53 protein-coding genes (1 of these 53 only partly in view) are annotated in these 57,671 nt (G+C 50.9%); 21 read left to right on the top strand and 32 right to left on the bottom strand.

Annotated features, from left to right (window positions below):
• Nucleotides 1-317 precede the first annotated feature (317 nt).
• Nucleotides 318-968, bottom strand: a complete 651-nt coding sequence (gene yihA / locus EC840_RS23505) for a ribosome biogenesis GTP-binding protein YihA/YsxC (RefSeq protein WP_112289285.1) — start codon at nt 966-968, stop codon at nt 318-320.
• A 579-nt stretch (nt 969-1,547) separates the two neighbouring features.
• Here yihA and yihI point away from each other — a divergent pair.
• Both yihI and hemN read left to right on the top strand, forming a co-directional pair.
• Nucleotides 1,548-2,099, top strand: a complete 552-nt coding sequence (gene yihI / locus EC840_RS23500) for a Der GTPase-activating protein YihI (RefSeq protein WP_112289286.1) — start codon at nt 1,548-1,550, stop codon at nt 2,097-2,099.
• Between the two features lie 187 nt (nt 2,100-2,286).
• A complete protein-coding gene (gene hemN / locus EC840_RS23490) occupies nt 2,287-3,660 on the top strand; it encodes an oxygen-independent coproporphyrinogen III oxidase (RefSeq protein ID WP_113877654.1) in 1,374 nt (457 codons plus the stop codon).
• Nucleotides 3,661-3,737: 77 nt separating this feature from the next.
• On the opposite strand, the gene glnG is transcribed toward hemN, so the two are convergent.
• The 3 genes from glnG to glnA all read right to left on the bottom strand — a co-directional run bounded on the left by glnG (nt 3,738) and on the right by glnA (nt 7,884).
• Entirely contained in the window at nt 3,738-5,150 is a 1,413-nt protein-coding gene (gene glnG, locus EC840_RS23485; protein ID WP_095924078.1) for a nitrogen regulation protein NR(I), read from the bottom strand.
• A gap of 7 nt (nt 5,151-5,157) precedes the next feature.
• Nucleotides 5,158-6,207 (bottom strand): nitrogen regulation protein NR(II), encoded by a 1,050-nt coding sequence (gene glnL, locus EC840_RS23480; RefSeq protein WP_112289289.1) that lies wholly within the window; start codon nt 6,205-6,207, stop codon nt 5,158-5,160.
• Nucleotides 6,208-6,474: 267 nt separating this feature from the next.
• The gene (glnA, locus tag EC840_RS23475) at nt 6,475-7,884 is read right to left on the bottom strand and encodes a glutamate--ammonia ligase (RefSeq protein WP_013577652.1); all 1,410 of its coding nucleotides are present in this window, start codon (nt 7,882-7,884) and stop codon (nt 6,475-6,477) included.
• A gap of 457 nt (nt 7,885-8,341) precedes the next feature.
• Between glnA and typA the strand changes: the two genes are divergently transcribed.
• The 5 genes from typA to fabY all read left to right on the top strand — a co-directional run bounded on the left by typA (nt 8,342) and on the right by fabY (nt 13,219).
• Complete coding sequence (typA, locus tag EC840_RS23470) at nt 8,342-10,165, top strand: ribosome-dependent GTPase TypA (RefSeq protein ID WP_112289290.1); 1,824 nt, start codon at nt 8,342-8,344, stop codon at nt 10,163-10,165.
• 163 nt (nt 10,166-10,328) lie between these two features.
• A complete protein-coding gene (gene yihX, locus EC840_RS23465) occupies nt 10,329-10,916 on the top strand; it encodes a glucose-1-phosphatase (RefSeq protein ID WP_113877652.1) in 588 nt (195 codons plus the stop codon).
• A gap of 11 nt (nt 10,917-10,927) precedes the next feature.
• A complete protein-coding gene (locus tag EC840_RS23460) occupies nt 10,928-11,797 on the top strand; it encodes a virulence factor BrkB family protein (RefSeq protein WP_112289292.1) in 870 nt (289 codons plus the stop codon).
• Nucleotides 11,798-11,815: 18 nt separating this feature from the next.
• Entirely contained in the window at nt 11,816-12,253 is a 438-nt protein-coding gene (dtd, locus tag EC840_RS23455; RefSeq protein WP_112289293.1) for a D-aminoacyl-tRNA deacylase, read from the top strand.
• A gap of 33 nt (nt 12,254-12,286) precedes the next feature.
• Nucleotides 12,287-13,219 (top strand): fatty acid biosynthesis protein FabY, encoded by a 933-nt coding sequence (gene fabY, locus EC840_RS23450; RefSeq protein ID WP_112289294.1) that lies wholly within the window; start codon nt 12,287-12,289, stop codon nt 13,217-13,219.
• 69 nt (nt 13,220-13,288) lie between these two features.
• On the opposite strand, the gene EC840_RS23445 is transcribed toward fabY, so the two are convergent.
• Together EC840_RS23445 and EC840_RS23440 are read right to left on the bottom strand one after the other, a co-directional pair.
• Nucleotides 13,289-14,983: an AsmA family protein gene (locus EC840_RS23445; protein ID WP_132967242.1), complete on the bottom strand. Its 1,695-nt coding sequence runs from the start codon at nt 14,981-14,983 to the stop codon at nt 13,289-13,291.
• Between the two features lie 154 nt (nt 14,984-15,137).
• Nucleotides 15,138-16,529, bottom strand: coding sequence for a uracil-xanthine permease family protein (locus tag EC840_RS23440; protein WP_113877650.1), 1,392 nt, complete (start codon nt 16,527-16,529; stop codon nt 15,138-15,140).
• A gap of 240 nt (nt 16,530-16,769) precedes the next feature.
• Between EC840_RS23440 and gltS the strand changes: the two genes are divergently transcribed.
• Nucleotides 16,770-17,981, top strand: coding sequence for a sodium/glutamate symporter (gene gltS / locus EC840_RS23435; RefSeq protein WP_113877649.1), 1,212 nt, complete (start codon nt 16,770-16,772; stop codon nt 17,979-17,981).
• A gap of 55 nt (nt 17,982-18,036) precedes the next feature.
• Here the strand turns inward: gltS and EC840_RS23430 are convergent, their stop codons facing one another.
• The 6 genes from EC840_RS23430 to gmk all read right to left on the bottom strand — a co-directional run bounded on the left by EC840_RS23430 (nt 18,037) and on the right by gmk (nt 25,450).
• A complete protein-coding gene (locus EC840_RS23430) occupies nt 18,037-19,356 on the bottom strand; it encodes a PTS sugar transporter subunit IIC (protein ID WP_132967240.1) in 1,320 nt (439 codons plus the stop codon).
• Between the two features lie 230 nt (nt 19,357-19,586).
• Nucleotides 19,587-21,668, bottom strand: coding sequence for an ATP-dependent DNA helicase RecG (recG, locus tag EC840_RS23425; RefSeq protein WP_113877647.1), 2,082 nt, complete (start codon nt 21,666-21,668; stop codon nt 19,587-19,589).
• Nucleotides 21,665-22,363 carry a tRNA (guanosine(18)-2'-O)-methyltransferase TrmH gene (trmH, locus tag EC840_RS23420; protein WP_112289299.1) on the bottom strand — a complete coding sequence of 233 codons (699 nt, stop codon included), beginning with the start codon at nt 22,361-22,363 and terminating at the stop codon, nt 21,665-21,667. The genes recG and trmH overlap by 4 nt, the downstream gene beginning before the upstream one ends.
• A 5-nt stretch (nt 22,364-22,368) precedes the next feature.
• Nucleotides 22,369-24,477 (bottom strand): bifunctional GTP diphosphokinase/guanosine-3',5'-bis pyrophosphate 3'-pyrophosphohydrolase, encoded by a 2,109-nt coding sequence (gene spoT / locus EC840_RS23415; RefSeq protein WP_132967238.1) that lies wholly within the window; start codon nt 24,475-24,477, stop codon nt 22,369-22,371.
• A 19-nt stretch (nt 24,478-24,496) separates the two neighbouring features.
• Complete coding sequence (rpoZ, locus tag EC840_RS23410; RefSeq protein WP_015699238.1) at nt 24,497-24,772, bottom strand: DNA-directed RNA polymerase subunit omega; 276 nt, start codon at nt 24,770-24,772, stop codon at nt 24,497-24,499.
• A 54-nt stretch (nt 24,773-24,826) separates the two neighbouring features.
• Nucleotides 24,827-25,450 carry a guanylate kinase gene (gmk, locus tag EC840_RS23405; protein ID WP_112289301.1) on the bottom strand — a complete coding sequence of 208 codons (624 nt, stop codon included), beginning with the start codon at nt 25,448-25,450 and terminating at the stop codon, nt 24,827-24,829.
• A 221-nt stretch (nt 25,451-25,671) separates the two neighbouring features.
• On the opposite strand from gmk, the gene ligB reads away from it, so the two are divergent.
• Nucleotides 25,672-27,423 carry an NAD-dependent DNA ligase LigB gene (gene ligB / locus EC840_RS23400; RefSeq protein ID WP_243701116.1) on the top strand — a complete coding sequence of 584 codons (1,752 nt, stop codon included), beginning with the start codon at nt 25,672-25,674 and terminating at the stop codon, nt 27,421-27,423.
• 15 nt (nt 27,424-27,438) lie between these two features.
• On the opposite strand, the gene EC840_RS23395 is transcribed toward ligB, so the two are convergent.
• Nucleotides 27,439-28,056 carry a trimeric intracellular cation channel family protein gene (locus tag EC840_RS23395; protein WP_112289302.1) on the bottom strand — a complete coding sequence of 206 codons (618 nt, stop codon included), beginning with the start codon at nt 28,054-28,056 and terminating at the stop codon, nt 27,439-27,441.
• Between the two features lie 342 nt (nt 28,057-28,398).
• On the opposite strand from EC840_RS23395, the gene EC840_RS23390 reads away from it, so the two are divergent.
• Together EC840_RS23390 and fabF are read left to right on the top strand one after the other, a co-directional pair.
• Nucleotides 28,399-29,019: a TetR/AcrR family transcriptional regulator gene (locus tag EC840_RS23390; protein ID WP_112289303.1), complete on the top strand. Its 621-nt coding sequence runs from the start codon at nt 28,399-28,401 to the stop codon at nt 29,017-29,019.
• 142 nt (nt 29,020-29,161) lie between these two features.
• Nucleotides 29,162-30,436: a beta-ketoacyl-ACP synthase II gene (gene fabF / locus EC840_RS23385; RefSeq protein ID WP_112289304.1), complete on the top strand. Its 1,275-nt coding sequence runs from the start codon at nt 29,162-29,164 to the stop codon at nt 30,434-30,436.
• 91 nt (nt 30,437-30,527) lie between these two features.
• Here fabF and dinD read toward each other — a convergent pair whose 3' ends face one another.
• Both dinD and EC840_RS23375 read right to left on the bottom strand, forming a co-directional pair.
• Complete coding sequence (gene dinD, locus EC840_RS23380) at nt 30,528-31,352, bottom strand: DNA damage-inducible protein D (RefSeq protein ID WP_132967236.1); 825 nt, start codon at nt 31,350-31,352, stop codon at nt 30,528-30,530.
• Nucleotides 31,353-31,508: 156 nt separating this feature from the next.
• Entirely contained in the window at nt 31,509-32,372 is an 864-nt protein-coding gene (locus tag EC840_RS23375) for a YicC/YloC family endoribonuclease (RefSeq protein ID WP_112289305.1), read from the bottom strand.
• 126 nt (nt 32,373-32,498) lie between these two features.
• On the opposite strand from EC840_RS23375, the gene rph reads away from it, so the two are divergent.
• The 4 genes from rph (at nt 32,499) to EC840_RS23355 (ending at nt 36,703) form a co-directional block, all read left to right on the top strand.
• Nucleotides 32,499-33,215, top strand: a complete 717-nt coding sequence (gene rph / locus EC840_RS23370; protein ID WP_013577632.1) for a ribonuclease PH — start codon at nt 32,499-32,501, stop codon at nt 33,213-33,215.
• Between the two features lie 83 nt (nt 33,216-33,298).
• The gene (gene pyrE / locus EC840_RS23365) at nt 33,299-33,940 is read left to right on the top strand and encodes an orotate phosphoribosyltransferase (protein ID WP_113877644.1); all 642 of its coding nucleotides are present in this window, start codon (nt 33,299-33,301) and stop codon (nt 33,938-33,940) included.
• Between the two features lie 32 nt (nt 33,941-33,972).
• The gene (locus EC840_RS23360) at nt 33,973-36,180 is read left to right on the top strand and encodes a DUF2157 domain-containing protein (protein WP_132967234.1); all 2,208 of its coding nucleotides are present in this window, start codon (nt 33,973-33,975) and stop codon (nt 36,178-36,180) included.
• On the top strand, nt 36,167-36,703 hold the full coding sequence (locus tag EC840_RS23355) for a GDYXXLXY domain-containing protein (RefSeq protein WP_132967232.1): 537 nt from the start codon (nt 36,167-36,169) through the stop codon (nt 36,701-36,703). The genes EC840_RS23360 and EC840_RS23355 overlap by 14 nt, the downstream gene beginning before the upstream one ends.
• 63 nt (nt 36,704-36,766) lie before the next feature.
• On the opposite strand, the gene slmA is transcribed toward EC840_RS23355, so the two are convergent.
• From slmA to coaBC, 3 genes are all read right to left on the bottom strand, one after another.
• Entirely contained in the window at nt 36,767-37,363 is a 597-nt protein-coding gene (gene slmA, locus EC840_RS23350; protein ID WP_013577628.1) for a nucleoid occlusion factor SlmA, read from the bottom strand.
• A gap of 171 nt (nt 37,364-37,534) precedes the next feature.
• Entirely contained in the window at nt 37,535-37,993 is a 459-nt protein-coding gene (gene dut / locus EC840_RS23345) for a dUTP diphosphatase (protein WP_015699226.1), read from the bottom strand.
• Nucleotides 37,971-39,188 carry a bifunctional phosphopantothenoylcysteine decarboxylase/phosphopantothenate--cysteine ligase CoaBC gene (gene coaBC / locus EC840_RS23340; protein WP_132967230.1) on the bottom strand — a complete coding sequence of 406 codons (1,218 nt, stop codon included), beginning with the start codon at nt 39,186-39,188 and terminating at the stop codon, nt 37,971-37,973. The genes dut and coaBC overlap by 23 nt, the downstream gene beginning before the upstream one ends.
• A gap of 185 nt (nt 39,189-39,373) precedes the next feature.
• Between coaBC and radC the strand changes: the two genes are divergently transcribed.
• The 4 genes from radC to mutM all read left to right on the top strand — a co-directional run bounded on the left by radC (nt 39,374) and on the right by mutM (nt 41,687).
• Nucleotides 39,374-40,054 carry a DNA repair protein RadC gene (gene radC / locus EC840_RS23335; RefSeq protein ID WP_112289310.1) on the top strand — a complete coding sequence of 227 codons (681 nt, stop codon included), beginning with the start codon at nt 39,374-39,376 and terminating at the stop codon, nt 40,052-40,054.
• 265 nt (nt 40,055-40,319) lie between these two features.
• Complete coding sequence (gene rpmB, locus EC840_RS23325; RefSeq protein ID WP_004931195.1) at nt 40,320-40,556, top strand: 50S ribosomal protein L28; 237 nt, start codon at nt 40,320-40,322, stop codon at nt 40,554-40,556.
• A gap of 11 nt (nt 40,557-40,567) precedes the next feature.
• A complete protein-coding gene (rpmG, locus tag EC840_RS23320) occupies nt 40,568-40,735 on the top strand; it encodes a 50S ribosomal protein L33 (RefSeq protein WP_004392084.1) in 168 nt (55 codons plus the stop codon).
• A gap of 142 nt (nt 40,736-40,877) precedes the next feature.
• The gene (mutM, locus tag EC840_RS23315) at nt 40,878-41,687 is read left to right on the top strand and encodes a bifunctional DNA-formamidopyrimidine glycosylase/DNA-(apurinic or apyrimidinic site) lyase (RefSeq protein WP_129637804.1); all 810 of its coding nucleotides are present in this window, start codon (nt 40,878-40,880) and stop codon (nt 41,685-41,687) included.
• A gap of 8 nt (nt 41,688-41,695) precedes the next feature.
• Here the strand turns inward: mutM and coaD are convergent, their stop codons facing one another.
• The 12 genes from coaD to rfaD all read right to left on the bottom strand — a co-directional run bounded on the left by coaD (nt 41,696) and on the right by rfaD (nt 54,173).
• On the bottom strand, nt 41,696-42,178 hold the full coding sequence (gene coaD / locus EC840_RS23310) for a pantetheine-phosphate adenylyltransferase (protein WP_113877640.1): 483 nt from the start codon (nt 42,176-42,178) through the stop codon (nt 41,696-41,698).
• A gap of 6 nt (nt 42,179-42,184) precedes the next feature.
• Nucleotides 42,185-42,952 carry a glycosyltransferase family 2 protein gene (locus EC840_RS23305; protein ID WP_132967228.1) on the bottom strand — a complete coding sequence of 256 codons (768 nt, stop codon included), beginning with the start codon at nt 42,950-42,952 and terminating at the stop codon, nt 42,185-42,187.
• On the bottom strand, nt 42,952-44,226 hold the full coding sequence (waaA, locus tag EC840_RS23300) for a lipid IV(A) 3-deoxy-D-manno-octulosonic acid transferase (RefSeq protein ID WP_112289314.1): 1,275 nt from the start codon (nt 44,224-44,226) through the stop codon (nt 42,952-42,954). Before waaA ends, EC840_RS23305 begins: the two co-directional genes overlap by 1 nt.
• Before the next feature lie 120 nt (nt 44,227-44,346).
• Nucleotides 44,347-45,495, bottom strand: coding sequence for a glycosyltransferase family 4 protein (locus EC840_RS23295; RefSeq protein WP_132967226.1), 1,149 nt, complete (start codon nt 45,493-45,495; stop codon nt 44,347-44,349).
• Nucleotides 45,488-46,570, bottom strand: a complete 1,083-nt coding sequence (gene rfaQ, locus EC840_RS23290; protein WP_113877637.1) for a putative lipopolysaccharide heptosyltransferase III — start codon at nt 46,568-46,570, stop codon at nt 45,488-45,490. Before rfaQ ends, EC840_RS23295 begins: the two co-directional genes overlap by 8 nt.
• Nucleotides 46,571-46,730: 160 nt before the next feature.
• A complete protein-coding gene (locus EC840_RS23285; protein WP_129637808.1) occupies nt 46,731-47,738 on the bottom strand; it encodes a glycosyltransferase in 1,008 nt (335 codons plus the stop codon).
• 66 nt (nt 47,739-47,804) lie between these two features.
• The gene (locus EC840_RS23280; protein ID WP_132967224.1) at nt 47,805-49,091 is read right to left on the bottom strand and encodes an O-antigen ligase family protein; all 1,287 of its coding nucleotides are present in this window, start codon (nt 49,089-49,091) and stop codon (nt 47,805-47,807) included.
• A complete protein-coding gene (locus EC840_RS23275; RefSeq protein WP_112289319.1) occupies nt 49,084-50,085 on the bottom strand; it encodes a glycosyltransferase in 1,002 nt (333 codons plus the stop codon). Before EC840_RS23275 ends, EC840_RS23280 begins: the two co-directional genes overlap by 8 nt.
• Nucleotides 50,078-51,175 (bottom strand): glycosyltransferase family 9 protein, encoded by a 1,098-nt coding sequence (locus EC840_RS23270; protein WP_132967222.1) that lies wholly within the window; start codon nt 51,173-51,175, stop codon nt 50,078-50,080. The genes EC840_RS23275 and EC840_RS23270 overlap by 8 nt, the downstream gene beginning before the upstream one ends.
• A gap of 2 nt (nt 51,176-51,177) precedes the next feature.
• The gene (gene rfaC, locus EC840_RS23265) at nt 51,178-52,161 is read right to left on the bottom strand and encodes a lipopolysaccharide heptosyltransferase RfaC (RefSeq protein ID WP_132967220.1); all 984 of its coding nucleotides are present in this window, start codon (nt 52,159-52,161) and stop codon (nt 51,178-51,180) included.
• Nucleotides 52,161-53,210 carry an ADP-heptose--LPS heptosyltransferase RfaF gene (gene rfaF / locus EC840_RS23260; RefSeq protein ID WP_132967218.1) on the bottom strand — a complete coding sequence of 350 codons (1,050 nt, stop codon included), beginning with the start codon at nt 53,208-53,210 and terminating at the stop codon, nt 52,161-52,163. Before rfaF ends, rfaC begins: the two co-directional genes overlap by 1 nt.
• 30 nt (nt 53,211-53,240) lie before the next feature.
• Complete coding sequence (rfaD, locus tag EC840_RS23255; RefSeq protein ID WP_112289323.1) at nt 53,241-54,173, bottom strand: ADP-glyceromanno-heptose 6-epimerase; 933 nt, start codon at nt 54,171-54,173, stop codon at nt 53,241-53,243.
• A gap of 241 nt (nt 54,174-54,414) precedes the next feature.
• Here rfaD and kbl point away from each other — a divergent pair, with 241 nt between their 5' ends.
• Together kbl and tdh are read left to right on the top strand one after the other, a co-directional pair.
• A complete protein-coding gene (gene kbl, locus EC840_RS23250; protein WP_129637814.1) occupies nt 54,415-55,611 on the top strand; it encodes a glycine C-acetyltransferase in 1,197 nt (398 codons plus the stop codon).
• A 9-nt stretch (nt 55,612-55,620) separates the two neighbouring features.
• The gene (gene tdh, locus EC840_RS23245; RefSeq protein ID WP_113877629.1) at nt 55,621-56,643 is read left to right on the top strand and encodes an L-threonine 3-dehydrogenase; all 1,023 of its coding nucleotides are present in this window, start codon (nt 55,621-55,623) and stop codon (nt 56,641-56,643) included.
• A gap of 64 nt (nt 56,644-56,707) precedes the next feature.
• Here the strand turns inward: tdh and EC840_RS23240 are convergent, their stop codons facing one another.
• Together EC840_RS23240 and EC840_RS23235 are read right to left on the bottom strand one after the other, a co-directional pair.
• Nucleotides 56,708-57,637 carry a hypothetical protein gene (locus EC840_RS23240; protein WP_113877628.1) on the bottom strand — a complete coding sequence of 310 codons (930 nt, stop codon included), beginning with the start codon at nt 57,635-57,637 and terminating at the stop codon, nt 56,708-56,710.
• A gap of 2 nt (nt 57,638-57,639) precedes the next feature.
• Nucleotides 57,640-57,671, bottom strand: partial view of a glycosyltransferase gene (locus EC840_RS23235; RefSeq protein WP_132967216.1) — the 3' portion only. Its footprint extends 1,192 nt past the window's final position; the window shows 32 of its 1,224 coding nt (coding positions 1,193-1,224); its start codon lies off the right edge, out of view; its stop codon occupies nt 57,640-57,642.

Raw genomic sequence — 57,671 nt, 5'->3', positions numbered from 1 at the left:
ATCGCATAATCCACGATTTTTGTGTAAGTAAACTACAAAAAGTTCTTTTTCCCCGTCATGAAATAGGGTAAAGTTTCTCTCGTAGGGTACAGAGGTAAGATGTTCTATCTTTCAGACCTTTTACTTCACGTAATCGGATTTGGCTGAATATTTTAGCCGCCCCAGGCATTTATGTCTGGGGCGTTTTTTATTGGAGTTTTCACAGGGTTACGCCTGTTTTCTGACTACAGTGATAAAATCCCGCCCATAAAAAAGGGCAGCCTGTTGGCTACCCTGATATGTTCTTTACTTACAGACTTCTTCGTTTAAGCCGAGATTTACTCGCCTTCGTCAAAAAGCTCTTCTTCCAGCACTTCCGGTGGGATTTCGCTGAACCAGGTGTTCAGTTTGTCACTCAGTTTATCGACGCCCATTTTCTTCGGGGAAGAGAAGGCTTCCACCTGAATATCGCCCATGAATTCTTTCACGGCTTCGCGGACCATTTTGATCTGCGCCTGACGTGCGCCGGATGCCAGTTTGTCGGCTTTCGTCAGCAGCAACATCACCGGCGTACCCACATCGACAGCCCACTGAATCATCTGCTGATCGAGATCTTTCAGCGGATGACGGATATCCATCAACACCACCAGACCTTTCAGCGAGTTGCGCATTTGCAGATATTCGCCCAATGCGCGCTGCCATTTACGCTTCATTTCTTCCGGTACTTCCGCGTAGCCATAACCCGGCAAGTCGACCAGACGGATGCCCGGCTTCACTTCGAACAGGTTGATGAGCTGAGTACGGCCAGGCGTTTTACTGGTACGTGCGAGGCTTTTCTGCTGCGTCAGAGTATTCAGTGCGCTGGATTTGCCGGCGTTTGAACGACCAGCAAATGCGACTTCAATGCCTGCGTCAGATGGCAAATGCCGGATATCCGGGGCGCTCATGACGAAATGGGTCATATGATAGTTGTAAGTTTGGCTGGTCAAAGCGTGCGTCTCCGTGAGGCATGAGTATCTGGCTGGCGATTATAACTGCAACAGAGCCGAGATGCGTTCGTGTTTTTAAAATCCGAATGATGAGGCGAAGGGACCACAGAGATGAAGGCGGGGGAAATTGCCTTCATGATGTAAGACATTTGCTATTCATGATGCGGGTTATTTCGCTTGTTTTGTCGCCAAAATTTTTAATATTATGCAATTTCAATAAGATAAAATTTATATCGTTATGAAACCGACAAGACGGCTGGCGGGTATCTTGAGCCTTTGTGCCAGTCGGGTAAAGTATTTCTTACGCGGTGAAGGCGAGAACGGAAACAAGGACGATTATTGCATTCAGGGATCACGGGAAATGCATCGCGATTTAAGGACAAACGGAGCCGGAGGCTCTGAAAGGCAAAGGAAAAACCGGGACGTTGACGCTATACAGGGAAAGTGTTTGAGGAATATCCTTCTTCTGAAGGAAAGAAAAAGGCAGCAAGGTTAACTTGCTGCCTTTTTTCTTTGTCCGCTTTCTGCTAGATTCCGCCGCAAATCTATACTAAATGTACACACCTAAGAGCAGATGCCATGAAACAGCCAGCGAAAGCCCCGCGCGCCAATACCGCGACAGCTAAAACGAAGAAGAAAAGTCGTGTAGAGCTTGATATCGAAGCGCGCGAACGCAAGCGTGACAATAAGCGTCGTGGCCATAAAGCAGGCTCACGCGCAAATCCGGACGCAGCCCAGAATCAAAGCGGCGCAGGCGCTAAAAAAACCGATCCGCGTATCGGCAGTAAAAAAGCGGTGCCATTGATCGTGGAAACCGTCACCAACAATGCAGCGAAAGCGAAGAAAGCCGCTCAGCCGAAGCCAGAGGCAAAACCTAAAATGTCTCCGCAAGAAGAACTGACATTACTGGAAAACGATGAGCGTCTGGATTCATTGCTTGATCTTATCGACGACGGCAAAGCGCTGAGTGCAGAAGATCAGGCTTATGTTGATCAGACTCTGGATCGTATTGATGTTCTGATGGAAATTCTCGGTATCGAACTCGGCGACGATGAAGATGACGAAGAAGAAGAGAAGAACGAAGATATGATGCAGTTGCTCAAACGCGGGAATCCAAAAGAAGGTTTCTAAGCGATGCGCTGGGTCATTCCGGCAATAGCCTTACTCTTTGCATGTTATCTCCTTTGGTTATTCGGTAAACTACGACGGTTATCGAAAACCAAAGCACGTTTGCGCAGAGCGACCTTTGTAAGGCAGGCTAAAAGCCTGCCTGTAAGGGAAACCGGCAGCATCCGACGCCGGAAGGAGTAAGTCACCCATGTCAGAACAGACAACCGTCTGGGATTTAGCGCTGATCCAGAAGTACAACTATTCAGGTCCGCGATACACATCCTATCCAACAGCACTCGAATTCAGCGAAAGCTACGACGATGCGGCTTTTAAACAAGCGGCTGTCCGTTACCCTGAGCGCTCCCTTTCTCTGTATGTGCATATCCCTTTCTGCCATAAGCTCTGCTATTTCTGCGGCTGCAATAAACTGGTAACCCGTCAGCAGCATAAAGCCGAAGAATATCTCAACGTACTTGAGAAAGAGATAAGTCACCGTGCACCGCTCTTTAAGGGCCGTCAGGTCAGTCAGTTGCATTGGGGCGGTGGTACTCCGACTTACCTCGATAAAGCGCAGATAAGCCGTCTGATGGGCCTTCTGCGGGCACACTTTGATATTCTCCCTGATGCAGAAATGTCACTGGAAGTGGATCCCCGCGAAATCGAGCTGAATGTGCTCGACCATCTGCGCAGCGAAGGCTTTAATCGTCTGAGCATGGGCGTGCAGGATTTCAATAAAGAAGTGCAGCGTCTGGTGAATCGCGAGCAGGATGAAGATTTTATCTTTGCGCTGATTGAACGCGCCAGAGCGCTGGGTTTCAATTCCACCAACATCGACCTGATTTACGGCCTGCCGAAGCAAACGGCGGAAAGTTTTGCGTATACGCTGCAACGCGTGGCAGAGCTGAACCCGGATCGCCTGAGCGTGTTCAATTACGCCCACATGCCAAAACTGTTTGCCGCTCAGCGCAAAATCAAAGACGCTGATTTGCCGGGCGCAGAAGAGAAACTGAAAATTCTGCAGGAAACTATTGCCTCGCTGACCGCCTCCGGTTACCGCTTTATCGGCATGGATCACTTTGCGCGTCCTGATGACGAACTGGCGATTGCCCAACGTGAAGGCAAGCTGCACCGTAATTTCCAGGGATATACCACGCAGGGCGACAGCGATTTACTGGGAATGGGCGTGTCAGCCATCAGCATGCTGGGCGATACTTACGCGCAGAACGAGAAAGACCTCAAAACGTATTACGCCAGAGTAGAAGAACAGGGGAATGCGTTATGGCGCGGTCTGGAAATGACGGATGATGATTGCCTGCGTCGCGATGTCATTAAATCGCTGATCTGCCATTTCGAGCTGAGCTTTGCGGATATCGAAGAGCGATATGGCATCCGCTTTACCGACTATTTTTCCGATGATCTGGCGCTGCTGAAACCGCTGGTTGAAGACGGGCTGGTTGAGGTGAGCGAGACGCATATTCAGGTAACGCCGCGCGGGCGTTTGCTTATCCGCAACATCTGCATGTGCTTTGATATTTATCTGCGCCGTCAGGTACGTCAGCAGCAATTCTCCCGCGTGATCTGATTTCTTTGCTATCAACAAAAACAGCCGCATGAGCGGCTGTTTTGCTTTCTGGCACAAGGCTTTTATTTCAGGCCCGGTTATTCCATACCCAGTTCTTTCAGCTTGCGGGTCAACGTATTGCGTCCCCAGCCCAGTAAGCGTGCGGCTTCCTGTTTATGTCCCTGCGTGTGACGCAATGCCGTGGTCAGCAAAGTGCGCTCCATTTCAGGCTGCGCTTCTGACAACAGGTTTTGATGACCGGAACGCAGGGCGCGATCGGCCCATTGTGCCAGCAGCGTCGCCCAGCTGTCCGGTAAGCTCTGACCGCCGGTTTCCGGGGCAGACGTTTCAAACAGTTCGCTCGGTAAATCCTGAATCAGGACTTCCTGACCCGCAGCCATCACCGTTAACCAGCGACAGGTGTTTTCCAGCTGGCGCACGTTGCCCTGCCACGGCAGACGCGTCAGCGCGGTTTCCGTTTCCGGATGCAGGTTCTTCGCTTCCACGCCCAGTTCTTTCGCCGCCACTTGCAGGAAATAACGCGCCAGACGCGGAATATCTTCGCGACGTTCGCGCAGCGGTGGCAGATGGACACGGATAACGTTCAGGCGGTGGAATAAATCCTCGCGGAATTTTCCTTCCTGAACCCGTAATTCCAGATTCTGGTGAGTCGCAGCGATAATACGCACATCCACTTTCACCGGCGCATAGCCGCCCACACGATAGAACTGACCATCTGCCAGCACGCGCAGAAGACGGGTTTGCACATCGAGGGGCATATCACCGATTTCATCAAGGAACAGCGTGCCGTTGTCGGCCTGCTCAAAACGTCCCTGACGGATGGTGTTAGCGCCAGTAAACGCCCCTTTCTCATGGCCGAATAGTTCGGATTCGATCAGATCTTTCGGGATTGCCGCCATGTTCAGTGCGATAAAAGGCGCTTTGGCGCGCGGGCTGTGACGGTGTAAAGCATGAGCCACCAACTCTTTACCGGTACCGGATTCCCCGTTAATCAGCACGCTGATTGAAGAGCGGGACAAACGGCCGATGATGCGAAAGACGTCCTGCATGGCTGGCGCTTCGCCGATAATATCCGCCGTCGGGCCACTTGCCGGCTGGCTGCGAGCCGGTTGCTGTTGCTCCTGATAATGGCTGATAGCGCGTTCAACCAGCGCCACTGCTTCGTCGATGTCGAAAGGTTTTGGCAGATAATCAAATGCGCCTTGCTGATAGGCGCTGACCGCCGCATCCAGATCGGAGTGCGCTGTCATTATGATGACCGGAAGCATCGGGTGGCGCTGTTTAATCTGCTTTAACAGCGCTAAACCGTCCATCCCCGGCATACGGATATCTGATAACAAAACGTCAGGGGTTTGAGTCGCAATGGCATCAAGCACTTCATTGCCGCTGTCAAACGTGGTGCAGGTCAAACCGGCTCCAGTGAGCGCACGTTCAAGTACCCAGCGGATGGAGCTATCGTCATCGACGATCCAGACTATCCCTCGTTGCATAAGAACCTCACTGGCGAATAGGCAGGAAAACCGAGAATTCGGTATGTCCTGGCCAACTGTTAAATTCAACTTTACCCGAATGCTGGTCAATCAAACTGCGTGCGATAGAGAGGCCCAGTCCGGTGCCCCCTTCGCGGCCACTGACCATGGGGTAAAAAAGAGTGTCCTGCAAATGTGCCGGTACGCCGGGGCCGTCATCTTCAATATCGATGCGTGCCGCCAGACGATAACGCACGCCGTGTAACGTAATCTGGAAAGCAGTCCGCGTACGCAGTGTTATTGTGCCGCCTTCCTCCCCCAGCGCCTGCAAGGCATTGCGGGTGATATTCAATAAAATCTGTTCTATCTGATCAGGGTCGTGTGCCAGTTCCGGCAGGCTCGGATCATAGTCCCGTACCAGTTGAACGTTATCGGGTTTTTCCATCGACACCAGCTGACAAACGCGCTCCGCAACCTGATGAATACTTTGTGTTACATGCTGGCTCGGACGTTGCGGACCCAGCAATCTGTCGACCAGATTACGCAGACGGTCGGCTTGCTCAATAATGACTTTGGTGTACTCAAGCAAAGCCGGATCGGGCAGCGCTCTGGATAACAACTGTGCCGCACCACGCAAACCGCCAAGCGGATTTTTAATTTCATGCGCGAGACCGCGGATCAAATCTCGGGCTGCAACCTGTTGAGCATGCTGCAATTGTTCCTGACTCAAACGTCGCTGATTATCCATCGGCGCCAGTTCGACCAGAATAAAACCTTCCGGCAGCATCTGTGCGGTCAGTGACAACACATGCGCGCGGCCATCGACGACTAAAGTCACTTCGCTGTCTGTAAAGCCCTGTCCGGCTGTCAGACTTTCACGCATTAACTCGATGTTCAGCGAAAAATATCCCACCAACTCTGGCAACGGGGTGCCAAAAAGTTTGCGGGAACTTTGCGCCAGTAATTGCTGAGCCGCCGGGTTGGCGTAATGCACAGCCAAATCGTCGTCCAACAGCAGAACGCTGTTGATTAAAGAATTCAGGATCTGCCCAGCATCGGGCAGCTTGCCAGTTGCCATACCGCAGTCTCCCGCACCTGATGGGTGCAATTTGTCTCGCTACCCGGCCAAAACACGGGTCAGAGGGGTTAAGCAGGAAAGAGTGTGGAGAAAAAAGCCCATCCGGAGATGGGCTGAAAGTTTCCACGGCAACAAATAAAATCGTCTTACTTGATTTTGACGCTGAAGGCTTTCTTACCGCCAGGCCTCCAGTCGGGTATTTCTCTCAGCGCCGGTCAGAGGACGGGCGCTGAGTTCAGCAGCTAATTCGAGAATTAAACGCTGTCTTTAGACGCTGTAGTACAGCTCGAACTCAACCGGATGCGGAGTCATACGCACGCGATCCATTTCTTCTTTACGCAGACCGATGTAAGCATCGATAGCGTCGTCAGTGAACACGCCGCCACGGGTCAGGAACTCGCGGTCTTCGTTCAGTGCGTTCAGCGCTTCTTCCAGTGAACCTGCAACTTTTGGAATTTCTGCTTCTTCTTCCGGTGGCAGGTCATACAGGTTTTTGTCCATCGCATCGCCAGGGTGGATCTTGTTGATGATACCGTCCAGGCCAGCCATCATCAGTGCAGCAAACGCCAGGTATGGGTTAGCCGCTGGATCAGGGAAGCGTGCTTCGATACGCATCGCTTTAGGCGTTGATACGTGTGGAATACGGATGGATGCAGAACGGTTACGCGCAGAGTAAGCCAGCATCACTGGCGCTTCGTAGCCCGGGACCAAACGCTTGTAGGAGTTGGTAGTCGGGTTAGCGTAGGCGTTGATCGCTTTAGCGTGCTTGATGATACCGCCGATGTAGAACAGTGCCATTTCAGACAGGCCGCCGTATTTGTCGCCAGCGAACAGGTTGTTACCGTTCTTGGACAGAGACATGTGGCAGTGCATACCGGAACCGTTATCGCCAAACATTGGTTTTGGCATGAAGGTCGCAGTTTTGCCAAATGCGTGAGCCACGTTGTGAACCACGTATTTGTAGATTTGGATTTCGTCCGCTTTTTTGGTCAGGGTATTGAAGCGGGTTGCCACTTCGTTCTGACCCGCGGTTGCCACTTCGTGGTGGTGAGCTTCAACAACCAGACCCATTTCTTCCATGGTCAGACACATGGTAGAACGCAGATCCTGGGAGGAGTCGACCGGAGGAACCGGGAAGTAACCGCCTTTAACTGCAGGACGGTGGCCTTTGTTGCCGCCTTCATATTTGGTGCTGGAGTTCCATGCGCCTTCGATATCATCGATAGCCACGTGAGAACCGGAGATGCTGCTGCCGAAGCGCACATCATCAAACAGGAAGAATTCTGGCTCTGGCCCGAACAGAACGGTGTCCGCGATACCGGAAGAGCGCAGGAAGTCTTCTGCACGTTTTGCGGTAGAACGTGGGTCGCGGTCATAACCTTGCAGCGTAGTTGGCTCAAGGATGTCGCAACGAATGATCAGCGTGGTTTCTTCGTAGAACGGGTCAAGAACAGCAGTGCTCGCATCTGGCATCAAAACCATGTCAGATTCGTTAATGCCTTTCCAGCCACCGATTGAAGAGCCATCAAACATTTTGCCTTCTTCGAAGAAGTCAGCGCTAACCTGGTGTGCAGGAATGGTGACGTGCTGTTCTTTGCCTTTGGTATCTGTGAAACGTAAATCTACGAATTTCACTTCATGCTCATTCAGCATCGTCAAAACGTGTTCAGCGGACATACTAGTTCTCCCGAATTTCTCATTATCGTCGTGGAACGAATAACCATTTTTGGTCTTTAGTTGGAAATAACAGCTTTACTTGAACTGGCGTGTGGACTGAACAGCGCTATTATTTGACTGGTCAGACGCGTCACCCTGTAAAAACTTTTTTTTACCCTAAAAACTATTAGCGAAAAGTGTGCCAACTTTGAGAAAATGCAAACAACGCCATTTTACAGGGCTCTTGCACTCGATAAGTATGCACCATAACGGAATTTCTGCACTATAATGGTGCTATCTCTGAGATGCATGGCACCAAAACGGTGCGTCATAATGGTTCAGTGATCTTTTTGCACCGTGAAAGGGATCACAAAGTAACCATCCACAAGTTGTTTCATCAAGATCCTTGTGATCTTGTTTAGAACCTCGCTTAATACGTGTACAATAGCGCGCTATTTCTAATGCCTGAGGCAAAGCTGTGATCGAAAATTTGCGTAACATCGCCATTATTGCCCACGTTGACCATGGTAAAACCACCCTGGTCGACAAGCTGCTACAACAATCCGGTACTTTCGGAGAGCGTGTAGAAGCCACTGAACGCGTAATGGACTCCAACGATTTGGAGAAAGAGCGTGGGATTACCATCCTCGCAAAAAACACCGCCATTAATTGGAAAGACTACCGCATCAACATCGTGGATACCCCAGGACACGCCGACTTCGGCGGTGAGGTAGAGCGTGTGATGTCAATGGTCGACTCGGTGCTGCTGGTTGTGGATGCAATGGATGGCCCAATGCCGCAAACCCGTTTCGTGACCAAAAAAGCATTCGCTAATGGTCTGAAACCGATCGTGGTAATCAACAAGGTTGACCGCCCTGGCGCGCGTCCTGACTGGGTTGTTGATCAGGTCTTCGACCTGTTCGTAAACCTGGACGCAACCGACGAACAACTCGATTTCCCAATCATCTATGCATCAGCATTGATGGGTATCGCGGGTAACGACCATAACGATATGGCCGAAGACATGACCCCGTTGTACCAGGCGATCGTTGACCACGTATCTCCGCCACAAGTTGAGATGGATGCACCTTTCCAGATGCAAATCTCTCAGCTGGACTACAACAACTATGTTGGCGTCATCGGCATCGGCCGCATCAAACGCGGTACCGTTAAGCCTAACCAGCAAATCACTGTCATCGACAGCGAAGGCAAAACCCGTAACGGTAAAGTCGGTAAAGTTCTGACCCACATGGGTCTTGAGCGTATCGAAGCCACCGTTGCTGAAGCGGGCGACATCATCGCAATCACCGGCCTGGGCGAACTGAACATCTCCGACACAATCTGTGATCCGGCGAATGTTGAAGCTCTGCCAGCGCTGAGCGTTGATGAACCAACAGTAACCATGTACTTCAACGTAAACACCTCTCCGTTCTGTGGTAAAGAAGGTAAGTATGTGACTTCACGTCAGATCCTTGACCGTCTGAACAAAGAACTGGTGCACAACGTTGCATTGCGTGTTGAAGAAACTGAAGATGCTGATGCATTCCGCGTTTCAGGCCGTGGTGAACTTCACCTGTCGGTTCTGATCGAAAACATGCGTCGTGAAGGTTTCGAGCTGGCGGTTTCCCGTCCTAAAGTAATCAACCGTAAAATCGATGGCCGCATGCAAGAGCCATTCGAGAACGTGACACTGGATATCGAAGAGCAACACCAGGGTTCTGTAATGCAGGCCATGGGTGAGCGTAAAGGCGATGTCAAAGACATGATCCCAGACGGCAAAGGTCGTATCCGTCTTGATTACCTGATCCCTGCACGTGGCCTGATCGGCTTCCGTACAGAATTCATGACCATGACTTCTGGTACCGGTCTGCTGTACTCCACGTTTAGCCACTACGATGACGTTCGTCCGGGCGAAATCGGCCAGCGTCAGAACGGCGTGCTGATCTCCAACGGTCAGGGTAAAGCAGTTGCGTTCGCACTGTTCAGCCTGCAAGACCGCGGTAAATTGTTCCTGGGCCACGGCGCAGAAGTGTATGAAGGCCAGATCATCGGTATTCACTCACGTTCTAACGACCTGACCGTGAACTGCCTGACCGGTAAGAAACTGACCAACATGCGTGCGTCCGGTACTGACGAAGCAACGACTCTGGTTCCTGCTATCAAAATGTCTCTGGAGCAAGCTCTGGAATTCATCGATGATGACGAACTGGTCGAAGTGACTCCTCAGTCTGTACGTATTCGTAAACGTCACCTGACCGAGAACGATCGTAAACGTGCAATGCGTGGTCCTAAAGAAGGTTAATCTTCTTTAACGCGTGCCGTTACACAGAAACAGGGTGCCTTTGGGTACCCTGTTTTTTTTTGTCTTTTTTCTAACGCTGAGCTCAACAGCGCAACTCTGTCACTGTTCAGGTGTACGTTTTACCGCTAAAGTTAAAAGTCATCTTTGAAATCAGGAGCGTGCAATGCTGTACATTTTTGATATGGGAAACGTCATTATTGATATTGATTTCAAACGTGTCCTTGGCGTGTGGAGCCATCTCAGCGGAACGCCACTGGCTACGCTGACCGAGCGCTTCAAAATGGGCGAGGTGTTCCAGCAGCACGAGCGGGGTGAAATCAGCGATGAGCAGTTCGCCGCCGATTTGTGTAATGAAATGGGCATTGCGCTCAGTTTTGAGCAGTTCAGTGCGGGCTGGCACGCCGTTTTCGTCGGTTTACGTCCTGAAGTCATCACGTTATTCCAAAAGCTGCGCGAAGAAGGTCATCGCGTTGTCGTGCTGTCGAATACTAACCGCTTACACCTGGATTTCTGGCCGCAGCACTATCCGGAAATCGAAGCCAATACCGATGCGATGTATCTTTCGCAAAATCTGGGTATGCGCAAACCTGAACCGGAAATTTTCCAGCATGTGCTGGAGAAAGAAGGATTCACCGCGGATCAGGCCGTGTTCTTTGATGATGTTGCTGAAAACATCGAGGCTGCCCGCGCGGCAGGCATTGAAGCTGTGTGGGTGGAAGATAACCAGACGGTACCGAAATACTTTTCCTGAAGGATGTAAGGATGCACAAAAGGGCATTGAGCCACTACCCAAAATCATTATGGAAATTCACAGTCCTGCTCTTAAAGCGCTCAGATAAGGATGGCCTGACGCTTCTGGCGGGCCATTTAGCCTATGTTTCTTTGCTTTCTCTGGTTCCGCTGATTGCCGTGGTGTTTTCGCTGTTTGCATTATTTCCGGTCTTTTCGGATATCAGTGCACAGTTGAAAACCTTCATCTTTTCTAACTTCATGCCCGCCACGGGCAATACCATTCAGCGTTATCTCGAACAGTTTGTTGCGAACTCCAGCAAAATGACGGCGGTGGGTACCTGCGGATTAATTGTCACCGCATTACTGCTGATCGCTTCAGTGGACAGCGTGCTGAATAAAATCTGGGACAGCAAAACCAAGCGTCCGATTGTGTTCTCATTTGCGGTGTACTGGATGGTATTAACGCTCGGGCCCATTCTTCTGGTGGCCAGCGTGGCGGTCAGCTCTTATTTACTCTCCCTGAACTGGCTTAACCTCAGCGGCGTGCATTCCCTCATCGACCATGCGCTGCGGATCCTGCCGTTACTGATTTCCTGGGTGACGTTCTGGCTCTTATATCAGGTCGTGCCAACGGTGAGAGTTCCGGCAAAGGATGCGCTGGTTGGCGCTCTGGTTTCCGGTGCCTTATTTGAGCTGAGTAAAAAAATCTTCACCTTGTATATTCAGCTTTTCCCATCGTATCAGTTGATTTACGGTGTACTGGCTGTGATCCCCATTTTATTTCTCTGGGTCTATGTCAGCTGGTGTATCGTGCTTCTTGGCGCAGAAATTACCGTCACGCTTGGCGAGTTCCGTTCTGTGAGAAAATTGCAGTCTGCTCAATACAAAGCAGAAGAATAATCAGTTCGAAGGATTTGTATGATTGCGTTAATTCAGCGGGTATTGAATGCCAGCGTGACTATCGATGGCGACGTTTGCGGCCAGATAGGGCCGGGATTACTGGTTTTGCTGGGTGTTGAACAGGGCGATGACGAACAAAAAGCTAAACGCCTTTGCGAACGGGTGATCGGGTACCGAATTTTCGGTGACGAAAATGACAAAATGAATCTTAACGTACAGCAGGCGGGCGGTAGCCTGCTGGTGGTGTCGCAGTTCACACTGGCGGCTGACACACAAAAAGGCATGCGTCCGGGGTTTTCACGCGGTGCTGAACCACAGGAAGCCGACCGGTTGTATCAGTATTTTTGCGGGCAGTGTCGTGAGAAAGGCATTGTGACCGAAACCGGGCGTTTCGCTGCGGATATGAAAGTGGCACTGGTGAACGACGGGCCGGTGACCTTCTGGCTACAAGTCTGATCGATAAGGCATAACGCCGGAGAGAACGCATCTATGTATCACCTTAGAGTACCGACGACCGAAAAAGAGCTGGCCGCCTATTACCGATTCCGCTGGGAAATGCTGCGCAAACCACTGCGTCAGCCTGAAGGTTCCGAACGTGATGCCTACGATTCCATTGCGCATCATCAGATGGTCGTGGATGAAAGCGGCGAGCCGGTTGCTGTTGGCCGTTTATACATTAATGCCGATAACGAAGCCTCAATCCGCTTCCTGGCCGTTGACCCGAATGTACAGGACAAAGGGTTAGGAACACTGGTGGCGATGACCCTGGAGTCTGTGGCGCGTCAGGAAGGGGTAAAGCGCGTAGTCTGTAGCGCCCGCGAAGACGCAGTGGATTTTTTTGCCAAACTGGGCTTTGTGAATCAGGGGGAAATTACCACCCCGCAAACTACACCGGTTCGTCACTTCCTGATGATTAAACCGATCGAAACGCTGGATGATATTCTTCATCGCCCCGACTGGTGCGGACAACTGCAACAAGCCTGGTACGACCATATCCCGCTGAGTGAGAAAATGGGTGTGCGGATCAGTCAGTATACCGGACAGCGTTTTGTCACCACGATGCCGGAAACCGGCAATCAGAATCCGCACCATACGTTATTTGCGGGAAGTCTGTTCTCGCTGGCAACGCTGACTGGCTGGGGTTTGATCTGGCTGCTGCTGCGTGAACGGCATCTGGGCGGCACCATTGTGCTGGCGGATGCCCATATCCGCTACAGTTCACCGGTGACCGGCAGGCCGCGTGCGGTGGCGGATTTAGGCTCTGTCAGCGGCGACCTTGATCGTCTGGCTCGCGGGCGTAAGGCGCGCGTGCAACTCGAAGTGAATTTATACGGCGATGAGGTAGACGGCGCGGTGTTTGAAGGTACCTATCTGGTGCTTCCTGCTGCACCCGGCGCACCGCTCGAACCCGAAATTAACTGATTTGCTTTAGCCCAAACAAAAGGCACCGCGACTGCGGTGCCTTTTTGCGTTATAGGCAGACAAACTGATTTATGGCGCAACGGCGGCTGGCGCTCCGGAAACTAATCCGTTCACCATTCTCTGGTCAATGGTCTGGCTGCCGTTTATCTGCAATGTGCCGTTCAGCGTCGGTTTGTAATCGACATTTGCCGGCATTTGCCCGTGCAGATTGAGCTGCATATTGACGTTACCTTCCAGCGGCACATGTGGCCACCCCCAGTTTTCCAGCTGATTTGCCGGTACGGAGCGACCGGTCATCTTCAATGAGAAATGACGTTGCGGCTGCTGGTCAACGGTCGCACTGGCTTCCAGCAAACCTTCTTTAGTAAAGGCGCTCAGTTCGGAAATATTCACCTGACTGTCGTTTGCATTCAGGGTTATGGAAGGACGACGCACGTCATTACGATTAAATGTGGCTTCGCTGGCATTCAGATTTAGCGTACCGCTCCAGATCCCCCACTGATGATTACGCGCCAGCAACAGATTATTGCCCAGCCCATCAAGCGCGGTCAGCTGGAACGGGAACTGCGGGTTGATATCAATGATCAGGTTTCGGTTGGCAATAAACCGGCTGACAAAGACTTCAGAAAGCGAATCCGGCAACGCCTGATTCCAGAGCTGTTTCCAGTTTTCCGGCAACGTATATTCCAGGCCAGCAACGGAAACTTCATCAAGTTGCAGTCGTTTGTTGGCGCGCAACCAGTTCCCTGTGGTACGGAGCAAACTGCGCTCCCAGCGCGCCGTCGCCTGTTTAATAGCAATGCCTTGCGGCGAAAGGTCGAGACTGATAATGGGATCCTGGATATGCAGATTGCCATCAATCATATCGGTTGCATTCAGGGTGATTTCCCCGTCATCGCTTTGCCAGTCGCCTTTTTCCAGAGTCAGATCCTGTACAGACAAATCAACGTCGCTGAATGCCCAGTCAGTTCCCTGCAAGCGGGCATCGATCAGGTCAAGACGCTGGATAGTCACTTTAGGCAATGTCTGGTAATCATCAAAAAAAGCAGCAAGTGATTTAGAGGTTTGCAGGCGTACATTGCTCAGGCGCAGGTTTTCAATGTTCCAGCTACCGTCAGCGGCCTGTGTGGCTTTACCTGTCAGCTGACCGCGTGCCAGATCGCCGCCAAAATTACTCAGCGTCAGATTCTTATTATTGATATTGCCCTGAATCAGCACATTTTCGGCCGGAAGACCGTTGACCGTCAGATTCGCGGCACTCAGCTGGAAATCGGCTTTGTCTCCCAGTAGCTGAGCCGGTTTTGGCTGCCACGGCGAAATGCCGGCATTAATCTGCTGTCCCTGAATATCTAATCCGGCGGTATTCCCGGTCAGCGCCATTTTGCTGAGCTGCAGGGTATTGGCCTGCAACGGTAAATTCATTGAGGAAGGGCTGACACTGAGGCGACCGTTAGCCAGAACGACGCGATCGAAAAAGCGTGGCTCGGTTATCTGTCGCAAGCTTAAATCCAGATCGACTTCGCCAGCGTTCAGGATTTCCGGCTGATTCTTTTGCCCGAAGACGACATTGTTTAACGTCACACGACCCGGAGACGACCAGTTGTGGTCGATTTTCTCTACGGAGACGCGGTACTCGCTGTTATCGCTGATCCAGCGGCTGACCCAGCCAGCCGCCCAGCGGGTTTGTAATAGGACGTACACCAGCACGATCGCCAGCACCAGAAGTAAGGCGAACGTCAGCAAAATTTTACCGATAAATCTCATCGTCTGGAGCCCTGTAGCGGGAAAGCGGAAAAAAGATTCTTTGTTTATGCCGCAAACAGCGACTTTTCTCAACAGGTTAGCAGAATGGAGACAATAAAAAGCGGCAGGGGTTCCAGACCCGCTGCCGCTGTTGCACGCGGATTACATCCCGTGATTACTTTTCGTGAGGGAAGACCAGATTCAGAACAATCGCAGTAATACCACCAGCAGCAATTCCCGAAGACAGAAGCGTTTTCAGCCAGTCGGGCGCGAATTGCAGGATCAGCGGTTGCTGGGAAACACCCATACCGACGGCCAGTGAAAGCGCCATGATCATAATTGCGCGGCGGTTAAGGCGCTCGCGGGAAACAATACGCACGCCGGAAGCCGCGATCGTACCGAACATAACGATGGTTGCGCCGCCCAGAACCGGTTCAGGAATATGTTGCACAAAACCCGCTACGGCAGGGAACAGCCCAAGGATGATCAGCATCAGAGCGACAACAAAACCGACATAGCGGCTGGCAACACCGGTCAGCTGAATCACGCCGTTGTTCTGCCCGAAGCAGGAGTTCGGAAAGGTGTTAAACACCGCAGACAGCATTGAGTTCAGGCCGTTTGCCAGAACGCCGCCTTTGATGCGCTTCATATAAAGCGGGCCGCTGACCGGCTGCTCCGAAACGTCTGAGGTCGCGGTAATATCACCGATAGTTTCCAGCGACGTGACCATGAAAATCAGCATCAGCGGGATCAACAGATTCCAGTCGAAGCCCAGACCGTAGTACAGCGGCGTCGGTAAGGTTATCCAGTTTGTTTGTGCAGCTGGCGCGACGGAGGGCAACATCCCCATCATCCAGGCTGCCAGATAACCCACGGCCATCGCGATCACCAGAGATGCCACGCGCAGATAAGGATTGCGCTGACGGTTCAGCAGAACAATCACCACCAGCACCACGGCAGCCAGCAACAGATTTTTCGGCGCGCCGAAAGTGTGATCACTCATGGCCGAGTAACCGCCGCCAATAGACGTCAGTCCGACCTGAATCAGTGAAAGCCCGATAATCATCACCACGATGCCGGAAACCAGCGGCGTGATAATGCGGCGCGCGAGATGCAGGAAACGGGAAAGAATGATTTCAGTACAGGAAGCCAGCATCAGGGTGCCAAACAGCGCTGCCATCATGGTCGGGACATCGGCACCGCCATTTTTCAGCGCCATTCCGCCCATGATAAGCGGTGCCACAAAGTTAAAACTGGTGCCCTGAATGGAGAGTAAACCTGAACCGACAGGCCCCCAGGTTTTAATCTGCAAAATGGAAGCGAGGCCAGAGGCGAACAGCGACATGCTGATGATGTGCTGCGTGTCCTGCGCGGGTAAACCCAGCGCCTGACAAATCAGCAATGCCGGTGTGATCACCGCAACAAACATCGCCAGCAAATGCTGACAGGCGGCAAATAACGTCTGAGGAAGTGGCGGACGATCTTCAAGGCGGTAAATCAGTTCACTTTTTTGCTGGCGTGAGAGGTCAGATTGCTGTGTTTCTTGTTCTGCGGTTTGCGAACTCATGTTGTGGCATTCCAATAAGCGGCAAAGCGGGCATTTTTATTGAAATCACCGATAAAAGCAATCGTTTGCTATCGGCAATTTTGGGTGGAATGTTTGGGTTAAGGGGAGATTTACGATCTGTTTTTCTTGCTTATCGCAGCTTTAATGACTTCTAATTCAGCCTCTGGGGAAATGATACTTAAATGAGATGTTTATAACTCAATAATATTTTTGGATATTTTTTTAAAATGGAGTTTTTCAATGATTCAACTCGACACCTACGGCACGCTCGTTGCCGCCACGTTGGTACTCCTTTTAGGACGAAAATGCGTCCAGTCGGTCAAATTTCTAAAGAAATACACTATTCCTGAGCCCGTTGCCGGCGGGTTGCTGGTCGCTTTGCTGTTGCTGATCGCCAATCAGATGTTCGGATTGGAAATCGGCTTTGATATGTCCCTGAAAGAGCCCCTGATGCTGGCGTTCTTTGCGACAATTGGTTTGAATGCCAATCTTTCCAGCTTGCGTGCAGGCGGCAAATCTTTATTTCTTCTGGTCTTTGTCGTTATCGGCCTGTTGCTGATGCAAAACGCCATCGGTATCGGGATGGCGAAAATGTTGGGGCTTGATCCGCTGATGGGCTTGCTGGCCGGTTCGATTACACTTTCTGGCGGTCACGGAACAGGTGCGGCGTGGAGCAAGCTGTTTATCGAACGTTATGGCTTTGAAAACGCGACGGAAGTTGCTATGGCCTGTGCGACCTTCGGCCTGGTGTTAGGTGGAATCATCGGCGGGCCGGTGGCGCGTTATCTGGTCAGCCATTCTTCAACACCAAACGGCACACCGGAAGATGCCGCCGATCCCAGCGCATTTGAAAAACCGACCATCGGGCGGATGATCACCCCGCTGGTGATGGTGGAAACGATCGCGCTGATCGCGATATGTCTGATGGCTGGAACTTACTTTGACAGCCTGCTTCAGGGGTCTGCCTTCGAAATTCCGACATTTGTCTGTGTTCTGTTCGTGGGCGTGATCCTGAGCAACGTCATGGCGTGGCTCGGTTTTTATCGTGTTTTTGACCGGGCCGTTTCAGTACTGGGTAATGTCAGCCTGTCGTTGTTCCTTGCGATGGCACTGATGAGCCTGAAGCTGTGGGAAATGGCGTCACTGGCTTTGCCGATGATGGCAATCCTCATCGTACAGACCATCGCGATGGCGCTTTACGCGATTTTCGTAACGTATCGCGTAATGGGCAAAAACTATGATGCCGCGGTACTGGCTGCCGGACATTGCGGCTTCGGACTGGGTGCAACGCCGACGGCGATTGCGAATATGCAGGCGATCACCAACCAGTTTGGTCCTTCGCATCTGGCCTTCCTGGTTGTGCCGATGGTTGGGGCATTCTTCATTGATATTGCCAATGCGATCGTCATTAAACTGTATCTGATGCTGCCAATATTCCCGGCTTTCAGTTAAAAAAACAGGCACAGAAGTTTCGCTTCTGTGCCTGCCTTTCCTTCTGATTTATCGCTTACTGTGCTGCTTTTTCCGTAAACACCTCTTCCGCTTCAGCGGCTTTCTCCTGCGCCATTAGCTGTTTTTCATAAACCTTGAAAAACGGATAGTAAATCACCATCGAAAGCGCCATCAGCATGACGACCAGAATCGACACTTTGAAATCCCAGCCCATTGCCCAGGCTGCGCCAATTGGCGCCGGAGATGTCCAGGGAACCAGTGAAATCATATGCGGCAGAAGATCGGTTTTAACCGCAGTGTAGGCAATGACGGCGTTCACCATCGGTGCCAGAAGGAAGGGGATGAAAAATACCGGGTTCATAACAATTGGCGTGCCGAAGATCACCGGCTCATTAATGTTAAAGCAGCTGGGAATCAGACTGAGTTTGCCCATTGTGCGCAGATGCGCCGACTTGCTGCGACAAAACAGCAACACCAGCCCGATGGTTGCGCCGGAGCCACCGATAACGATCAGGAAATTCCAGAAAGCCTCGGTCATGATGTGCGTCATCGGTAAACCTGCGGCGAGATCTGTCTGATTCAGGCCAAGGTTGGTTAACCAGAAAGCCTGCAACATGCCGGAAACGATGGCTGAACCGTGAATGCCGGCAAACCACAACAGGTGGCAAATCAGCACGGCGAGAAGTACCGCGGGCAGTGAGTCAGCGGCGGAAATCAGCGGTTCGAACAGCGCCATAATCGCCTGTGGCAACAGCATGTCAAACCCTGACTGCACCAGCAAACTCAAAGGGAAAAGCGTCACCACCACCGCAATAATCGGGATCAGCAAATCGAATGAATGCTTAATGTTTGAAGGAACCTGTTCAGGTAAGCGTATGCCGATATTGTATTTTTTCAGCAGCCGCGTCAGCTCAGTCACATAAATCGCCACCAGAATGGCGGTAAATATGCCCACGCCACCCAGCGCGACGGTCGACATTTTCTCATCAACCTGCGGCGCAGCGACCAGCAGAAAAGACATCAGCGCCAGCATCGCCGTCATAAACGGGTCAAGTTTGTAACTTCTTGCCAGATTGTAGGCAATCGATGCCGCGATGTAGATCGACATAATCCCCATCGTCATATTGAACGGCGTCAAAATTTGTACTTCATATTTAGCCGAAAGCGCCAGCCAGCTCCTGGCGAAACCCCACGAAGATTCAGGTGAGAATGGCGGGTGGACAAAAACCAGTAAAAAAGAGCCGACAATCATAAACGGCATTGCTGAAATGAAACCGTCACGTACCGCCATGACGTGGCGTTGCGAGGAAAGCCGGGCAGCAAAAGGGCTGATCTTTTGTTCTATAAAGTTAAAGAGGGATTGGCTGATACTCATGATGATTTGACCTTATGTTGAGGACATCAGACAGGGTTGCCTTAATTATCATCAGTGTAGTGATGGGGTATGAAACCGGTTACCGACTTTGCCTCACTCTGTGAAGGTCATCAAATAACCAACGAAGAAAGCAGTTCAGCTGCGGTGACATTAAAATTTGCATGAATGTGAAGGCGCAAAAACATCATTTTTAATAATGCTTCGACGATAAGAGAGTGTGGAGAAGGGGATCAGGCGTTGGTGTATCTGACTCTTTCCGGCAGCCAGCGTTCTATCAATGCTTTGGCGTGATCCGGGAACTGCTGTTGCAGATAGCGCGCTATACGCTGCACGTCGGGGATCATTGCCTGGTCGCGTAACAGGTCCGCGACTTTAAACTCTGCACTGCCAGTCTGGCGCGTACCCAGTAATTCGCCCGGTCCGCGGATCTCTAAATCCTGCTGGGCAATGACAAAACCATCGTTACTGTCACGCAGTACCTGCAAACGCTTCTGCGCAGTTTTGCTCAGCGGCGTTTTATAGAGCAGAACACAGTGGGAAGCCACGGCACCGCGCCCGACGCGGCCGCGCAGCTGGTGTAATTGCGCCAGTCCTAAACGCTCCGGGTTTTCGATAATCATCAGGCTGGCATTTGGTACGTCAACGCCGACTTCAATAACGGTCGTCGCCACCAGAAGTTGCACTTCGCCTTGTTTAAACGCCTGCATGACGGCCTGTTTTTCCTGCGCTTTCATGCGACCATGCACCAGCCCGATGTTGAGCGCTGGCAGGGCCTCTTTCAGTCCTTCCCAGGTGGCTTCGGCTGCCTGAGCCTCGAGCATTTCTGATTCTTCAATCAGCGTACACACCCAATAAGCCTGACGGTTTTCCTGCTCGCAGGCACTTTTGACGCGGCTGATAATATCACTGCGGCGGGTATCGGGGATCGCGACGGTTGTCACCGGCGTACGGCCTGGCGGCAGTTCGTCGATCACTGACGTATCAAGATCCGCATAGGCAGTCATGGCCAGAGTTCGCGGGATAGGCGTCGCCGTCATGATCAGCTGATGCGGATGGAACCCTTGTTGCAGGCCTTTCTCCCACAGCGCCAGACGCTGGTGTACACCAAACCGGTGCTGTTCATCAATGATGACCAGAGAAAGTGACGAGAACAAAACCTGCTCCTGGAAGATGGCATGCGTGCCCACCACCATTGAAACCTGACCGCTGGCAATCGCGTCTTGCTGCGCCTGCCGGGCTTTACCTTTTTGTTTTCCTGCCAGCCAGCCGACCTGAATTCCCAGCGGTTCAAACCACTGACGGAAATTATTGGCATGTTGTTCGGCCAGCAATTCTGTCGGCGCCATTAATCCGACCTGTTGCCCCTGAGCGATAGCGCAGAGTGCGGCGAGAGCTGCTACCAGCGTCTTGCCAGAACCCACATCACCCTGAACCAGACGCATCATCGGGTAGCTTTTCGCTAAATCCTGCTCGATTTCAGCCACCACGCGCTGCTGCGCGCCTGTCGGGCTGAAAGGAAGAGAAGCGAGGAACTGTTTTTTCAGGCGATCGTCATGGTGCAATGGCAGTGCTTTATAGCTTTGTGTACCGGCGCGAACGGCCAGCATACTGAGATTATGCGCCACCAGTTCTTCCATAATCAGGCGTCGCTGAGCAGGATGATGACCTTTCTCAAGATCGGCGAGCTGGATGTCTGGCGGCGGGCGATGCAGTAAATGCAGCGCCTGAGGAAGCGGGATCAGCGAACGGCTTAATTCTTCCGGCAATAATTCGGCGATAGGTACGGTATCGAGTAATTCTAAAGCCTGATCGGTCAGTTTACGCAGTGTTGCCTGGCGAATACCTTCCGTTGTCGGATAGACCGGCGTCAGCGATTCCTGCAAAACCACTTCACTGTTTTCACCCTGAATGCGGTATTCCGGATGAATGATTTCAGCGCCGATGGTGCCGCGTTTAATTTCGCCATACGCGGTGACACGACGGCCTGCTGCCAGACTGTTTTTCATCGCGGCGTTAAAATTGAAGAACCGCAACGTCACCATGCCAGTGCCATCGCTTATCTGACAGGTCAGCATTCTGCGGCGGCCAAAACTGATATCACTGCGCAGCACTTCGCCTTCTATAGTTGCGAAAATGCCAGGCTGTAAATCATTGATGGTGTAAAGGCGGGTACGGTCTTCATAACGCAAAGGCAGGTGAAGCAGTAAATCCTGAATAGTTTCAAGGCCGAGTTTAGCGAGTTTATCTGCCTGACTGGCTCCGACGCCGGAAAGCGACGTCAGCGGGATGGCGTCGAGCAGGCGGCCTTTCATCTTTTTTTAACCGTCATTTGCATCGCAGACCACCATTCGTCATCGGCAACAATCTGACCGTGATCGTCAATGAAAGGGCGTGGCAGTTTCTTGCGCTTCGCCACATTCGACAGCACCGGATAGCCACCTTCAAACAGCAGTCGCTGCTGCTCTTTCTCGCTCAGCAGGCTGGTTTCACGGCGATACAGACCGGCATTTTCCCGCTGGCGCTGTGCTTCGTACAGGATAAGTGCTGAGGCGACAGATACGTTCAGAGATTGCACCATCCCGATCATCGGAATGATGATATCGCTGTCCGCGAGAGCTAAAGCTTCTGGAGTGATACCCGTTTTTTCTTGTCCGAGCAAGATACAGGTCGGACGGGTGTAATCAATGGCACGGAAATCGACAGCTTTTTCAGAAAGATTCGTAGCGAGTATTTGCATACCCTTCGCCTTCATTTTGGCGACCGCTTCCTGAATGGTTTTGTGTGTTTTGACCTGAACCCAGCTGTTGCTGCCCGCCGCCGAAGAGACCAGTGTTTTCATTCGGGTGGTAGGCCAGACGGCATGGATTTCATGAACGCCGACGGCATCTGCCGTGCGAATGACGGCAGAAACGTTATGCGGTTTATGCACCTGTTCCATGCAGACCGTCAGGTCTGGCTGTCGGGCCGCAAGCATTTCGCGGATACGCGCATAACGTTCTGGGGTCATAACAATCAGTTTCGGTTGCGGGTAACTTTAATGACGTCCGGCATGATACGAATTTTACGCATGATATTCGCCAGATGAACGCGATCGCGAGTCGTCAGGCGGATAAAGGCGCTGTAGACGCGACCGTCTTTTTCTTCGGTGCTCAGGCTCTGAATGTTCGACTGAGCAGCGTTAATTGCTGCTGTCAGGTTCGCCAGTGCGCCCTGATGGTTGAACATATCGACTTTGATTTCGGCGATAAATTCCTGATCCGTTTCCTGATGGTTATCCCAGTCAACGGCCATGAATTTCTCAGGTTCTTTCTGATAGCCACGAATATTACGGCAGGATTCATGGTGGATAACCAGACCTTTGCCAGGGCTGACGTGCGCAATAATCGGGTCACCCGGGATCGGACGACAACATTTTGCGAACGTGATCAGTACGCCGTCTGCGCCTTTAATCGGCAGATTACGCGTGCCTGACGATGCCATTGATGACTGATCGCCCATCAGATTTTTAGCAACAACAACGCTCATCGCGTTGCCGAGACCGATTTCAGCCAGCAGATCATCCATCGCCACGAGCTTCATGCGATCGAGTTCGTTTTTAATGTTTTCTGGCGGAATATCTGACAGTTTTTTACCGGCACCCAGCGCGTGATTCAGCAGACGACGACCCAGCGAAACGGAATCATCACGTTTCAGGTTTTTAAGCATCTGGCGGATTTTGGCGCGAGCGCGTGAACTGACGACAAAGTTCAGCCAGGCAGCGTTCGGGCGGGCACCCGGAGCGGTAATGATTTCGATAGTCTGACCGCTGGTGAGCGGCTGTGAAAGCGGATAAGGCTGGCGGTCAACGCGCGCGCCCACACAGGCATGGCCGATATCGGTATGCACTGCGTAAGCAAAGTCGACCGGCGTCGCGCCCGCAGGCAATTCGACGATACGACCTTCCGGGGTAAAGACATAAATCTCATCCGGGAACAGATCCGATTTCACACTCTCGATAAATTCAAAGGAGTTGCCTGCGCTTTGTTGCAGCTCAAGCAAACTCTGCAACCAGCGTTGAGCGCGGATCTGCGCCGTCGTGCTGGTTTCACTGTTCTCTTTATAAGCCCAGTGAGCCGCAACCCCCATCTCTGCCATCTGATCCATATCTTCAGTACGGATCTGCACTTCAACCGGCACGCCGTGCGGGCCGATAAGTGAGGTATGCAAAGATTGATAGCCGTTGGCTTTTGGGATTGCGATGTAATCTTTGACCCGACCCGGACGCGGTTTGTAGAGGCTGTGAGCCTGCCCTAACACGCGATAGCAGGTATCGAGGTCTTTAACGATCACCCGGAAGGCGTAGATATCCATGATGGAATGGAAACGCTGTTCCTTGAGGTGCATTTTGCAATAGATAGAGTACAGGTGTTTTTCGCGGCCACTGACACGGCACTGAATACCGGCTTCGGTTAAACGGCCTTCTATCTCAGAGAGGATTTTTTGGATCATCTCTTTACGGTTACCACGCGCGGCTTTCACCACTTCTTTGATGACGCGATAACGGTTTGGATAGAGTGCTTCGAAGCCCAGCTCTTCGAGCTCGGTTTTCAGGTGATGAATACCCAAACGGTGTGCCAGCGGGCTGTAAATTTCCAGCGTTTCGCGGGCAATGCGGCGACGTTTATCCGGGCGCAAAGAACCCAGCGTGCGCATGTTATGGGTACGGTCAGCGAGTTTGATCAGAATGACGCGGATGTCTTGCACCATCGCCATGACCATTTTGCGGAAGTTTTCCGCCTGTGCTTCTTTCTTATCGCGGAACTTCAGCTTGTCTAACTTTGAAACGCCTTCAACCAGCTCAGCAACGCTCTTGCCAAACAGTTGTTCCATATCCTGGTAAGTTGCAGGCGTGTCTTCGATAACGTCGTGTAATAACGCCGCCATCAGAGTCTCATGATCGAGCCTCATTTCAGCCAAAATACAGGCCACGGCCACCGGGTGAGTAATATACGGCTCACCGCTGGAACGTGTTTGCCCCTCGTGCGCATCCCGCGCCACGAGGTAAGCCTGCACGAGGCGCTTAATTTGCTCCTCCGGCAGGTATTTTTGAATCAGTTGATTCAGGCTTTCAAAGATATACAAGTGAGATCCGTTTCGTTAATTAACGACGGCCTTCAGCGATGGCAGTCACTGCCTGAATCTCTGCGGCTTCCTGCTCTTGTTGCTCCTGACGGTCACGAACGTCGAGGATCTGATTAGTGATCAGGCCTTCTTCGATTTCGCGCAGGGCAATAACGGTGAATTTATCGTTTTCTTCAGCGACCAGTGGATCTTTACCACCAGATTGCAGCTGGCGTGCGCGACGAGCAGCCACCAACACCAGGTCAAAACGGTTACCAATTTTCTCAACAGCGTCTTGAACAGTTACGCGTGCCATATATGTGCTACTCCACAGGGTGACGAAAGACTGGGCATAATACTGAAAGTGACTTCAGTCTGCCAATAGTTTGGTGATTAATCCGTCATGACGGAGCCGCTGACGGCTCAGACGCAGACGTTCGGCGCGAATAATGGTTTTTAAATCCGATAACGCCAGATCAAAATCATCATTCACAATTAAATAGTCGTATTCAGCAAAGTGCGTCATTTCCGCAACAGCTTGTGCCATACGTTTTGCGATAACGTCTTCGCTGTCCTGACCACGGCCACGCAGGCGGCGGTCAAGTTCATCTTTTGATGGCGGCAATACAAAAATACTGCGTGCCTGAGGCATTTTTTTCCGGATTTGCTGAGCGCCTTGCCAGTCGATATCCAGGAAAACATCCACACCAGAAGCTAAAACCTGCTCAATGGTTTCACGCGAAGTGCCGTAGTAATTACCGAAAACTTCTGCGTGTTCTAAAAAGGCATCACGTTCAATCATCTCGCGAAACTCTTCTTTAGAGACAAAGAAGTAATGTTCGCTGTGTTTCTCGCCCGGTCGCATTGAACGGGTGGTATGAGAAATAGAAACCTGTGTGTCGTAGAGCGGTTGTGTTTTAAGTAAAGCCTGAATCAGACTTGATTTACCTGCTCCACTAGGGGCGGAGACAATATATAGCGTGCCTTGAACCATGATGACGTTTCAACTGAATGGGTTGATAGGAAGTATGCGAAGAGTGATCTCTCGCACAGTATACACGCTCGCCGCATTCGGTGCAGTGCCCAGACGTATTTCATCGCAACTTCGCACGGGAACATAGCCTTTCTTTGTCGATTTACGTGCCGTCTTCCACAATTTTTTTTCGTTACAGCAACTCACTAAATAACGGTGAATGCATCTCGCAGGAATCAAAAATGCGACTGGCAGAAGATATCTCTGCGGCGTTTACTGGCGCCCACAAGGAGGTGCTTATGCGCCAGCTCATCATTATCAGTCTGTTATTTATCCATTTTTCTTCTCTAAGCGCTGAGTTGTCTGAGCGTGCATGTCCTGCCTGGCCAGCGACACATCTGGAAAAGGAAACCCGTCAGCTCACGGCCCAACTCGCACAATGGGACACCGCTTACCATCAGTCAGGCATCAGCCCGGTTGAGGATTCGGTCTATGACAATTTACGCCAGAAACAGAGTTTTTGGCTGCAATGTGCTGGTCAGGTACTTCCTGCACCAGTGATCCCCCGCGCAGAAGATGCTATTTCCGTTCATCCGGTTTCTCATACCGGGCTGAATAAAATGAAAGACAAGCAAGCTGTTGCATACTGGATGAAGGGGCGTAAAAACCTTTGGGTGCAGCCCAAAGTAGATGGCGTAGCAGTGACGCTGATTTACCGATACGGGCACCTCGCCGCGTTGCTCAGCCGCGGTGATGGTGAAAAAGGACAAAGCTGGACGGCAAAAGCTGCATTGATTCCGGCTATAACCCTGACTATTCCCGACCTGGCACCTCAACTGGTGTTACAGGGCGAGCTCTATCTGAAGATGACCGGTCATCAGCAAAGTGCTGATGGCGGCGTGAATGCGCGATCGAAAGTCGCGGGGGCAATGCTGCGCACTTCGGCCTCTGACATATTGAATCAGCTGGGTATTTTCATCTGGTCGTGGCCGGATGGTCCGCTCAGTATGAGCTCGCATCTCGGGAAACTCAGCCAGTTCGGTTTTCCTGTGGTTTCTCAATACACACTGCCCGTGAAATCTGTTGATGAAGTCGCTAAATGGCGTGATACCTGGTTTCTCCGGCGACTGCCTTTTGCGACCGATGGCGTCGTCATCCGTCAGGAAGAGGAGCCTGCGGGAAAATATTGGAAAAATAAGCCAGCGACCTGGGCTGTGGCGTGGAAATATCCACCGGTAAGACAGCTCACAGAAGTCGCGGGTATCACGACGACTATCGGGCGAAGCGGGAAAGTCACCATCATTCTGAATCTGAAAAGCCTCAGGCTGGACGACAAATGGGTGAATAAGGTGAATGTGGGATCCATAAATCGTTTCAAAAATTGGGATGTGCTCCCGGGAGACCAGGTGGCCATTACACTGGCCGGGCAAGGGATCCCGCGTCTTGACGAAGTTGTGTGGCGCGTGAGTGAGCGCAAGGGGCTGCAACTGCCAGACCCACAGCAATACAACGCGCTTTCTTGTTTCACGCCTGAGCCTGGTTGCGCGCAGCAGTTCCTATCCCGGCTGGTCTGGCTCAGCGGACCAGAAGCGCTGGATATGGCCGGATTTGGCGGGGCAACCTGGCAAAAACTGCTCGATGCTCGTCCTGCTGATTCGCTGGTCAGCTGGTTAGATATTACCGAAAAAGAGATGGCTGCGGTTCCGGGCATTGGTGTTAAACAGGCTCAAAAGCTGATGGCCCAGATTTCCCTGACGCGGGAAAAAGATTTTCGCCACTGGCTTTCAGCAATGGGATTTCCAACATTTGCACTGAAATTTGCAGAGCGCCAGCATTCCTGGAACCAGCTGAAAGCAATGACCTCGCCGGAGTGGGAAGCAACAGCAGGAATCGGGAAAACGCGGGCGAACCAGATTTTTGAGTTTATTCATCACCCGCAGGTGATGGCAATCGCCGGGGCATTAAGGCAGGCGCATTTGCCTGCCTTTCAGTGAGCTATAAAAACCGGGTTAATGGTCCGAATGCGGATAATTGAAGACAGGCAATCCAAGGCGGAACCGTAATGCAATCAGGCGAGCAATAAACCCGACCAGCAGGGTAATGATTACCACCAGATTGTGCGGTAACGAGAAATATTGCAGGCCGATATACACCCAGGCAGAGGCAAATGAAACGCCTGCATATATCTCTTTCTGGAAGACCAGTGGGATCTGATTACACATCATGTCCCTCAGGACGCCACCGAAAACGCCGGTGATGACTGCGCAAACTGAAGCGATGATAGGACCATGTCCCATATCGAGCGCCACTTGTGTTCCGATAATAGAAAACACCACCAGCCCCAGCGCATCCAGTACCAAAAAGAGCCGGCGCAGGTGTTGCATAAGCGGTGCAAGCCAGGTGGTCATGAGTGCGGCGACGGCCACAATGACAATGTATTCCGGATGCTTAACCCACCCCAAAGGATAGTGCCCCAGCAGCATATCGCGGACAGAGCCGCCACCAATTGCCGTCGCTGATGCGATAATAATGACGCCAAAGGAGTCCATTTTACGCCGCCCGGCAGCAAGAGCACCGGTCATAGCCTCTGCGGTGATCCCAATAATATAAAGAACAGTGAGTAACATCGATGTGCGCCAGACGAATCAGTAATGAGAAAGCGATAGCCGCGTAGAGTAATGAGTTTCCCATTGCCTCTCGACTGAGTTTTTCTTTTGCATTGATTTTGAAATTACTAAATCTAATGCGATTACCCCTGAAACTTGCCTGTGTAAAAGGGTGGGTAAGAATGTCGGGTTATTTTAGATTAGAAAAATCGCAATTGCTTGTTACTTTAGCCTTCCTTTTACTCTTTGTGTACGCCCGACATTCTTATCAAAGGTGAATTTTCTCTGTTTATAAGTTACGATTATTTAAAATCGTCACTCATTGACGCACTGCATAATAGTTTTATCTGCCCGGAGGCGTGTATGAAACCCGATATTCCGGTTGCGTTAACACAGCGTGGACCTGCCGGGCACGAACGGCGTGAGCAAATCATTGATGCTGCTTTCGAGCACTTTCGCCTTTATGGGTTTGCCAAAACGTCGGTTGCCGATCTGGCAAAGTCGATTGGCGTTTCAAGTGCTTATATCTATAAGTTTTTTGAGTCTAAACAGGCTATTGGCGAAGCTATTTGCTCGCAACGTGTTGGGCAGATAGATGAAGCACTCCTGTTGATTGCACAAAGCGACCAAAGTGCGACTCTGCGCCTGAGATCTATTTTTAAAACGCTGCTGACACGTAGTCTGGATCTCTTTTTCCAGGATCGGAAATTACATGATCTGGCCGCGACAGCAGCGGCTCAGCAATGGAAATCGACACTAAATCACCGGGCAATGATGTACAGCATTGTTGAGAAAGTGGTCACAGACGGGCGCGAATCTGGTGAGTTTGAGCGTAAAACGCCGCTGGATGAGGTTTGCATGGCAATCACCAGCGTGACCACGCCGTTTTCGCACCCGTTGTTGCTGGAACAAAAAACGCCGGAACAACTGGAAGAGCGCGTTCAGGCGATTACCAGCCTGGTTCTGCGCAGTCTGGCAAAATAGCCATAACGAAATTTTTGGTTACGGGTTTACAAAATCGTAATTCGTCACATACTGTCAGCCTTATTATCAGAAACCCGTTTCTGGCCGGTTCATCAAAGCGCCCGCAGAAACTTAAGTCCTAAACAGACAGAGAGGAATATTTATGTCTCATCGTCGAGTAGTTATAACCGGCATGGGGGCTGTGAGTCCTCTGGGCTGTGATATCGAAACGATCTGGAAGCGCCTGCTGGCCGGTCAGTCCGGTATCCGAGTTTTACCGGAAGAGATTGTTGAAACCCTGTCCGTGAAAATTGGTGGTCAGGTACAAACCAAAGAACAGGACCCTGAGTCAGGATTCGATCCGGACCAGTTCGTGGTGCCCAAAGACCAGAAAAAAATGGACCGTTTCATTCTATTCGCGATGGCTGCTGCTGATATGGCCGTTGCTGATGCGGGCTGGAAAGCAGAAACGCAGGAACAGCAGGAACGTACCGCAACGGTAATCGGTTCCGGTATCGGTGGTTTCCCGGCGATTGCGCATGCTGTACGTACTAACGATAGCCGTGGCGCTAAGCGTTTGTCCCCGTTCACGATCCCTTCATTCCTGGTAAATCTGGCGTCTGGTCAGGTTTCCATTAAGCATCAGTTCAAAGGCCCGATTGGCGCACCGGTAACGGCTTGCGCGGCAGGTGTTCAGGCGATTGGCGATGCTGTACGTTTGATTCGTAATGACGAAGCGGATGTTGCGCTTTGTGGCGGTGCAGAAGCGGCTATCGATACTGTGAGTTTGGGTGGTTTTGCTGCGGCGAAAGCGATGTCCACCGGCCATGAAGATCATCCGGAAAAAGCTTCCCGCCCGTTCGACAGCGCGCGTGATGGTTTCATCATGGGCGAAGGTGCGGGCATGCTGGTGATTGAAGAGCTGGAACACGCGAAAGCCCGTGGTGCGAAAATTCTGGCTGAGATTGTCGGTTACGGCACCAGCGGTGACGCTTACCATATGACTTCGGGTGCGGAAGATGGCAACGGCGCGGGTCGCGCCATGAAAATCGCGCTGCGTCAGGCGGGTATCCAGCCTTCAGATGTCCAGCACCTGAATGCTCATGCCACCTCTACCCCGGTGGGGGATCTGGGTGAAATCAATGCGATTAAAACCCTGTTCGGCACCGACGGTAAGCTGGCGGTGACATCCACCAAATCTGCGACCGGGCATCTTCTGGGCGCGGCTGGTGGTCTGGAAACCATCTTCACCATTCTGGCTGTACGCGACCAAATTGTTCCTCCGACGCTGAATCTGGAAAACAAAGATGAAGCAGCTGCAGGTCTGAACATTGTCGGTAATACCGCGCAGAAACATGAGATTACCTATGCCCTGTCAAACGGCTTCGGTTTCGGTGGCGTGAACGCCTGCGTACTGCTGAAACGCTGGGAAAACTAATTTCCCTCGCTGTTAAAGCATAAAAAAACGCCTCGGGTTGTGATGACCGGAGGCGTTTTTTTTGTGCCGTGAGGCAATGAACCTGTTGTCGTTATTTTTTATTCAGACGCTTTGCGGCTGATTCAATTTGCCTGATGCTGTGTTCCGGAGCGGGGAGATTTTCCGGCATGGCTCCGCCTAATTCTTCGATAGTTTGGCGAACTTTTCTACCCACATCGAAATGTGTCTGGTTAGCATTTTGCTTTGATTTTACCTCATCGCGCCGCAACTTCTCTTCTGTCTGAGTTGCTCTGAACAAGTTGGCGGCCAGTTCGGTTGATCCCATATAGTCGAGGATCTTTTGGCTCTTTTTGAGTCCTTTTCGCTGATGGATAGCCTTTTGGTCTAATCCGCCATACAGCCCCTGATAGCCATGATTCTGAAACACGGCAAAATCCAGAGTGGTTTCTACGCCGGCCTGTTGAGCGACTTCGACTAATTGTTTGTTATGCTCTTTTAGCTCGTTACGCAGGAACAGACGCTTTTCATCTTCCCTGAGTCGCTTAAAGTTTTCATCATCAGCTAATTCTTGCCGTCTGGTTTGCAGAGCAAAGTAAGTCTGTCCTGCAGCGATGACGGGTTTGCCGGGATCACCATTTTGGACAACCAGATAACATGCGTATCTCGACAGATGAACGTCATCTAATTCACGCAATGCTGTTGAACCAAGAGTAACCATTTTGGTGGCGTTAACGAAATGGTCTGCTATCTCCTGATTACTTGTCTCACAGGCTTGCATAGCTCTGGATAGAACCTTCTGGAAATTCCTCCAGTCTTTATAATTCAATAAAGAGGACAGGTCTCTTGCTGACCAATACTCACTTCCATTTTCGTTGTTCAGACGAAGTTTTTCAAAAGGTTGATGGTGTTCGTTCATGCCAATCTCCATATTGCAAATGATACAGCTGGCCAGAACAAGGGAATGGCTAGCGCGTTTTAAGGCGCCTTCATGATAACTCCTGAGAATAAAAAAAAGCCCGCCAGGATGCGGACTTTCTAATGTTAGTAAGACTTAATAATACGCTTTGACGTTTTACTCGATATTCTGGATCTGCTCGCGCATTTGCTCGATCAATACTTTCAGCTCAATGGCGGAAGTCGTGACATCGGCGTTGATGGATTTAGACGCCAGCGTATTCGACTCGCGGTTAAATTCCTGCATCATGAAATCAAGACGACGGCCAACGGCTTCTTCCTTCTTCATGATTTTGTGCGTTTCTTTGACGTGTGCTTCCAGACGGTCCAGCTCTTCTGCAACATCAACACGCTGCGCCATCAGCACCAGTTCCTGCTCCAGACGGGTGTTTTCCAGCTGTACCTGGGCATCTTCCAGCTTGCTGACCAGACGTTCGCGCTGCCATTGCAAAATGTTTGGCATCTGGGCACGAACCTTGATCACCTCAGCACTGACACCGTCGAGACGTTGCTCGATCATGGTTTTCAGCGCGGCACCTTCGCTTTCACGGGCGCTGATGAAATCGTCGAGCGCAGTTTCCAGAGCCACCAGTAATTCGTTGCTGATAGCATCCAGATCCTGTTCTTCGGCCAGCATGACGCCCGGCCAGCGCAGAACTTCCAGCGGATTGATTTCACCTTCGTCACTTTGCATTTTTACCCATTGCGCGGCTTCAACCAGCTGTTTAGCCAGCTTTTCATTGAGCTGCAATGTGCTCTGTGCGCCCGGATCGAGATCAAAACGCAGATTACATTCGACTTTACCGCGGGTCAGGCGAGAACGAATACGCTCACGGACGACCGGCTCCAGGCTGCGGAATTGCTCGGGCAGACGGATGTAAGTTTCGAGATAACGTTGGTTTACCGAGCGGAGTTCCCACGCTGCGCTGCCCCAGTCACCCTTAATTTCGCGTCGGGCATAAGCGGTCATACTTCTGATCATGTATGCGTACCTGTTAATGTAAAGATGCAGCGATTATAGCCGTGCCGTGCCGGTCATGATAGGCATTACCTCGCGAAGTCCGTATAATGCGCAGCCAAACATGATTCGCGACCCGGAGAACTATCCATGCGTCCAGCAGGCCGAAATGCACAACAAGTGCGCCCCGTAACACTGACCCGCCATTACACTAAACACGCTGAAGGTTCCGTGCTGGTGGAGTTTGGTGATACCAAAGTGCTGTGTACCGCCACTGTGGAGGAAGGTGTTCCGCGTTTTCTGAAAGGTCAGGGACAAGGTTGGATCACCGCTGAGTACGGCATGTTGCCGCGTTCTACCCACACGCGTAATGCGCGTGAAGCTGCAAAAGGCAAGCAAGGCGGCCGTACGCTGGAAATTCAGCGTCTGATTGCCCGTTCCCTGCGTGCTGCTGTCGATCTGAAAAAGTTGGGTGAGTTCACCATTACCCTCGACTGCGACGTGTTGCAGGCTGACGGTGGTACGCGTACTGCGTCCATCTCTGGTGCGTGTGTGGCTCTGGCCGATGCGCTGAATGCGCTGGTGGCTGCGGGTAAACTGAAAGCTAACCCGATGAAAGGCATGGTTGCCGCGGTGTCTGTCGGTATCGTTAAAGGCGAAGCGCTGTGTGACCTTGAGTATGTTGAAGATTCGGCAGCTGAAACCGATATGAACGTCGTGATGATGGAAGATGGGCGCATGATTGAGGTGCAGGGCACCGCAGAGGGCGAGCCATTCAGTCATGAGGAGCTACTCGGTTTACTGGCCCTCGCCCGAGGGGGCATCGACACTATCTTCCAGGCGCAGAAAGCGGCGCTGGCGGAATAATTTTTTAAGGCGACTGAGAAGTCGCCTTTTTTATGGCCTGCGGGCTGACAATTAGAAATAAGACATTATCGAGGAGACCATCAATGAAAGCCTATCAGCGCCAGTTTATTGAGTTCGCACTGAACAAACAGGTTTTGAAATTCGGCGAATTTACCCTGAAGTCAGGACGCATCAGCCCTTACTTCTTCAATGCTGGTTTGTTTAATACCGGCCGTGATCTGGCGTTACTGGGACGTTTTTATGCCGAAGCATTGGTGGATTCTAAAATTGATTTCGATTTAGTGTTTGGCCCGGCTTATAAAGGGATCCCAATCGCGACGACCACGGCGGTTGCGCTGGCTGAGCACCATGAGCGCGATGTGCCATACTGCTTTAACCGCAAAGAGGCCAAAGACCACGGCGAAGGCGGTTTGCTGGTAGGCAGTCCGTTGCAGGGGCGCGTCATGCTGGTGGATGATGTGATCACCGCCGGGACGGCTATCCGTGAATCGATGGAAATCATCAATGCCAATAACGCCACTCTGGCAGGTGTGCTGATTTCTCTGGATCGTCAGGAACGCGGACGCGCAGACATCTCCGCCATTCAGGAAGTTGAACGCGACTATCATTGCAAAGTGATTTCAATTATTACGCTGGCCGACCTGATTGAATATCTGGAAGAAAAAGCGGAAATGGCTGACCATCTGGCTGCTGTGCGGGCTTACCGGCAGGAGTATGGCGTTTAATATCGGGTAAAACTTCATAAGGCAGGGATGTCATGACACAAATTGAAGCGGGCAGCAAAGCATGGATGCCTTCCCGGGCGGCAGAGTTTCTCTGTCGCCAGACGCAGCACCTGGTCAGAAGCCGCATCCTGACGCCAGCGGAATGCCAGCGTATTTATGATTTTTTTGGTGTCCGGCCTGATTATCCGGAATGGCGAAAATTTCTGGTCCCGTTACTCTCGCTGCTGGGTTTGTTGTCGCTGGTCGCGGGTGCCGTCTTTTTTGTCGCCTGGAACTGGGCAAATATGCCGAAGATGGCAAAATTTGCGCTGGCAGAGTTATTGATCGTTGCGCTTGCCGTCGTAGTCTGGTGGCGCTGGTATGACGGACTTGCACGCAGCGCCTTGCTGGCGGCCGGCCTCAGTTTTGGTGCGCTGTTTGCCCTCTATGGCCAAATTTATCAGACGGGCGCCGACAGCTGGGAGTTGTTCAGAGCCTGGTTGTTTGTTTTCCTGCCTTTAGCCGTCATCGGCCGACAGAACAGTCTGTGGTTCTGCTCCTGGTTACTTGCCAATCTTACGTTTCAGCTCTATTACGCTACGGTGTCAATGTCTTTGCTGGACAGCGCGGCAATCGACGGTCTCGACTATTTCCCTGCAACTGCGCTCTACAGCTATCTGATTGTGCAGATATTGTGTCTGGTCACGCGTGAAGTGCTTGCCCTGCAAACCATAAAACACAATCCTCAGTCCTGGCTTGCCAGTCGCTGGTTCTCCCGCGTAATGGCTGGTTTTCTGCTGTTGATGCTGACGTCCATCGTGGCGGGAAATATATCCGGCTGGAGCTACGGTAACCATCATCCCTTTATTACCGCGTTATGGCTGGTTGTTTTGCTGGCGGGATACTCCTTCTACCGCTATCGCCATCCTGATCTTTGCATGCTGACGCTGGGGGCGGTCAGTTTAGCTGCCGTTGGATGCGTATTGATCATGCAAATGTTCGACAGTTCTTACGATGTGGGTGGCCTGTTTATGCTGGGCTGTCTGATGGCTTTATGGCTGACGGGATGTGGTGCCCTGATGCTCTACTGGCGGCGTAAACTCTATGAGCGCCAGCCGGTCGAGGTTTCCTCCACGGAGATAGCTTTACTGACGGAGCAATTACGTCAGCATCATTTGCTTAATCAGACGCAAATTGAAGAGATTCAGCAATACGATCACTCCTCTCACCTTCCCTGGTATCTGCGGCTGACGCTGGGTGTCGGTGGCTGGGTGGCGGCGATGATTATTTTACTTCTGCTGATACTGGTGCTGTATGTTGTCGGCCTGCTCAATGATCCCAACGCTGCCACGGTGATTATCCCTTCGCTGCTCCTTGCCTTTGTCGCGGGCGGACTTTTGCGCGTACAGGGCGTGAGCAAGCATCATATCGGGCTGGCATGGGCGATAGCGGCAACCTGTGGCCTCTGCTTTGGTTTCTATATTCTCTTTGAGCCTGGTTGGGAAATGTCTTTCCTGGTGGGCTCGCTCTGTTCATTGCCTGTGCTTGCGTTGATGGCGCTGGCCATGTCAGATCGTACTTTCCGCTTTATGGCGATAACCGCGCTGACATTTTTGCTAATCCTTTCCGGCAATTTACTGGCTGGCATGTATTTACCGCCGGCCGCCAGTTTTTGGACAGTGTCAGCGCTGGTCGCTGCCATAGTGATTTTCTGGCTGTGGATTATCAGAGAACAAATTAACCTAAAAGCCACATCATGGGCTGATGCGGTTTCTCCTTTCCTCTGGGGTATTCCTTCCGGCCTGGTATTGCAGTGTTTTTCCGGTATTAATTCCTCGCTTCTCTTCGATTTTTTCTGGCAGCCAGCAGGGTATTTCACTCTTTCGCAGGGTACCGGCACAGGCATTGCCGCAGGTTTAATACTGGGGTGTTTGTATCAGACTGGGGTGAAAAAGATGCCATCAGCCATGCTGTATCTGGCGGCGGCGGTTTTGTGTGGTGCCGCAGCCTTTTATGCGCCGGGGATCGGCCTGGGCCTGTGGTTGTTACTGATGGCCCGTTATCAGGGAAGTCAGGGGATTTTAGCCGCGAGCGGCTGTTTTTTGGCGCTGTATGTCATTGACTGGTATTACTTCCTCGGCGTCAGCTTATTGCATAAATCTCTTCTGATGTTTGTCACAGGCGTGGTGTTGCTGGCGCTGGTATTTGCAGCCAAAAAGCTGATCTCCGCGCGTAAGGAGCAAACTTATGCGAACCGGTAATCTGAGAAAATGGCTGGCAGGATTGGTGATACTGCTGACGCTGACCGCAGTGAATACGGGTATCTGGCAAAAAGAGCAGGTGCTTAAACAGGGCGCGGTGATGATATTGCAGCTTGCGCCGGTTGATCCGCGTTCCCTGATGCAGGGGGATTACATGGCTCTCAATTATTCCATAACGCGATCTTTGCAGGAGGAGTTTTACCAGCAACGTCAGGTTTGTGATTCTGTTCCACAGACCCCGTGTCTGCCTGTCAGTGGCAAAATTATTGTGACCGTTAATGCACAGCGGCAGGTGACTCAGGCGCGGTTTGATAGTGGTGAGCCTTTGAAGCCTGATGAACTGCGGGTTAACTATCACATGAAGTCCGGAATGCTGACTGTGGGGACTGATGCTTACTTTTTCCAGGAAAGTCACGGTGAGCGTTTCGCCAGCGCGCGTTATGGTGCATTTCGGGTAGGGGAAGACGGGTCGGCATTACTGACTGCGATGCTGGATAAAAATGGAAAAATGATTCAGCCGTAACGGAAAAACAAAAGGGCCTTTCGGCCCTTTTTGATATCTGACATTTGTCGCTGCGTCGTGTTTTTATTGCAACTGAGCGGAGATAAGCGGCCAGCGGGTATCGAAGTCTTGCGTCGGTTTGTACTTGAATTCAGAGCGTACAAAGCGTGACAGCATCCCTTCGCAAAATGCCAGTAACTGGCTGGCGAGCAGGGTTTCATCACTGATAAACCCGCTGCCTTCACGCATTTTCTTTTCCCGCAAAACCTGACGCAATTGCGCTTCGATTCGCTCGAACAGCTGGTTGATGCGACCTTGCAGGCGGTCCTGTTCAAACATCAGGGCATGACCGGTCATGATGCGGGTTAATCCCGGATTACGTTCGGCAAAACCTAAAATCAGCAGCAAAATCAGACGGATTCTGTTTAGCGTATCTTTTTCATCCTGCAGGATGAGATTGATACGAGTGATCAGACTGTCTTCGATAAACTCGATTAAACTGTCAAACATCCGCGTTTTACTGGGAAAATGACGGTAAAGAGCTGCTTCTGAAACACCTACACTGGCGGCAAGCTTTGCGGTTGTGATCCGCTGGCTGCCATCGCTGGACTGAAGCATTTGCGCTAACGCCTGCAAAATCTCTTCGCGCCTGTTCCTTTTTGTCGTTTCTTTCTCTGCCATGTCTGAATAGACCCTTGCTAAAAAACGGCTAAAACCATGGAGAAACCGCACAACTGCCGCATGAATCGCTGTGATCCTGCGGCTTATTTCGTTCCCTTCGCGTTGTTACGGTCTGATAGTGATAAGGATCTGTTCAATATCGCGTCAAAATCTGCGGTGCTGAACAGGTTCTTATTGGCGACCTGAGTGGCCAAAGCCCCCTTCGCCGCGTTCACTGGCGTCAAAATCTTCCACCAGATTGAATTCTGCCTGAACCACAGGGACAAATACCATCTGAGCAATGCGCTCGCCCGGTTCAATAATAAATGTGGTCTGACCGCGGTTCCATACCGATACCATCAGCTGGCCCTGATAATCAGAGTCGATAAGACCGACCAGATTGCCCAGCACGACGCCGTGTTTATGGCCCAGACCGGAGCGCGGCAAAATCACCGCCGCCAGATTAGCATCACCAATATGGATAGCCAGACCAGTTGGCAGCAGCGTAGTTTCACCCGGTTTCAGTTCTACAGACGCGTCCAGACAGGCGCGTAAATCCAGACCCGCAGACCCTGGTGTTGCGTAAGCCGGTAAAGGGAAAGTCGAACCGATGCGCGGGTCGAGAATTTTAATGTCGATTTTTTTCATCATAACGGCTGACAATCTCTTCTAATAAACGTTGACCAAGCAGGGACTTATCGCTGAGCGGTAAAATTTTATCCCCGTCCTGCCAAAAAAGATGCAGGGCATTGGAATCACTGTTGAAACCCTGCCCGGCAAGTGAAACATCGTTAGCGCAGATCAGATCCAGATTCTTGCGGATCCTTTTTTGCCGCGCGTATTCTTCCACATTCTGGGTTTCAGCGGCAAACCCCACAACGTATGGCCGGTTCTCTGTCATGGCGGCAACGCCCGCGACAATGTCGGGGTTTTTCACCATTTTCACAGTGATTTCATCGCCTTGCTTTTTGATTTTCTCATCAGCAATAATTTCTGCGCGGTAATCAGCCACGGCAGCGCAGGAAATAAAAATATGCTGAGAACCCGCAGAAAGCTGCACCGCTTTTTGCATTTCCAGCGCACTTTCCACATCAATCCGGCGGACGTTAGGCGGTGTCGGCTGGGTGACTGGTCCGGCGATTAGCGTAACCTGCGCACCGCGTTCAGCGGCGGCTTTGGCAATCGAAAAACCCATTTTGCCGGAACTGTGATTACTGATGAAACGGACAGGATCCAGCGGCTCACGGGTCGGACCTGCGGTCACCATCATGTTCAGATGGGCCAGATCGTTGCGCGAAGAGAAATGCGCGTTTGCCATATCAACAATCACCAGCGGATCGAGCATGCGTCCCGGACCTACGTCGCCACAAGCCTGACTGCCGCTGTCAGGGCCCCACAACAACGTGCCCCGCGCCGCCAGGCTTTGCAGATTTTCCTGCGTGACGGCAGCGCGATACATTTGCTGATTCATCGCAGGGAGCACCGCGACCGGCGCGGCTGTCGCCAGACAAACCGTCGTCAGCAGATCATTCGCCATACCGGCATTCATGCGGGCCAGCAAATCCGCCGTGGCGGGGGCGATAATCACTAAATCAGCCCATTTTCCTAACTCAATGTGACCCATTGCCGCTTCAGCTGCGGGATCAAGCAGGTCGTCGGAAACCGGATAGCCAGAAACAGCCTGCAGGCTCAGCGGAGTCACAAAGGATTTCGCCGCTTCTGTCATAACGACGCGAACTTCAGCGCCTCTTTCACGTAAGCGACGTACCAGTTCTGGTGCTTTATAGGCAGCGATACCACCGCTGATACCGAGCACAATATGTTTGCCGGAAAGTCCCGTCATCATCATTGTCCGATTGGTTGAAAGCTGGAAGAAGCGACATTTTAGCATAACGCGCAATGATGACAGCTATTGGCGATGCTCCGTTACCGGAGCAATAAAAATTCTGCGTAATGTCTCGCAAGCTGACTAGGTGGAAATCACGACGGCTATGGCGTTGTGCCACAATCCAGGTCAATTAAGGAGTCAGGATGACGAAACGACAAGAGCCCTGGCCGGGCGTGATGCCGCCGCGGGAGAAATTATTGCAGCAAGGTGCGAAAGAGCTGACGGATCAGGAGCTGCTGGCGATTTACCTGCGCACCGGATGCCGGGGATTGCATGTGATGGAACTGGCAAAGAATCTGCTGGAAGAGTTCGGTTCATTGCATCAGTTGCTGATGGCCGATTTTGACGCGATGGCCCGCACGAAAGGGATGGGCGTCGCCAAGTTTTCCCAGCTGGTCGCGGTCTCCGAATTATCACGTCGAGCCTATTTACGTCATTTGAGTGCTGAAAATGCGATGCTCAGCCCGGAGGTTATCAGAGAATATTTGCAGAATTTGCTCGTTTTTCGGGAAAGAGAGGTGTTTCTGGTACTTTTTCTCGACAACCAGCATCGCGTTATTCGCCATGAGGAGATGTTTGCTGGTACTATTGGGCACGTAGAAGTGTATCCCCGCGAAATTGTTCGTGGTGCGATGAAGGTTAATGCGGCAGCCCTAATTCTGGCGCATAATCACCCATCCGGTCGGGCTGAGCCCAGCCTGATGGACAGAAAAGTGACTGAACAGATTATTCGAGCGTGCCAGCTGCTTGAGATTCGTGTCCTCGACCATTTGGTTGTAGGTCACGGAGAAACGGTATCTTTTGCCGAGCGTGGTTGGATTTAGCCTTGTTTTTTGAAGATCCTTTGGGATCTTTAGCTGTTCGGGACTTGAGCACTTACGCTACAGAGCGTATACTACGCCACCTTTGAGAATCTTGGGTTTGGCGATAAGAGCCTATCTCAGCAGGTTTCTAACCTGATGAATTGGTTTTTACCCGACGACAGTGAGTCGGTTCTCAGTGGAGTTTGCTGAGATGGGCTCTAAAAGCCTGACGAGGCGGCCATACCCTATACGAAGCTCGAGCTGATTTGATTTTTGGAGAATAGACATGTCCCGAGTCTGCCAAGTTACTGGCAAGCGCCCGGTGAGCGGTAACAACCGTTCCCACGCAATGAACGCGACCAAACGCCGTTTTCTGCCGAACCTGCACTCCCACCGTTTTTGGGTTGAGGCTGAGAAGCGCTTTGTAACTCTGCGTGTATCTGCTAAAGGTATGCGTGTTATTGATAAGAAGGGTATTGAGACGGTCTTGGCCGATCTGCGTGCCCGCGGTGAGAAGTATTAAGGAACTGCATCATGGCTAAAGGTGTTCGCGAGAAGATCAAGCTGGTTTCTTCTGCTGGTACTGGTCACTTCTATACCACCACGAAGAACAAGCGTACTAAGCCGGAAAAATTGGAACTGAAGAAATTCGATCCAGTTGTCCGTCAACACGTGATCTACAAAGAAGCTAAAATTAAATAATTTTAGTGGATTGCTAAAAACCCGGCTCCGGCCGGGTTTTTTATTGCCTGAATTTCGGGATTTCCATTCACAGCGACTTTTATTTGCCTGATGTCGGTGTCTGCGACACACTCTGAACACGATTCTGCTAAGGGAGAAATTAATGCCGGAATTACCTGAGGTTGAAACCAGCCGCAGAGGGATTGAACCCTATCTGAAAGGTCACACGATACTCCATGCTGTCGTACGCAATCCGCGTTTACGCTGGCCTGTCTCGGCGGAGATCTTAGCGTTAAGCGATCAGCCTGTTCTGAGTGTTCAGCGTCGCGCTAAATATCTGCTGGTCGAGCTGAAAACCGGATGGATCATCATTCATCTGGGTATGTCTGGCAGTTTACGGGTGTTGCCGGAAGAGACTGAGCCGGGCAAACATGACCACGTCGATCTGGTGATGGATACCGGCCACGTGCTGCGTTATACCGATCCGCGCCGTTTTGGTGCCTGGTTATGGTCTTCTGATCTGGCGGCCAGCAATGTCCTGGCGCATCTCGGTCCTGAACCGCTGAGCGAAGATTTCACGGCAGATTATCTGTTTGAGAAATGCCGCACGAAAAAATCACCAATCAAACCCTGGCTGATGGACAATAAACTGGTGGTCGGCGTGGGGAATATCTATGCCAGTGAATCCTTATTTGTTGCCGGGATTTCACCTGACAGACCCGCGCATTCGCTCAAACGTGATGAAGCGGAGTTGCTGGTCAGAACTATCAAAGCAGTACTGTTGCGTTCGATTGAACAGGGCGGGACGACGCTGAAAGACTTTTTACAGTCAGATGGAAAGCCGGGATATTTTGCGCAGGAATTGCAGGTGTATGGAAGGGCTGGCGAGCTTTGCCGGGCATGTGGTACGCCGATTGAGAGTAAGAAACACGCTCAGCGCACCACGTTTTTCTGCCCGAACTGCCAGCGTTAACGCTTGATTCAGGCGCTGATTTTTTCCATCAGTGCCTGAGTGATAACCTGTGGCAGGAAAGGCGTGATGTCGCCACCGTGGCGTGCCACTTCTTTGACCAGAGAAGAAGAGATAAACGACCATTCTTTCGATGGCATCATGAACACACTTTCCAGCGTCGGCAGTAAATGCCGGTTCATGTTCGCAAGCTGCATTTCATATTCAAAATCAGACACAGCACGTAATCCACGAACCAGCACGTTAGCGCCCTGAGCTTTGGCAAAATTCGCCATCAGATCGCTGAATCCAATCACTTCAACATTATCCAGATGCGACGTCACTTGTATCGCCAGCGCCACGCGCTCATCCAGCGAGAACATCGGTTTTTTTCCTGGGCTGGCCGCAATCGCAAGAATAACATGGTCAAACATCAGTGCCGCACGTGTGACGATATCAAGATGCCCGTTGGTCATCGGGTCGAACGTGCCGGGATAAATTGCCTTAGTGCTCATGACGGCTCACTTTTGCAGTTGATGGCTGAGTGCCCACAGGGCGGCATACTTATTGAAGGTATATTGTGCATTGACGCCTGCCAGTATCAACCCCTGCTTACCATCCAGAAAGCCAGCGCGGAGGATCCAGGTTTTCATGAATGCACCCAGCGTGTGCGAAATAATCGAGAAGAAGCTGCACTTACGCCCTTGCTGATGACGTTGTTCTGCCCACGCCTGCGCATAACTGAGCTGTTTACGCTGGAAAGCGAAAAGGTCACGACAGGTGAGATGCTGGAGATCGCCTTGCAATGGCACGACCACAGCACTCCCGGTGTTCAGTGATTCATGAACCAGATCGTCGTTATAACTGAATGTGGAAGGATACAACCGGTTCACGCGATCCGGATACCAGCCGCTGTGGCGCATGAATCTTCCGAGAAAAAGATTACTGCGCCCGAGGCTATAAACGGTGTTTTCCTGCGGAGTATTCAGGACATTTTCAATCGACTGGCGCAATTCCGGCGTTACACGCTCGTCGGCATCGATCATCAATATATAGTCGCCGGTGGCGTGACTTTGTGCCCGCTGGCGTTGTTTGCCGAACCCCGGCCAGTCGGTATTTTGAAATACTTTTGCGCCAAAATTGCGGGCGACATCCTGAGTTGCATCTTTGCTGCCGGAGTCGAGCAGAATAATTTCATCCGCCCATGCGACTGATTCAAGGCATTCCGGCAACAAACCGGCTTCATCACGCGCAATCAGTACAACGGATAAACGTTTTTTATCAGCCATTAATGACTCCGGACAGGCAGATAAGGCTCCAGTAAATGCAGCAGACGTTGTAACGCCCCCTGATTTTGATGCAGAACTTCAACGGCGTGACGCCCATAATACAAACGATAGTCTTCGTCAGTCAGCAGGGTCGAAATTTCTTTCACCAGCGATGCAGTATCCGTCACCGTAATGAGACCGTCGTCCTGAGCCAGCTTGGCGCAAATGTCTTTGAAATTAACGGTGTGCGGCCCCATCAGTACCGGGATGGCGTGTGCGGCGGCTTCAAGCGGGTTATGACCACCGCGATCGACCAGACTGCCGCCGACAAATGCCAGGTCAGCAATGCCGTATAGCAGCATTAATTCGCCCATGGTATCGCCGATCACCACCTGAGTGGTCGAGGAAGGCACTTCCCCGGAGCTGCGCTGAATGAATGAAAGTCCTGCTTTACGCGTCAGTTCACAGGCCACCGGGAAACGTTCCGGATGGCGGGGAACCAGAATCAGCAGCAAGTTAGGATGCGCTTTCAGCAGCTCTTTGTGTGCTTCCAGCAGCAGAGTTTCTTCACCTTCATGCGTGCTGGTAGCTATCCAGACCTGACGGCGTGATGCCCATTGACTGCGTAGCGCAATGGCTTTTGCCGCCAGTTCAGGTGTCACGGAGATATCGAATTTCAGGCTACCGGTGACAGCGAGCTGATTTCGTTTCAGGCCTAAGGAGAGGAAACGTTCACCGTCTTCCTGGTTTTGCGCGGCAATCAGCGTGATACGTTGCAAAATGGTACGAATGAATTTGCCCAGCTTCTGATATCCCTTTGCCGAACGGGCTGAAAGGCGTGCATTGGCGATAACCAGCGGGATCTGGCGACGGTGCAGGGCACTGATCAGATTCGGCCACAACTCGGTTTCCATGATGATCACCAGCTTAGGGTTTACTTCATCAAGAAAACGATTTACCGATCCTGCCAGATCATAAGGCAGATAGACGTGATGCACACCTTTGCCAAAGGCCGACTGAACGCGCTCCGAGCCGGTCGGGGTCATTGTCGTGACGGTAATTGGCAAGGAAGGATAGCGATGACGTAAAGCGCGGACTAAAGGAATGGCTGCCAGTGTTTCGCCCACGGAAACGGAATGCAGCATAATGCCACCGGACACAACCTTCCCTTTGCAGAAGCCATAACGTTCAGCCCAGCGTTTACGGTATGCAGGAGACTTCCGGCTGCGCAACAGTAAACGGATCCAAATCAATGGCTGAATTAAATATATGATTATATTATAAAAAATATTCATCTTTTATCAGGCGTTGCATAAGGGAAAGTCAATTTCATATAGCGAAAATAGTCCCGGCGGATAGATGGGCACATGTTACCAGATAAGTGTGATCGACTCATCATGTCAGCGCGAATGGCATCAGGCCAGCAACGAGTAATAAAGTGCAACTAATTGTTGTGAAAGGTTTTTTGGACTGCAAGGGAGAATACGCTCTCTGGCTGCATTTCCCATCTCAGCATTTTCCCGTCGGGAAGGAATTTTCTTCACGAATTCACTGAGTTTTGCCACATCCAGCGCATCACAAACAAACCCTTCATATCCTTCCCTGATGAATTCAGCACCGCCACATGTCTGGCTGGTGATCACCGGAAGGCCGCAGGCCATCGCTTCAAGAATCACGTTAGGAAACGGGTCATACAACGTCGGTAAAATCATTCCATCAACTGCGTGATAGAAAGGGAGAACATTGTTTTGTACGCCGGCGAAACGGACTCTTTCCAGACATCCTGCCTGCTTCGCCAGAGATTCATACTTCTTCTGGTCTTTATCCTGTCCGACAACGATGAGATAGCGGTCACTGGCGGCAATGGCTTCTATCGCGGGTTTAAGCCCCTTACGCTCGAAGCCTGAACCCACGTAAATCAGGGCAACAGCGCCGGCAGGGATAGAAAGTGTTTCGCGCGAGGCATTGCGTTGCTCGTCAGTTGCAGGAATAAACTTTTGCGAGTCGATAGCATTATAAATAACCTCGAACCGGCTCTCATCGACCCCGTAACAACGCATGATGTCGCGTTTTACCATTTCAGAATTACAGATGATTTTTTTCAATTCCGGCGAATGGAACATCGTTTTTTCGGCTTGCAGGACATAGCGGTGGTAGGGACTGATTTGCGTAAGGAAACGCTGAAAAGGGGAAATGACGCGTGCCCTTTGTTCCAGCCAGACGCGATGTGCGCCGTCTCCTGCACGGAAAATATCGCAACCCGGAATGCGCTCATGACTTTGGACGATATCGAAATGTTCCTGCTTCCAGCATTGCTGTGCGGCGGCGGCAAAGCCTTTTTCCCTTGAAACGCGACCGTATTTTGCCGGGTTACAAATATGAATTTTCCATTTTGGATTAGGCTTGCCTTCCCACTGACGGGTGATGATGTTCAGGTCAATATTCTGATCATCCAGGGCTTCCAGCGCACGAGATATAAAACGTTCTGCACCGCCATCCGGGCGATACTTTTGTCTGACAATTGCTAAACGAATACTTTTTGTCTGGTCAGCAGAATCAGTCATGCAGATAACTCCTGGCGGCATCAATAACATCGCTGACCGGAATAGCATGCAAATAACGCTGTTGGGTTTTTGTGTCGATAGAATCCGGCGCGGGCAGCGGGGCGTAATCTCCGGCCCACAGGGTCGTATTGTTATTACCCCAGGGGCGCCAGTGCTGCATTTTCGTCGGACCGAACAACGCCACGCAAGGTGTATTCAGGGCTGCTGCCATGTGCATCGGCGCAGAATCAACACCGATAAAAAGTTTTGCACCGTCAATCATGGCGGCCAGTTGCGTCAGCGACAACTGCCCGGCAACAGAAATAACCTGAGGGTTGTGAGTGAGATCCTGGATTTTACGCACCATATCCCGTTCTTTTTTATCAGGACCCGCGGTCATGACAATCGTAAGACCTGTATCTGCGAGGCCATCAATGACGCTGGCAAATTTATCATCATCCCAGCATTTGAACGTCCAGCGTGAGGTCGGCTGAATCACGATGTATCCGCCGGTGACATGATGTTTGAGAAGCAACTGCTGGCAAAAAGCCTTGTCACTTTCTGAATAATGCATCGAGGTTTGGGCATTCTCCACCGGGATCCCAAGCGGAGATAAAATCGACATATTTTGTTCAACGGTATGCAAAATACTGTGATTTTCAGTCGTCACTAACGCTGTATGGCCAGCCCGCCAGACCGGAGAACGGCGTTTTTTATAGTCAAAACCCAGCCGGACTTTTGCCCCCGTAAACAAAGAAAGTAGCGCACTCCGCCACTGATCAGCCAGGTTGATCACCAGATCATAATGCCGTGCGCGAACGGCTTTCAGCAGCTGATATTCTTGCTGTAACTGATAGCGGATCCCTTGCTTTTTCCATGTTCTGTCAATGACATGAATGTGTGAAAGCGACGGATGTTCGCTCAGAATAGGGCGGGTTTCTTTATAGAGAAGCACATCAATTTCAGCATCAGGATAATGCTGGCGCAGTCTGTTTATCACTGGTGTTGTGAGCACCATATCTCCGTGATGACGGAGTTTCACCAGCAAAATTCGTCTGGGGATAAAGGCTGCGTACTTGGCTTCTGAGTTAGGCATTCTATTATCTGATATTAGAATATAGTGAATAGATTTTAGGTGAAGAATCCTATGCTGTGAAGTTATTTATCTGCCTGATATAGAAAGGTAAATAACTTCGTTTAGGAAATAGTTATAAAGGAATTATGTGGGTAAGGAAATCATCTCTTTCTTAAAGGCCTCAGGCGAGTTTTTTGCGTAAGTTATGCAGGCGCTTTAGCCACAATAATAGTTGCCACCATTGCTTCGGGCCGCGGGCATTACGGAGCATTATCTTACGTGTGCCGGAGGTATAAATATCTTCAATCATGGCTTTTTGAGCCGCAGGATCAGGCTCACGACGAACAGAGTGGCAAACCGTCAGCGCTTCACGTGTGACCTGCCGTGGAAACTCAGGATAAATTTTTATCCGGTCTTTATATCGCTCATTCAGCGCATCAAGCATTTTTGCAATTTTCAGATAATGTCTTTGATATTCAACGTTCTTCATCCCAGTGCGTTTTTGATTACTGATTGACTGACCGTGAATATAGTAGCGGTATAGGATCGTTTGGGTGTATCTCACGCGGCGGGCATTGAACATGAATTCGGTCGTCCAGGGAATGTCCTGATGGTGTAAACCAGGTTCAAAATACAGTCCCTGTTTTCTAATCAATTCGAGACGATAGACGCCAAGCCAGACAACATGTAAATACCGGTTCGTTGCCAGCGCCGTTTTCAACCACAACGGCCCATCCAGTACCCCCGTTGAGGTTAAACGGTCCTCAGGAATGAGAGGTTTTACTTTTTCTGAGCCGACAAAATAGCGTTCACCATTGCACTGAGCGGCATCCAGATCATCCTGCTCACACATCTCTATCAGCGTTTTGTACATCTCCGGAGAGACGATGTCATCGGCATCCGGAAAGGTCACGTACTTGCCCCGGGCAATTTCCAGACCGGCATTACGTGCGCGCGAAACCCCGCCGTTTTCCTGAGTAATAACCTGAATATGGGGATATTTTGCGGCGTACTCTTGTGCCGTCTGCTCTGACCCGTCCGTCGAGCCGTCGTTAACAATGATAATTTCGAGGCTATCCAGCGTTTGCGCGACGAGTGAATCCATAAAATCCCGGAACATCGCCCCTGCGTTGTACATAGGGATGATCGCGCTGAGCTTAATGGTTTCGGATGGTATTGTTAGGGTCATGACACAAAATTTCCACGAATAAGGAGAGCTGGCAACCGCGCCGGACGCAGTGCCAGGCACGTAAAATCATTGTTTTTCAGAGACTGCTGGGGTCTTCATCCGCAGCATCAGCAGATAACCCACGATCAGAACGACAAAATACGGCGTCTCGCGATTATAGAACTGAGAGTCGCCCTGACTGAAATAAATAACCGGTACTGAAAGAAGCAGAAATTCGTAGCCTTTAGGGACGAGTTTAAAGGGATATAACAATAATACGGCGAAGAACAGCACGATAATAATCCCGCCAAAAATGCCCTGTAATGACAAGGTGTCAATAATGTCATTGTGCAAATGGAAAGGCAGATTACGTAAGGCTTCCGGATTTCCCCCTTCATGCTGATTAATGAAGGTTGTCGCCAGCGCATTCCGGCTGTCTGCTGACTGTCCGAACGGATGATGTTCAAAAGCATCGATACCGGCACGCCACATTGAGAAACGGGCGCCTACGGAAGTATTACGGTCTCCGGCATCGTAAGAGGCGACTTCATTCTGCAGATTATCGATTCGGGTAACGATTTTGTTGTAATACGGGTGGCCGGATAAAAGAGCAGAAATGATTAGCCCTGCAATGGCGAAGCCATAAATCATTTTTGATGTATGTGAACTCTTCGCGAAATCATAGAGCACACTACAGACGCTAATAAAGGTAAACAGGATTGCCGCTGACCGGGTTTCTGTTGCTGCCAGAACGCCAAATGTCATGGTCATGATCACCAGACAAAAAAGCCTGTAATGTTTTAGCCCATGAAATTTCAGGCTGTACATCACCAGTAATGAGAAAATAGTAAACGTATAAGCACCGGAAGTCGGTGCGTCAGAGTTAATTCGGATACGCTCGCCTGTTTTCAGGTAAACCGCGATATGCATGACGGAGATAATCATAAATAACAATGTCATGATCGCAATGCCCGTGCGGACAGTCACTGTCGATATCTTCCATCTGTGCAAATTATGCTCTATAGCATAAAGAATAAAGGCCGCCAGGATAAGTCGCTTGCCGCTTATCTGATAATGGTGAGCAATCAGCGGATACTGTTCATTGGTGGTCAATGCGACCCACAATACTTTGCTAACACCGAGCAGTAATACAATCCATGAAAAAACGTAAAAATGGACTTTTTTATCTTTTTTAAACGTGATGTACACGAAATAGATAACTGCGATATAAGTCGTGATATAGAAAAAGTTTCGGGTGACTTCTCCGGACAGCATAAAAAAAGAAATCGAGATGGTGGTGAATAAGAAAAACAGTGCAGCAAGCTTATCGTCAAATGACGATTTTTTGATTGCTGATAACCAAGGGTTAATCATGTGTTCTTTTCCTGAATACTTTTGTGTTCATATACTTAGCCATCCATTTCACGCTACTTAAGTAGTCTCCTTTAAACCACAGGACACGAGCATAGCGTTTCATTTCTTTATAACTTACTGGCATGTCGAGCGAAATGCCTCTCCATGGGGAGCGCTCATAATAGGAGTAATAGAGATCTGCCACATTACTTCCTCCCCACGAATGCCAGGGTTTACATTTTCCAGTGTAATGAATCAGGATCACACCAGCAGGAAGTGCTTTCTCATGGCCTACGCGTTTGTAAATGATATCGACGATATAATTATATTCTTTAGGCAGTAGCAGGGTTTCGTGTTCCAGCACGACATTCAGGGCTTCCTGATCAGGGAATTTAAATTTATCCCCGTTTTCGCGAAGTTCATTAATCACCCGATTGGTGGTGTCTCTGGCAACCCATTTTTCGATATTGATATAAAGAAATCCGGAGTTGAAATAATTACCAGAAGTCAGTTTAAGCACCGGGCAAAGTTTAGCTCGCGCCCTTTTTTCATCATTTACTGCACATAACGTATGTTGACTGATATCCAGTGTGATCAGGTCATTGTACTGACCGACACATAGCGTATCAGCATCCAGATAAATCACTTTATCTGTGATATCAGCGAGGATGAGAGGAATAAATAACCGGTAATAGATGGCGTGTGTGTAACGGCCAACCATCGGCAATCCCTGGAACGCCTCATCTTTGAAGGTATAGGTGGTGACGGCAAGGGGAAACATCTTCGCTAACTCAATGATTCGGCTGATGCTCTCATTGCTTAGTGTTGTACCGAATAAATGAACATGAAAGCGCAGATCAGGGTTGTTTTCCAGAACTGAGAACACAGCAATGCCCATTCCGCGAGCATAACTGTCATTGATACCGAAAGAGAGATGCACCACATCTTTTTCAGTTCCCAGAGAGTTAACAATTTCTTCCCTATTCTTAATCGATGAATGCAAGATATTAGCCATAATGGGGCTCCTGACCTCTGCTGTCAGTAATGAACTCGTGAATCGCTTTTAATTTATGTTCGTTCAGCGCAAACAATTGTTCCGGCGTCAGGCTAAAACGGGTTCTGGTTTCAAAAACAAACGAAGCAGGTTCAAAGTTTTCAGGTTCAATAAACAGCACCTTACCTAACGGACGCTGTTCTTCCTTACAACATGGGCCGGTAAAGCAGATGATAGGCGTTTTTTGTGAATCTGCTATATAGGCATTTCCTGAATCTGAGGCGATATAAGCATCAAGTTGACCTAGCGCAAAAGGCACATCTTCTAACGGCATCTGACCGATGAGGCTCACGACGCGTGATTTTTCCTCTTCACTTAATATTTCAAGCAAAGCATCTAGATAAGGCTGTTCATTAGCCGGACCGAACACGATGAACTGACAGTTCAGATTCGACAGATTTTGTATGATCTGTTGCCAGATTTCCCGTGGGATGGTTTTTGCACGATTTCCCGCAGAAATACTGATCCCAATTTTGATTTCACCGGTTTTATCCAGCACAGGGTAGTGGGTTTTCGGGATCCATAACGGCAGCGTGGCATGCGAGTGGTAACTGTCAGCCATCAGCGCGGGATCAGCCAGTTTCAGGTAGTTTTCTAAAGCGAGGTCATATTTACCGTGCTGACGAACCACGTTGGCTGTGGCAAAGAACATCCGGTGATACCACTTACGCACATAGGTTTCTAAAAAGGCTTTGTGCTTCGCATTACAAAATGCAGCGTAGAAAGCATTGATGCTGTTAGGTTGCAGCAGATAGACATTGTCATAGCGGTTGAGCAGCCTGAACGCCAGACGGATTTTACTGAAGAGAGACTTCTTGTGTTCTTCAATCAGGAAGATCGACTCAATCGTTGTGTCGCGCCCGGCCAGTGGCAGCACCGTTTTACTGATTAACACATCCGATTTTTTCAGATGTTTGAGTAACGGCGTGATGTTAACAAAATCGCCAATTTTGGCGGTCTGGATGACGAGATTGCGTCCTTTGCCCTGATGAAAAGGTTTCATCAGCATTTTGAATGGCCAAAGCAAAATGAAAATAATTACATAGCTCATGGTCAGTTCATTTCCTTATTGGCAGAAATAACATCGTTGAGTTGCTCAAAAACGCGTTCCGCCGGAAGAGCCTCCAGCGAGTTGTTTTCTGCTTTCAGGACAAACTGATTCTTCCCGTACCCGCCAATCAAACCCGGATCGGTCGGACCGTAGAGGGTGATATTCGGGCGATCCAGCGCCGCAGTCAGATGGCTGAGTCCGGTATCCACTGAAATCACGGCTTGCGCACCGGCTAACACCTCAGCCACTTTCTCGAGACTCAATTTAGGCAAGACTTCCACGTAAGGAAACCCTTCAGCCAGGCGCAACGCGCGCTGATATTCATGCTCAGCGCCCCACGGCAGTTTGATGCGAAGATTGGCAGCACTTAACATCCCGATCAGTTCACGCCACTTTTCTTCCGGCCAGTGCTTGTCTGCACGGGTGGTCGCATGGAGAAAGACCAGATACTGACCGGCATCGTCAGGCAAATGTGAAAGGAAGCGCGCCGCAATGGCGTAGTCGCCCTGGGTCGCAGGTTTTACATAGCCGAGACTTTTAGCAAACAGTTCTCTGGTGCGCTCCACTGCATGTTGTTTTTTATCAATTTCGTGGCGCTGATTGTAGAACCAGCTGGCGAAAGGTTCACGGGCGCTTTTGCAGTCTTGCCCGTGTTTTTCGCCTTTGGCAACACGGGTGATCAGCGCTGCACTTTTGATTAGTCCCTGAGCGTCAATGATGGCGTCATAGGGGGTGGATTGCACTTCGCGTTTGAAATCACAGCGTTGCTGACGGGTTTCAGAGCCAAACCAGTTTTTGCGCCAGCGGCGAATCGCCACCGGAATAACGCGATCGACGGCCGGATGCCAGCCGGGGATCTGAGTGAAACCTTCTTCCACAACCCAGTCAAAGCGGATCCCGGGAATAGCCTGCATGGCATCCGTTAATGCAGGAAGCGTATGCAGAACGTCGCCCATGGACGAGGTTTTGACAATGAGAACCCGCATTAAATCTCCTTCCTTGCGCTCAGTAACTGGTTTAATTCCTGATAAACCTGCTCTGGTTGAATATCAATCAGACTCTGGTGATAGCCTTCTTCGGCATCGCCTTTGCGGACTTTATGGTAGCCGGTGATCAGGCGGATAACTTTCGCCTGATGGCTGAGTGGCGGAGTGAAGTCCGGGCTGCTCGGCCCGTAGAGTGCCACCAGCGGTTTATCCAGCGCAGCAGCGACATGCATCAGACCAGAATCATTGCTGACCACAGCCTGACAGGCCGCGATCATCACCACAGCCTGATCCAGAGAAGTTTTACCCGCAAGATTCAGGCAGAAAGCTTGAGCACTTTCAGTCAGTGCCAGACGGATTTGCTCTCCGGCGGCATTGTCTTTTGCCGAGCCAAACAGCACGACCTGATAGCCTTCGCTGATCAGTTTTTCAGCCAGTACGGCGTAGTGATAATGAGGCCAGCGTTTGGCCGGGCCGAATTCAGCACCCGGACAAAAGCCAATCAACGGGCGTGAATTATCGACAGCAAAGGCGATTTTGACGGCCGCGATTTCGGCTTCAGTGACCTGCAGTTTTGGCCACAGAATGGGTTGTGGAAGGTCGGCTGCAGTGTTGATTTTTCCGGCTTCGTAGCCGAGCGCCGCGTAGCGCTGAACCATCAGCGGAAATGCGGCTTTATCGAGGACCCGTAAATCATTGAGCAAGCCATAGCGCATTTCGCCACGCCAGCCGGTGCGCTGAGGAATGCGCGCAAAGAACGGAACCAGCGCTGATTTAAAAGAGTTAGGCAAGACATAAGCGCGGTCATAATGCGTATCGCGCAATGAAACGCCCAGACGACGACGCTCGCCAAGTTCCAGAGCGCCATGACCCAATGGCATCGCCAGCGCCTGATTCACTTCCGGCATCCGGTCGAGCAAAGGACGGCACCATGCAGGTGCCATCACGTCAATTTGTGCTTGCGGGTGCGCAGCTTTCAGGGTGCGGTAGAGACTTTGAGACATCATCATGTCACCGACCCATGACGGCCCAATTACCAGTATTTTCATACCGTTAATCCATTCCTCAATGTGCAGGGCTTAAACTGTGCGGTTAAGCCAGCTCATGTATTCCGTCACGCCTTCAGCAACCGTTTTGAAAGGTTTGTCATAACCGGCATTACGCAGCGCGGTCATATCGGCCTGAGTGAAGGACTGATAACGGCCTTTCAGTTTTTCCGGGAAAGGAATGTATTCGATATCGCCAGATTTGTGGTACGCCACGACCGCGTCTGCCACCGCCTGGAAGGATTCTGAACGACCGGTACCGCAGTTGAAAATACCGGAAACGCCGTTCTGCCAGAACCACAGGTTCACCGCAGCCACATCGCCCACGTAGATGAAATCGCGTTTGAAGCCTTCGCTGCCGGAGAACAATTTCGGGTTCTCGCCGGCGTTGATCTGGTTGTTCAGGTGGAACGCGACGCTGGCCATGCTGCCTTTATGACCTTCGCGTGGTCCGTAAACGTTGAAGTAACGGAAACCACAAATCTGCGATTCTGCGTGTGGCAGAATTTCGCGAACATACTGGTCAAAAAGGAATTTAGAATAGCCATAGACGTTCAGTGGCTGCTCATATTTACGATCTTCAACAAAGCTGGTGCTCTGGCTGCCGTAAGTCGCTGCGGAAGAGGCGTAAAGGAAAGGAATACTGCGATCCAGACAATAATGCAGGATATCTTTAGAGTACTGATAGTTGTTGTCCATCATGTACTTTCCGTCCCACTCGGTGGTGGACGAACAGGCGCCTTCGTGGAAAATGGCGTCAATATCACCTAAATCATCGCCTGCAACGATACTGGCGATGAAATCTTCTTTATCACAATAATCCGCAATATCCAGATCCACCAGATTGACGAATTTGGTGCCGTCTTTCAGGTTATCGACCACCAGAATATCGCGGTATCCCATATCATTGAGCGATTTAATAATATTGCTGCCGATAAAACCAGCGCCGCCAGTGACGATTATCATGGGATCCACCTTTAATCATTTTAAGAACCGCGCACCATGCGCAGCCTGTAATTGGGTAATATCATAACACTTCATTATGAAGCTCACATTGGGAAGGTGTCCGATAACACGCATTCTTGTGTTTCAGACCGTAAGGCGTGAACTATGCTGCAAAACAAAGATATTGTGAGCGGTTCCATCGTTATTTCGTATTCAGATTAGTAATGTATTCCGTGAATGAGTCATTTCAGGAGAATACTGTATGTCTGTTTCGTTTTATCGGCAGTTGGAAGACCAGCTCGATCAGGCGCGGGTTGAAGGACTGTTTAAAGAAGAACGTATACTCACCACGCCTCAGCAGGCCGAGGTCTCTGTCGCGGGTGGTAAACCGGTCATCAATTTCTGCGCCAACAACTATCTCGGGTTAGCTAACCATCCGGCGCTCATCAGGGCCGCGAAAGAAGGGCTCGACAGCCACGGTTTTGGCATGGCGTCGGTGCGTTTTATCTGCGGTACACAAGATGCCCATAAAGAACTCGAACACCGCCTGGCCGATTTTCTCGGTATGGACGACGCGATCCTTTATTCTTCCTGTTTTGATGCCAACGGCGGATTATTCGAAACGCTGCTGGGCGAAGAAGACGCCATCATTTCGGATGCGCTGAATCACGCATCAATCATCGACGGCGTCCGGTTGTGCAAAGCGAAACGCTATCGCTATGCCAACAATAATATGGACGAACTCGAAGCCCGTTTGCAGCAGGCGAAAGACGATGGTGCCCGGCATATTCTGGTCGCCACCGACGGCGTGTTTTCCATGGATGGTGTGATTGCTAACCTGAAAGGTGTGTGCGATCTGGCAGAACGATTTGACGCGCTGGTGATGGTCGATGATTCCCATGCTGTCGGTTTTGTCGGTGCCGAAGGGCGCGGTACTCATGAATATTGTGACGTGATGGGGCGGGTAGACATCATCACCGGAACGCTCGGTAAAGCGCTGGGCGGAGCTTCCGGTGGTTATACCGCAGCTCGTCAGGAAGTCATCGACTGGTTACGCCAGCGTTCACGTCCTTATCTTTTCTCCAATTCACTGGCACCGTCGATTGTCTCTGCCTCGCTGAAAGTGCTCTCCATGCTGGAAGAAGGCAGCGAACTGCGCGAGCGCCTGCTCAGCAATTCAAAAATGTTTCGTGAAAAAATGACCGCAGCCGGTTTCACGCTGGCAGGGGCCGATCACGCCATCATTCCTGTCATGCTGGGAGAAGCCCGTTTAGCGCAAGAATTTGCCGCGCTTTTGCAGCAGGAAGGCATTTATGTCACCGGTTTCTTTTATCCGGTAGTGCCGCAAGGCCAGGCGCGTATCCGTACCCAGATGTCTGCGGCACATAGCACCGAACAAATCGAAAAGGCGGTTGAAGCCTTTACCCGTATCGGTAAAAAACTTGGCGTGATCGCCTGAGGAGTTTCCATGAAAGCCTTAGCAAAACTCAAACGTGAGGAAGGCATCTGGATGACGGATGCGCCGGTGCCGGAAATGGGTCATAACGATTTGTTGATCAAAATCCGCAAAACAGCCATCTGTGGCACCGATGTGCATATTTATAACTGGGATGCATGGTCGCAAAAAACCATTCCGGTACCGATGGTGGTCGGCCACGAATACGTCGGCGAAGTTGTCGGGATCGGGCAGGAAGTTAAAGGCTTCAGCATCGGCGACCGTGTTTCCGGCGAAGGTCATATCACCTGCGGGCATTGCCGCAACTGCCGTGGCGGGCGCACGCACTTGTGCCGCAATGCGCAGGGCGTCGGGGTAAACCGTCCCGGTGCCTTTGCGGAATATCTTGTTTTACCGGCGTTCAATGCGTTCAAAATCCCGGACAATATTTCTGATGATCTGGCGGCCATTTTCGACCCGCTGGGCAACGCAGTTCATACCGCGCTGTCTTTTGATTTAGTCGGAGAAGATGTCCTGATAAGCGGCGCGGGTCCGATTGGTATCATGGCTGCCGCTATCTGCAAACACGTTGGCGCGCGTCATGTTGTAATCACTGACATGAACGAATACCGGCTCGAACTTGCGCGCAAAATGGGTGTGACGCGGGCGGTCAATGTCAGTCAGCAAAGCCTGCCGGATGTCATGGAAGAGTTGGGGATGACGGAAGGGTTTGATGTCGGGCTGGAAATGTCCGGCGCACCGTCAGCATTTCGCAGTATGCTCAGTGCGATGAATCACGGCGGGCGAATTGCCATGCTCGGCATTCCTTCTGCAGAAATGGCCATCGACTGGAATCAGGTGATTTTCAAAGGGTTGTTTATCAAAGGGATCTACGGCCGGGAAATGTTTGAAACCTGGTACAAAATGGCGGCGCTCATTCAGTCCGGGCTGGATCTCACGCCGTTAATTACTCACCATTTCCCGATTGATGAATTCCAGAAAGGGTTTGATGCGATGCGTTCCGGTCATTCTGGAAAAGTCATTCTTAACTGGTGACCTGATTTTTCGCAGAGATGAAAAAGCCCGCTCAATAGCGGGCTTTTTCTGGCTAACGGGCTGCTCAGGCGGCCGGTTGTGCCTTTTGTTTCTCTGCATCCGTCAGGTATCGCACTTTGCGGGTGTAATCCTGGCCTTTAAACAGCAGTTCATTATCTGGCGAGGCCAGATACTTTTGCCATTCGGTCAGCGGGAAACCGCCGTGCGCGCCAATGACCTCTTTCGGAATCACCGAAGGCGTGCCGCCGATTTTTTTCGATACCGGCCAGTTCATCCAGTCGCCGAGGTTCACGCTTTTAATGTCCAGAGTGTCGAGCATCGCCGCGAGGGGCAGCTGATCGGTCGGTGGCTGATTATCTGGCAGGATATTCCAGGTATCCCTGAAAAACATAATCCACAACGGGCACAAACGTTCCCAGGTTTTACGCGTCGCTGCTAAGAATGCGCCGTTGACGTGGTCAACGATATAAGGCCGCACGCTGTCTTTGTAATACGCTGGAATAATTTCAGGGTCACAATCCCCGAGTTTGGCAATCATTTTGCCCTGACGAAAACTCGAATAAATATGGTTTTCATGCAGCTGAATTTCAGGCATTTTCAGCAGATTCAGATCAGAGTCGATCATCAAAATACCGTCAGTTTTGGCCTGCAAAGGCGCCAGCAGTTTGATCAGACGGCTGAGATAAATTTGTTTATAGCGATAATCGCCGGATTTAGTTTCAGGATTGAGTGTCACGATGCGGACTTTTTCAGGCAGAGGCCGGAACAGACTGGCATCCTGATCGGTCACAATGACAATTTCCTGCAATTGTGTCGCGAATTTGTCGGCAAATTCCGCGCATAAACAGGCTTCTTCAATATAGTCAGCACCCGCGGAAGGAATGACGACAGAGGTGATATTATTCTTTGGCGCGCCTGCCTTGACGGTATCGGCATAAGGCAGATTGTGGCGTGAAAGAATATGACGATATTTAGAATTTAGAAATTTGAACATGTTCAGCCTTGTTTCTTTTTAACGCTGCTCAAAA

The sequence above is a fragment of the Rahnella sp. JUb53 genome (assembly GCF_004346065.1).
Taxonomy (GTDB): Bacteria; Pseudomonadota; Gammaproteobacteria; order Enterobacterales; family Enterobacteriaceae; genus Rahnella; species Rahnella variigena.
This window is presented reverse-complemented; position numbering and strand designations above follow the sequence as displayed.

Bases quoted from the DNA above. Each gene is read 5' to 3' on its own strand.
- yihI (WP_112289286.1), top strand. From the start codon at position 1,548: ATGAAACAGCCAGCGAAAGCCCCGCGCGCCAATACCGCGACAGCTAAA.
- hemN (WP_113877654.1), top strand. From the start codon at position 2,287: ATGTCAGAACAGACAACCGTCTGGGATTTAGCGCTGATCCAGAAGTAC.
- glnG (WP_095924078.1), bottom strand. From the start codon at position 5,150: ATGCAACGAGGGATAGTCTGGATCGTCGATGACGATAGCTCCATCCGC.
- glnL (WP_112289289.1), bottom strand. From the start codon at position 6,207: ATGGCAACTGGCAAGCTGCCCGATGCTGGGCAGATCCTGAATTCTTTA.
- glnA (WP_013577652.1), bottom strand. From the start codon at position 7,884: ATGTCCGCTGAACACGTTTTGACGATGCTGAATGAGCATGAAGTGAAA.
- yihX (WP_113877652.1), top strand. From the start codon at position 10,329: ATGCTGTACATTTTTGATATGGGAAACGTCATTATTGATATTGATTTC.
- EC840_RS23460 (WP_112289292.1), top strand. From the start codon at position 10,928: ATGCACAAAAGGGCATTGAGCCACTACCCAAAATCATTATGGAAATTC.
- dtd (WP_112289293.1), top strand. From the start codon at position 11,816: ATGATTGCGTTAATTCAGCGGGTATTGAATGCCAGCGTGACTATCGAT.
- fabY (WP_112289294.1), top strand. From the start codon at position 12,287: ATGTATCACCTTAGAGTACCGACGACCGAAAAAGAGCTGGCCGCCTAT.
- EC840_RS23445 (WP_132967242.1), bottom strand. From the start codon at position 14,983: ATGAGATTTATCGGTAAAATTTTGCTGACGTTCGCCTTACTTCTGGTG.
- EC840_RS23440 (WP_113877650.1), bottom strand. From the start codon at position 16,529: ATGAGTTCGCAAACCGCAGAACAAGAAACACAGCAATCTGACCTCTCA.
- gltS (WP_113877649.1), top strand. From the start codon at position 16,770: ATGATTCAACTCGACACCTACGGCACGCTCGTTGCCGCCACGTTGGTA.
- EC840_RS23430 (WP_132967240.1), bottom strand. From the start codon at position 19,356: ATGAGTATCAGCCAATCCCTCTTTAACTTTATAGAACAAAAGATCAGC.
- recG (WP_113877647.1), bottom strand. From the start codon at position 21,668: ATGAAAGGCCGCCTGCTCGACGCCATCCCGCTGACGTCGCTTTCCGGC.
- trmH (WP_112289299.1), bottom strand. From the start codon at position 22,363: ATGACCCCAGAACGTTATGCGCGTATCCGCGAAATGCTTGCGGCCCGA.
- rpoZ (WP_015699238.1), bottom strand. From the start codon at position 24,772: ATGGCACGCGTAACTGTTCAAGACGCTGTTGAGAAAATTGGTAACCGT.
- gmk (WP_112289301.1), bottom strand. From the start codon at position 25,450: ATGGTTCAAGGCACGCTATATATTGTCTCCGCCCCTAGTGGAGCAGGT.
- ligB (WP_243701116.1), top strand. From the start codon at position 25,672: ATGCGACTGGCAGAAGATATCTCTGCGGCGTTTACTGGCGCCCACAAG.
- EC840_RS23395 (WP_112289302.1), bottom strand. From the start codon at position 28,056: ATGTTACTCACTGTTCTTTATATTATTGGGATCACCGCAGAGGCTATG.
- EC840_RS23390 (WP_112289303.1), top strand. From the start codon at position 28,399: ATGAAACCCGATATTCCGGTTGCGTTAACACAGCGTGGACCTGCCGGG.
- fabF (WP_112289304.1), top strand. From the start codon at position 29,162: ATGTCTCATCGTCGAGTAGTTATAACCGGCATGGGGGCTGTGAGTCCT.
- dinD (WP_132967236.1), bottom strand. From the start codon at position 31,352: ATGAACGAACACCATCAACCTTTTGAAAAACTTCGTCTGAACAACGAA.
- EC840_RS23375 (WP_112289305.1), bottom strand. From the start codon at position 32,372: ATGATCAGAAGTATGACCGCTTATGCCCGACGCGAAATTAAGGGTGAC.
- rph (WP_013577632.1), top strand. From the start codon at position 32,499: ATGCGTCCAGCAGGCCGAAATGCACAACAAGTGCGCCCCGTAACACTG.
- pyrE (WP_113877644.1), top strand. From the start codon at position 33,299: ATGAAAGCCTATCAGCGCCAGTTTATTGAGTTCGCACTGAACAAACAG.
- EC840_RS23360 (WP_132967234.1), top strand. From the start codon at position 33,973: ATGACACAAATTGAAGCGGGCAGCAAAGCATGGATGCCTTCCCGGGCG.
- EC840_RS23355 (WP_132967232.1), top strand. From the start codon at position 36,167: ATGCGAACCGGTAATCTGAGAAAATGGCTGGCAGGATTGGTGATACTG.
- slmA (WP_013577628.1), bottom strand. From the start codon at position 37,363: ATGGCAGAGAAAGAAACGACAAAAAGGAACAGGCGCGAAGAGATTTTG.
- dut (WP_015699226.1), bottom strand. From the start codon at position 37,993: ATGATGAAAAAAATCGACATTAAAATTCTCGACCCGCGCATCGGTTCG.
- coaBC (WP_132967230.1), bottom strand. From the start codon at position 39,188: ATGATGACGGGACTTTCCGGCAAACATATTGTGCTCGGTATCAGCGGT.
- radC (WP_112289310.1), top strand. From the start codon at position 39,374: ATGACGAAACGACAAGAGCCCTGGCCGGGCGTGATGCCGCCGCGGGAG.
- rpmB (WP_004931195.1), top strand. From the start codon at position 40,320: ATGTCCCGAGTCTGCCAAGTTACTGGCAAGCGCCCGGTGAGCGGTAAC.
- rpmG (WP_004392084.1), top strand. From the start codon at position 40,568: ATGGCTAAAGGTGTTCGCGAGAAGATCAAGCTGGTTTCTTCTGCTGGT.
- mutM (WP_129637804.1), top strand. From the start codon at position 40,878: ATGCCGGAATTACCTGAGGTTGAAACCAGCCGCAGAGGGATTGAACCC.
- coaD (WP_113877640.1), bottom strand. From the start codon at position 42,178: ATGAGCACTAAGGCAATTTATCCCGGCACGTTCGACCCGATGACCAAC.
- EC840_RS23305 (WP_132967228.1), bottom strand. From the start codon at position 42,952: ATGGCTGATAAAAAACGTTTATCCGTTGTACTGATTGCGCGTGATGAA.
- waaA (WP_112289314.1), bottom strand. From the start codon at position 44,226: ATGAATATTTTTTATAATATAATCATATATTTAATTCAGCCATTGATT.
- EC840_RS23295 (WP_132967226.1), bottom strand. From the start codon at position 45,495: ATGACTGATTCTGCTGACCAGACAAAAAGTATTCGTTTAGCAATTGTC.
- rfaQ (WP_113877637.1), bottom strand. From the start codon at position 46,570: ATGCCTAACTCAGAAGCCAAGTACGCAGCCTTTATCCCCAGACGAATT.
- EC840_RS23285 (WP_129637808.1), bottom strand. From the start codon at position 47,738: ATGACCCTAACAATACCATCCGAAACCATTAAGCTCAGCGCGATCATC.
- EC840_RS23280 (WP_132967224.1), bottom strand. From the start codon at position 49,091: ATGATTAACCCTTGGTTATCAGCAATCAAAAAATCGTCATTTGACGAT.
- EC840_RS23275 (WP_112289319.1), bottom strand. From the start codon at position 50,085: ATGGCTAATATCTTGCATTCATCGATTAAGAATAGGGAAGAAATTGTT.
- EC840_RS23270 (WP_132967222.1), bottom strand. From the start codon at position 51,175: ATGAGCTATGTAATTATTTTCATTTTGCTTTGGCCATTCAAAATGCTG.
- rfaC (WP_132967220.1), bottom strand. From the start codon at position 52,161: ATGCGGGTTCTCATTGTCAAAACCTCGTCCATGGGCGACGTTCTGCAT.
- rfaF (WP_132967218.1), bottom strand. From the start codon at position 53,210: ATGAAAATACTGGTAATTGGGCCGTCATGGGTCGGTGACATGATGATG.
- rfaD (WP_112289323.1), bottom strand. From the start codon at position 54,173: ATGATAATCGTCACTGGCGGCGCTGGTTTTATCGGCAGCAATATTATT.
- kbl (WP_129637814.1), top strand. From the start codon at position 54,415: ATGTCTGTTTCGTTTTATCGGCAGTTGGAAGACCAGCTCGATCAGGCG.
- tdh (WP_113877629.1), top strand. From the start codon at position 55,621: ATGAAAGCCTTAGCAAAACTCAAACGTGAGGAAGGCATCTGGATGACG.
- EC840_RS23240 (WP_113877628.1), bottom strand. From the start codon at position 57,637: ATGTTCAAATTTCTAAATTCTAAATATCGTCATATTCTTTCACGCCAC.